Source organism: Stenotrophomonas sp. DDT-1 (genome assembly GCF_001580555.1).
GTDB classification, from domain to species: domain Bacteria; phylum Pseudomonadota; class Gammaproteobacteria; order Xanthomonadales; family Xanthomonadaceae; genus Stenotrophomonas; species Stenotrophomonas sepilia.
The window spans coordinates 112373-168999 of the sequence record NZ_LEKR01000004.1; the positions used below are offsets into that span (position 1 = coordinate 112373).

General features: G+C 66.8%; 49 protein-coding genes and 3 pseudogenes (2 of these 52 running past the window's edge). 20 read left to right on the top strand and 32 right to left on the bottom strand.

The annotated features are described in order from the left end of the window. The 4 genes in view from AB839_RS03445 to AB839_RS03460 are tightly spaced (at most 53 nt apart) and all read right to left on the bottom strand, a layout consistent with a single transcriptional unit that may run on beyond the window. A protein-coding gene (locus AB839_RS03445; protein WP_156476612.1) for a glycoside hydrolase family 3 protein crosses the window boundary here: on the bottom strand, positions 1-790 show its 5' portion. It extends 1904 nt beyond the left edge of the window; only the first 790 of its 2694 coding nucleotides appear in the window; its start codon is at positions 788-790; its stop codon lies off the left edge, out of view. After that, a complete protein-coding gene (locus AB839_RS03450) occupies positions 787-2481 on the bottom strand; it encodes a glycoside hydrolase family 43 protein (RefSeq protein WP_061478281.1) in 1695 nt (564 codons plus the stop codon). Before AB839_RS03450 ends, AB839_RS03445 begins: the two co-directional genes overlap by 4 nt. A gap of 53 nt (positions 2482-2534) precedes the next feature. Further along, positions 2535-4487, bottom strand: a complete 1953-nt coding sequence (locus AB839_RS03455; RefSeq protein ID WP_082783282.1) for a sialate O-acetylesterase — start codon at positions 4485-4487, stop codon at positions 2535-2537. Between the two features lie 32 nt (positions 4488-4519). Continuing rightward, positions 4520-6694 (bottom strand): alpha-glucuronidase family glycosyl hydrolase, encoded by a 2175-nt coding sequence (locus tag AB839_RS03460; RefSeq protein ID WP_082783283.1) that lies wholly within the window; start codon positions 6692-6694, stop codon positions 4520-4522. A gap of 92 nt (positions 6695-6786) precedes the next feature. Here AB839_RS03460 and AB839_RS03465 point away from each other — a divergent pair, with 92 nt between their 5' ends. Beyond that, positions 6787-7845 (top strand): LacI family DNA-binding transcriptional regulator, encoded by a 1059-nt coding sequence (locus tag AB839_RS03465; RefSeq protein WP_061478283.1) that lies wholly within the window; start codon positions 6787-6789, stop codon positions 7843-7845. Between the two features lie 8 nt (positions 7846-7853). On the opposite strand, the gene AB839_RS03470 is transcribed toward AB839_RS03465, so the two are convergent. From AB839_RS03470 to AB839_RS03505, 8 genes are all read right to left on the bottom strand, one after another. Then, complete coding sequence (locus AB839_RS03470; protein ID WP_156476613.1) at positions 7854-10412, bottom strand: exo 1,3/1,4-beta-D-glucan glucohydrolase; 2559 nt, start codon at positions 10410-10412, stop codon at positions 7854-7856. After that, the gene (locus AB839_RS03475) at positions 10409-11818 is read right to left on the bottom strand and encodes a sugar porter family MFS transporter (RefSeq protein WP_061478284.1); all 1410 of its coding nucleotides are present in this window, start codon (positions 11816-11818) and stop codon (positions 10409-10411) included. The genes AB839_RS03470 and AB839_RS03475 overlap by 4 nt, the downstream gene beginning before the upstream one ends. A gap of 31 nt (positions 11819-11849) precedes the next feature. Then, positions 11850-13184: a xylose isomerase gene (gene xylA / locus AB839_RS03480; RefSeq protein WP_061478285.1), complete on the bottom strand. Its 1335-nt coding sequence runs from the start codon at positions 13182-13184 to the stop codon at positions 11850-11852. 43 nt (positions 13185-13227) lie between these two features. Then, positions 13228-14721 carry a xylulokinase gene (gene xylB / locus AB839_RS03485; protein WP_061478286.1) on the bottom strand — a complete coding sequence of 498 codons (1494 nt, stop codon included), beginning with the start codon at positions 14719-14721 and terminating at the stop codon, positions 13228-13230. 164 nt (positions 14722-14885) lie between these two features. After that, positions 14886-16418: a tryptophan halogenase family protein gene (locus tag AB839_RS03490; protein WP_061478287.1), complete on the bottom strand. Its 1533-nt coding sequence runs from the start codon at positions 16416-16418 to the stop codon at positions 14886-14888. 11 nt (positions 16419-16429) lie between these two features. Further along, positions 16430-17452, bottom strand: coding sequence for a cupin-like domain-containing protein (locus AB839_RS03495; protein WP_061478288.1), 1023 nt, complete (start codon positions 17450-17452; stop codon positions 16430-16432). A 3-nt stretch (positions 17453-17455) separates the two neighbouring features. Continuing rightward, on the bottom strand, positions 17456-18214 hold the full coding sequence (locus AB839_RS03500; RefSeq protein ID WP_061478334.1) for a SapC family protein: 759 nt from the start codon (positions 18212-18214) through the stop codon (positions 17456-17458). Positions 18215-18344: 130 nt separating this feature from the next. Beyond that, positions 18345-21473, bottom strand: coding sequence for a TonB-dependent receptor (locus AB839_RS03505; RefSeq protein WP_061478289.1), 3129 nt, complete (start codon positions 21471-21473; stop codon positions 18345-18347). Positions 21474-21896: 423 nt separating this feature from the next. On the opposite strand from AB839_RS03505, the gene AB839_RS03510 reads away from it, so the two are divergent. Next, positions 21897-22457 (top strand): fasciclin domain-containing protein, encoded by a 561-nt coding sequence (locus tag AB839_RS03510; RefSeq protein WP_061478290.1) that lies wholly within the window; start codon positions 21897-21899, stop codon positions 22455-22457. Positions 22458-22554: 97 nt separating this feature from the next. On the opposite strand, the gene AB839_RS03515 is transcribed toward AB839_RS03510, so the two are convergent. Continuing rightward, positions 22555-22767, bottom strand: a complete 213-nt coding sequence (locus AB839_RS03515) for a hypothetical protein (protein WP_061478291.1) — start codon at positions 22765-22767, stop codon at positions 22555-22557. Positions 22768-22873: 106 nt separating this feature from the next. Beyond that, positions 22874-23104 (bottom strand): annotated as a pseudogene (locus tag AB839_RS22075) (penicillin-binding protein); the annotation flags it as partial. 459 nt (positions 23105-23563) lie between these two features. On the opposite strand from AB839_RS22075, the gene AB839_RS03525 reads away from it, so the two are divergent. Further along, positions 23564-24811, top strand: a complete 1248-nt coding sequence (locus AB839_RS03525) for an arsenic transporter (RefSeq protein ID WP_061478293.1) — start codon at positions 23564-23566, stop codon at positions 24809-24811. Between the two features lie 24 nt (positions 24812-24835). Here the strand turns inward: AB839_RS03525 and AB839_RS03530 are convergent, their stop codons facing one another. The 5 genes from AB839_RS03530 to AB839_RS03550 all read right to left on the bottom strand — a co-directional run bounded on the left by AB839_RS03530 (position 24836) and on the right by AB839_RS03550 (position 30267). After that, positions 24836-26269 carry a porin gene (locus tag AB839_RS03530; RefSeq protein WP_061478294.1) on the bottom strand — a complete coding sequence of 478 codons (1434 nt, stop codon included), beginning with the start codon at positions 26267-26269 and terminating at the stop codon, positions 24836-24838. Between the two features lie 134 nt (positions 26270-26403). Next, positions 26404-27180 carry an ABC transporter permease gene (locus tag AB839_RS03535; protein WP_005409726.1) on the bottom strand — a complete coding sequence of 259 codons (777 nt, stop codon included), beginning with the start codon at positions 27178-27180 and terminating at the stop codon, positions 26404-26406. Further along, a complete protein-coding gene (locus AB839_RS03540) occupies positions 27164-27997 on the bottom strand; it encodes an ABC transporter ATP-binding protein (protein WP_014647218.1) in 834 nt (277 codons plus the stop codon). Before AB839_RS03540 ends, AB839_RS03535 begins: the two co-directional genes overlap by 17 nt. 14 nt (positions 27998-28011) lie before the next feature. Further along, the gene (locus AB839_RS03545) at positions 28012-29070 is read right to left on the bottom strand and encodes an ABC transporter substrate-binding protein (RefSeq protein ID WP_061478335.1); all 1059 of its coding nucleotides are present in this window, start codon (positions 29068-29070) and stop codon (positions 28012-28014) included. A 75-nt stretch (positions 29071-29145) separates the two neighbouring features. Continuing rightward, complete coding sequence (locus AB839_RS03550; RefSeq protein WP_061478295.1) at positions 29146-30267, bottom strand: 4-oxalomesaconate tautomerase; 1122 nt, start codon at positions 30265-30267, stop codon at positions 29146-29148. Between the two features lie 109 nt (positions 30268-30376). Here AB839_RS03550 and AB839_RS03555 point away from each other — a divergent pair, with 109 nt between their 5' ends. Then, positions 30377-31279 (top strand): LysR family transcriptional regulator, encoded by a 903-nt coding sequence (locus AB839_RS03555; RefSeq protein WP_010485668.1) that lies wholly within the window; start codon positions 30377-30379, stop codon positions 31277-31279. Positions 31280-31347: 68 nt separating this feature from the next. Here the strand turns inward: AB839_RS03555 and AB839_RS03560 are convergent, their stop codons facing one another. Together AB839_RS03560 and AB839_RS03565 are read right to left on the bottom strand one after the other, a co-directional pair. After that, entirely contained in the window at positions 31348-31728 is a 381-nt protein-coding gene (locus AB839_RS03560) for a hypothetical protein (protein ID WP_061478296.1), read from the bottom strand. 108 nt (positions 31729-31836) lie between these two features. After that, on the bottom strand, positions 31837-32364 hold the full coding sequence (locus AB839_RS03565) for a DUF6622 family protein (protein WP_061478297.1): 528 nt from the start codon (positions 32362-32364) through the stop codon (positions 31837-31839). A gap of 205 nt (positions 32365-32569) precedes the next feature. On the opposite strand from AB839_RS03565, the gene AB839_RS03570 reads away from it, so the two are divergent. Further along, entirely contained in the window at positions 32570-32848 is a 279-nt protein-coding gene (locus tag AB839_RS03570) for a hypothetical protein (RefSeq protein WP_061478298.1), read from the top strand. Positions 32849-32854: 6 nt separating this feature from the next. Here the strand turns inward: AB839_RS03570 and AB839_RS03575 are convergent, their stop codons facing one another. Together AB839_RS03575 and AB839_RS03580 are read right to left on the bottom strand one after the other, a co-directional pair. After that, positions 32855-33724 carry a methylenetetrahydrofolate reductase gene (locus AB839_RS03575; protein ID WP_061478299.1) on the bottom strand — a complete coding sequence of 290 codons (870 nt, stop codon included), beginning with the start codon at positions 33722-33724 and terminating at the stop codon, positions 32855-32857. After that, on the bottom strand, positions 33724-34638 hold the full coding sequence (locus AB839_RS03580) for a LysR family transcriptional regulator (protein ID WP_061478300.1): 915 nt from the start codon (positions 34636-34638) through the stop codon (positions 33724-33726). The genes AB839_RS03575 and AB839_RS03580 overlap by 1 nt, the downstream gene beginning before the upstream one ends. A 75-nt stretch (positions 34639-34713) precedes the next feature. Here AB839_RS03580 and msuE point away from each other — a divergent pair, with 75 nt between their 5' ends. From msuE to AB839_RS03595, 3 genes are read left to right on the top strand one after another with little or no spacing between them, the layout of a single operon-like run. Then, the gene (msuE, locus tag AB839_RS03585; protein ID WP_061478301.1) at positions 34714-35301 is read left to right on the top strand and encodes an FMN reductase; all 588 of its coding nucleotides are present in this window, start codon (positions 34714-34716) and stop codon (positions 35299-35301) included. 56 nt (positions 35302-35357) lie between these two features. Then, entirely contained in the window at positions 35358-36335 is a 978-nt protein-coding gene (locus tag AB839_RS03590) for a DUF1852 domain-containing protein (protein WP_061478302.1), read from the top strand. A gap of 39 nt (positions 36336-36374) precedes the next feature. After that, the gene (locus AB839_RS03595; RefSeq protein WP_061478303.1) at positions 36375-37409 is read left to right on the top strand and encodes a methionine synthase; all 1035 of its coding nucleotides are present in this window, start codon (positions 36375-36377) and stop codon (positions 37407-37409) included. Here the strand turns inward: AB839_RS03595 and AB839_RS21850 are convergent. The 3 genes and pseudogenes from AB839_RS21850 to AB839_RS03605 form a co-directional block, all read right to left on the bottom strand. Further along, complete coding sequence (locus tag AB839_RS21850) at positions 37366-37923, bottom strand: hypothetical protein (RefSeq protein ID WP_082783285.1); 558 nt, start codon at positions 37921-37923, stop codon at positions 37366-37368. The genes AB839_RS03595 and AB839_RS21850 overlap by 44 nt on opposite strands. Positions 37924-38001: 78 nt before the next feature. Beyond that, a pseudogene (locus AB839_RS20990) lies at positions 38002-38476 on the bottom strand (trypsin-like serine protease). After that, entirely contained in the window at positions 38473-39636 is a 1164-nt protein-coding gene (locus tag AB839_RS03605) for a serine hydrolase domain-containing protein (protein WP_229298448.1), read from the bottom strand. The pseudogene AB839_RS20990 and the gene AB839_RS03605 overlap by 4 nt, the downstream one beginning before the upstream one ends. Before the next feature lie 128 nt (positions 39637-39764). On the opposite strand from AB839_RS03605, the pseudogene AB839_RS03610 reads away from it, so the two are divergent. After that, positions 39765-40480, top strand: a pseudogene (locus AB839_RS03610) (TonB-dependent receptor plug domain-containing protein); the annotation flags it as partial. Between the two features lie 531 nt (positions 40481-41011). On the opposite strand, the gene AB839_RS03615 reads toward AB839_RS03610, so the two are convergent. Further along, positions 41012-42586 carry a CocE/NonD family hydrolase gene (locus tag AB839_RS03615; RefSeq protein ID WP_061478306.1) on the bottom strand — a complete coding sequence of 525 codons (1575 nt, stop codon included), beginning with the start codon at positions 42584-42586 and terminating at the stop codon, positions 41012-41014. 159 nt (positions 42587-42745) lie between these two features. Here AB839_RS03615 and AB839_RS03620 point away from each other — a divergent pair, with 159 nt between their 5' ends. The 3 genes from AB839_RS03620 (at position 42746) to AB839_RS03630 (ending at position 45611) form a co-directional block, all read left to right on the top strand. Beyond that, positions 42746-43759, top strand: a complete 1014-nt coding sequence (locus AB839_RS03620; protein WP_061478307.1) for a DUF4034 domain-containing protein — start codon at positions 42746-42748, stop codon at positions 43757-43759. 311 nt (positions 43760-44070) lie between these two features. Next, on the top strand, positions 44071-44811 hold the full coding sequence (locus AB839_RS03625) for a DNA/RNA non-specific endonuclease (RefSeq protein ID WP_061478308.1): 741 nt from the start codon (positions 44071-44073) through the stop codon (positions 44809-44811). Between the two features lie 104 nt (positions 44812-44915). After that, positions 44916-45611 (top strand): HAD family phosphatase, encoded by a 696-nt coding sequence (locus tag AB839_RS03630; RefSeq protein WP_061478309.1) that lies wholly within the window; start codon positions 44916-44918, stop codon positions 45609-45611. A 7-nt stretch (positions 45612-45618) separates the two neighbouring features. On the opposite strand, the gene AB839_RS03635 is transcribed toward AB839_RS03630, so the two are convergent. The 4 genes from AB839_RS03635 to AB839_RS03650 are packed head-to-tail and all read right to left on the bottom strand — an operon-like array spanning position 45619 to position 47666. Continuing rightward, positions 45619-45849 (bottom strand): hypothetical protein, encoded by a 231-nt coding sequence (locus AB839_RS03635; protein ID WP_061478310.1) that lies wholly within the window; start codon positions 45847-45849, stop codon positions 45619-45621. Then, positions 45846-46271, bottom strand: a complete 426-nt coding sequence (locus AB839_RS03640) for a VOC family protein (protein ID WP_061478311.1) — start codon at positions 46269-46271, stop codon at positions 45846-45848. Before AB839_RS03640 ends, AB839_RS03635 begins: the two co-directional genes overlap by 4 nt. Positions 46272-46281: 10 nt before the next feature. Further along, positions 46282-46743 carry an AraC family transcriptional regulator gene (locus AB839_RS03645; RefSeq protein ID WP_061478312.1) on the bottom strand — a complete coding sequence of 154 codons (462 nt, stop codon included), beginning with the start codon at positions 46741-46743 and terminating at the stop codon, positions 46282-46284. Then, entirely contained in the window at positions 46740-47666 is a 927-nt protein-coding gene (locus AB839_RS03650) for a LysR substrate-binding domain-containing protein (protein ID WP_061478313.1), read from the bottom strand. The genes AB839_RS03645 and AB839_RS03650 overlap by 4 nt, the downstream gene beginning before the upstream one ends. A 91-nt stretch (positions 47667-47757) precedes the next feature. Between AB839_RS03650 and AB839_RS03655 the strand changes: the two genes are divergently transcribed. Next, positions 47758-48798 (top strand): hypothetical protein, encoded by a 1041-nt coding sequence (locus AB839_RS03655; protein WP_061478314.1) that lies wholly within the window; start codon positions 47758-47760, stop codon positions 48796-48798. Beyond that, positions 48795-49676: a PD40 domain-containing protein gene (locus AB839_RS03660; RefSeq protein WP_061478315.1), complete on the top strand. Its 882-nt coding sequence runs from the start codon at positions 48795-48797 to the stop codon at positions 49674-49676. The genes AB839_RS03655 and AB839_RS03660 overlap by 4 nt, the downstream gene beginning before the upstream one ends. A gap of 7 nt (positions 49677-49683) precedes the next feature. On the opposite strand, the gene AB839_RS03665 is transcribed toward AB839_RS03660, so the two are convergent. Continuing rightward, positions 49684-51039 (bottom strand): sigma-54 dependent transcriptional regulator, encoded by a 1356-nt coding sequence (locus AB839_RS03665; protein WP_061478316.1) that lies wholly within the window; start codon positions 51037-51039, stop codon positions 49684-49686. A gap of 397 nt (positions 51040-51436) precedes the next feature. Between AB839_RS03665 and AB839_RS03670 the strand changes: the two genes are divergently transcribed. The 6 genes from AB839_RS03670 to AB839_RS03695 form a co-directional block, all read left to right on the top strand. Next, a complete protein-coding gene (locus tag AB839_RS03670) occupies positions 51437-51967 on the top strand; it encodes a hypothetical protein (RefSeq protein ID WP_061478317.1) in 531 nt (176 codons plus the stop codon). Then, on the top strand, positions 51964-52581 hold the full coding sequence (locus AB839_RS03675; protein WP_061478318.1) for a hypothetical protein: 618 nt from the start codon (positions 51964-51966) through the stop codon (positions 52579-52581). Before AB839_RS03670 ends, AB839_RS03675 begins: the two co-directional genes overlap by 4 nt. 43 nt (positions 52582-52624) lie before the next feature. Beyond that, complete coding sequence (locus AB839_RS03680) at positions 52625-53941, top strand: hypothetical protein (protein WP_061478319.1); 1317 nt, start codon at positions 52625-52627, stop codon at positions 53939-53941. A gap of 99 nt (positions 53942-54040) precedes the next feature. Next, entirely contained in the window at positions 54041-54745 is a 705-nt protein-coding gene (locus AB839_RS03685) for a C39 family peptidase (protein ID WP_061478320.1), read from the top strand. Positions 54746-54758: 13 nt separating this feature from the next. Next, entirely contained in the window at positions 54759-55508 is a 750-nt protein-coding gene (locus tag AB839_RS03690; protein ID WP_061478321.1) for a hypothetical protein, read from the top strand. A gap of 49 nt (positions 55509-55557) precedes the next feature. After that, positions 55558-56627, top strand: the 5' portion of a protein-coding gene (locus AB839_RS03695) for a transporter (protein WP_061478322.1). The gene runs 235 nt beyond the window's last position; only the first 1070 of its 1305 coding nucleotides appear in the window; its start codon is at positions 55558-55560; the stop codon falls past the right edge of the window.

Here is a 56627-nt window from a genome sequence, read left to right on the forward strand (position 1 = left end):
CACGCAGCAGGAAACGGCTGGCACTGGCGGACTCGCCGTACACGCGGTTGTAGGCGCCCATGACCGCATCCACTTCGCCTTCCTTCACCAGCGCTTCGAACGCCGGCAGGTAGGTGTCATACAGGTCGCGCCGGCTCGGGCGTGCATCGAAGTGATGGCGGTCGGCCTCCGGGCCGCTGTGCACGGCCAGGTGCTTGGCGGTGGCGTCCAGCTTGCGGTAGACGGGGTCGTCGCCCTGCAGGCCACGTACGAAGGCCACGCCCATGCGCGCGGTGAGGTACGGATCCTCGCCATAGGTCTCCTGTCCGCGCCCCCAGCGCGGGTCGCGGAAGATGTTGACGTTCGGCGACCAGAAGGTCAGGCCCTGGTAACGGCCATGCGCGCCTTCTCGGAGGAACTGGTGGTGCTTCGCGCGGGCCTCGTCGCTGATGGTCGTGGCCACCTGCCCCATCAACGGTACATCGAAGGTCGCGGCCAGGCCGATTGCCTGCGGAAACACCGTGGCCTGCCCCGCCCGTGCGACGCCATGCAACCCCTCATTCCACCAGTCGTAGGCGGGCACACCCAGCCGTTCAATTGCCGGTGCAGCATTCTGCATCTGCGCGGCCTTCTCTTCCAGGGTCATCTGCGCGACGAGTGCGGCGGCCCGTTGCTCGAAGCTTGCCGAGGCATCCAGCCAGGGCCGTGGCGCGGCCGCGGACGCCGCGGCCGCCACGCAGGTGAGGACGAACAGGGTGGCCCGGCCACGCCACGTACGGCGGCGGGTCCTGGACGAAATCGACAGTCTCATTTGCTTCTCCCGGTGCGCTCGTCGCGCGCGAAGGGACCCAGCAGTGCGCCCACGAAGCCGCCTGCCCGGTCCGTACTCAGAACGGTGCCGTCCACGTCGCCCGCGAGCAGTTGCCAGCCCTGCCCGTCGCCGGTGTCGAACGAGAACGCGTAGGCGCCCTCGTTGCCGGCAATCTTCAGGCGCAGTGCTGCAGACGCCGGCACGTCACGGCTGGCCAGCGTGCGCGTGCTGCCACCCCCGTCACGCGCTTCGAGGAAGAGCGAGAGGCGCCCCCCGCCAAGGTCACGAACGCCGAGGAAGTACCAGTACGCCTCGCTCTGGAACGCCGCCAGACCGGCGGCGACACCAGGGGCTGGCGGGGTCATCGCGGTGCTCGCCTCGAAGCGCAGATGCTGCTGGCGCCGGCCGAGAAATGCCGGATTGCGCAACGTGTCCAGATCCTCGGCAAGCGGGTGCACGGCCAGCATCCCGGGGCGCTTGTGCAGGTCAGCCCAGGCATGCCTGGGCACGCGCACGCGCAGCCACTGGCGATCGAGCGCTGGGCCATCAAAATTGTCGCGCGCCACGAAATTGCCGGTCGACGGGGCCTGCGATGCCTCGCCCTGCATCCATGACGGCGCCTTGGCCACGTAGGGAATGGCCTGGTCGGTCGGCAGGATCTGCGGCCAGCCATCCTGCCATCGCACCGGCAACAGGTAGGTCTCGCGCCCGGTGTTGTAGCGGCGCTTCTGATAGTTGCGGCTGGCCAGGAACACCGCCCACCACGAGCCATCCGGGCCTTCGACCAGGTCGGCGTGGCCGGCATTGGTGATCGGCAGCGGACGGTCGTCCGGCAGCTCGCGCTGGGTCAGGATCGGATTGCCCGCATAGGGAACGTAGGGTCCCCACACCGCGCGGCTGCGCAGCACCACCTGTGAATGCTGCGGCCCGGTACCTCCTTCAGCGTCGGACAGGTAATACCAGCCCTCCCGCTTGTAGATGTGCGGTCCCTCGATCCAGATCGGATTCTTCGCCGGCTCCACGCCTCCATCAACCAGCACCCGGCGTGGCCCGACCGGCTTGAATGCCGGCAGATCGATCTGCTGCATCCAGATGGCGCGGTGCCCGTCGTAGCGCGGCGGACCGGGCGGTGCATCGTTGTTGATCAGGTACACCTTGCCGTCGTCGTCGAAAAACAGTGATGGATCGATTCCATCGATGCCGGGCAGCCAGTGCGGATCGGACCACGGCCCGGCCGGGTCGCGCGCCGTGGCAATGAAGTTGCCGCCACTGTCGGTGGCCGTGGTCACCACGTAGAAGACCCCGTCGTGGTACTCGATGGTGGGGGCGAAGATGCCGCGCGACACGCTCAGCCCGTCGAAATCCAGCTGCGTTGGGCGGTCAATCACGTTGCCGATCTGCTTCCAGTGCACCAGGTCGGCACTTTCGAACACCGGAATGCCCGGGAAGTAGGTGAAGCTGGAATTGACCAGGTAGAACCGGCCGTTCGCGCGCACGATGCTGGGATCGGCATGGAAGCCGGCCAGGACCGGATTGCGGTAGTGCCCGGCCGGCAGCGGCACTTCAAACGCCTGGTCATTGCCGCGGTACTCGAACCAGTCGAAGTACACCGGCGGAGCGTCCGGCGGCGCGCTGGCCCGGGCGGCTGCGGCCGACAGCAGGAACACTGCCGCCAGCAGCTTGCGCGCCATGGATCTCAGGCCGGCCCTGTCGCGGGCCACAGGGGACTGCGTGGACAACGTCATCATCGTCGGGCCTCGGCTTCGGCAATGGGAAGTTCGAACGGGCCGGCCGGCGCCCCGCTGCGATCGCGCAGCGTGCACACCGGGCCATCGGCCCAGCAGTAGCGGACATGCGTTGCGCGCGTCGACAGCGGGCCTCGCAGCAGGATCCGGCGTGCATCCAGTTCGGCGTCGGCGTACTCGCAGTGGCGCGCATGGCCCCTGGCTTCGCACTGTTCAAAGCCGATCGGACGCAGTGCGCCGGTCGCGGTGAGCGCGCCTTCGACATCCTCGAACGCAATGGCGACGGCCGTGGGCGTCCGCACGGCGGTGACCGCCCGCGGACCTGACGGTGCCAGATCCTGCTCGCCGTACACCACGTAGCGGGCCACGCGCGCCAGGCGGCGCCCGAGCTCCTGCTTGTTCGGCGGGTGGATGTCGTAGGCATCGCCGATGTCGATGGCGATGGCGAGCCCGCTCTGCGCATCCTCGGCGGCGACGCGCCGCTGCGCCTCGCGCACCTGCGCCCAACCGCTGTCGGCGGGCGAAACCGGTGGCTGGCCATAGCTGGCCAGCTGCGCGAACAGCAGTGGCGTGCGCGCACCGAACTGACGCCGCCAATCGTCGCGCAGCGCACGCAACCGCGCCGCGTACGCCGCGCCATCACCGGTGTTCGATTCACCCTGGTACCACAGCATGCCGCGCAGCCCGAAAGCGCCGAGCGGTGCGATCATTCCGTTGTACAGCGTCGACAGCCCGGTGGCGGCCTGCCAGGGGGCGAATGGCGGCGCCTGTTGGCCCGGCGCCACCCGGTACTTCCACGGACCCTGCAGTGCCACCCGCTCACCGTTGTCGAACTGCAGGCCGTATGCCGTGGCGGGGCCAACCAGGCCGCCTTCACCGTAGGTGTCCAGCACGTTGACCGCAATGCTGTTTGACCCTGCTTTCAGCAGGCCGCCGGGCAACGGGTAGCGCCTCTGGCCGGAGCCGTACTGGCTGCCCACGGACACGCCGTTCACCCAGGTCACGTCCACCTCGTCGGCCGATGCCAGCTCCAGAGTCGCGCCGCGTGCAGCCTGTTCAGCGCTCAGCACCACCTGCGTGCGATACCAGACCATGCCGTTGTAGTCGGCAAGCGCGGGCACGTTCCACCGCTCCCACGCCCCCAGCGCGGCCGGTGCGCGTGACCAGCCGCCGTCATCGGTGTCCGCGCGCCAAGGTTCGTCGCCGGGCAGCGCGCCGTCACGCATGGCCCACCAGTGCTGCCAGTAGCGGCCCCAGGCTGCGCGTGCCTCCAGCGGATCACGCGCAGACCGCGCGAGGATATCGAGGGGCTCGTCCAGGCCACCCTGCTCTCGCAGTGCACCCACGCTGGTCCAGGCCTCGATCCGCGAGCCGCCCCACGCCGCCTCGATCAGCCCCATCGGCACGTCGACGGTGCGCTGCAGTTCGCGCGCGAAGTAGAAGCAGGTGGCGGAGAAATCGCGCACCGTATCAGGCGTTGCCGATGTCCAGGCAGTGCTGCCGTTGAAGCTCTCCTGTGCCTGCACGGCGGCGTGCTGCGGCACGGTGAACAGCCGGATCCGTGGCATCGTGGCTGCGGCGATCTCGCTGGCTGCGTTGAGCGAGCGCCACACCGGCAGTTCCATGTTCGACTGGCCCGAGCACAGCCACACGTCGCCGACCAGCACGTCGCGCGCCATCTCCCGACGTGTCCCGGCGTTTACCTCCAGCGTATGCGGACCGCCCGCGGCCACCGGGGGCAGCGTCGCCTGCCAGCCGCCTGCGGCATCCGCCCGGGTGCTGACCGCCTGCCCGGCAAACGTCACGGAAACCGCCTGCCCGGGGCCTGCGTGCCCCCAGACCGCAATGGGCCGGTCGCGCTGCAGGACGGCGTGATCCCTGAACAGGGGATGCAGCAGGCCCGCCACTTCCCGCGCCGAGGCCGGCATCGCCACCACTACCGCGGCCATCATCAACAGCGCACACCCGACTGCTCCGAACCTGCTCATCGGCCATCTCCCGGTGCGAACGGAAACTGCAACGTCTGGTAGTACGACAACGGATGCGGCGGCGGCTGTTCGCCGGCGGGCAGCGGCCGGCCACTGAGCGACTGGAAGTACGCCACGCTGGCGTCACGCCACCATTGCGCTTCGTCGTGCTGGATCTGCAGGAACGCCGCGACGTGCCGATGCCGCTGCGGATCGATCCGGTCGCGCAGGCCGGCCCAGGTCGCCTGCATCGAGTGCACCTGGCGCACGCCGCGCGAATAGCGCCCGACCAGTTCCTCCCAGAGCGTCCTGCCCGAGCGCATGCGGCGTTCCCACGGCACATGATGGAACCACAACAGCAGTGACTCGGGCACGCGCTCGGGGTCGCCATAGACCTCGGCCACCTGCGGCGCGTACTGGCCCACGGCGTTGCTTCCGCTGGCGCTGCGGTCGAAACCGATGCCGTCGCGGCCGGCGCGGTGGTAGTACACCGACGTCCAGTCCGCACGTGGACCGCCGTCCACCCAGGGGCCGGGGCCGTAGTGATGGCCGCGTGCCATGAGGTGATGCAGGCCCAGCGGCGTCATGTAATCCACTGCCGCCTCGCGCGAGTCCATCATCATCCGCACGATCGGGCCGGTCACCTGCGGGTCGGGCGAGAACGTCAGCGCTGCCCAGTCTTCGGCAATCGCGCGCGCGGATTGCTGCGGGTTCCATGCCAGTCGGCCGAAGGCGTACCAGTTGGCCTGGTCGAAGTGCGAGCCACTCCAGGTACGGTCCATGCCGATGTTGGCGACGCCGGCGATACCGGTGAGTGCGTGGCCCTCCAGCGAACCATCGACCACGCGGGCAACCGTGGAGCCTTCGCCACGGGCATGGGTGTCGGCCTGCAGCACTTCTTCGTAGAGCGTTCCCAGGTACACCAGGTGCGTCGCAAAACCCAGGTACTCCTTGGTGATCTGCAGCTCCATCATCAGCGGCGTGCGTGGCATCGCGCCGAACAGCGGATGGAACGGCTCGCGCGGCTGGAAGTCGATGGGGCCGTTCTTCACCTGGACGATCACGTTGGGCCGGAAGGCACCGTCCAGCCCGACAAACTCGCTGTACGCCTGCTTGGCGCGATCTTCGGGAACCTCGTGCGAATACACGAAGGCCCGCCACATCACCACGCCGTTGTAGGGCGCCAGCGCGTCGGCCAGCAGGTTGGCGCCGTCGGCATGGGAACGACCGTAATCCTGCGGGCCGGGTTGCCCCTCCGAGTTCGCCTTGACCAGGAAGCCGCCGAAATCCGGAATGTGCGCATGGATCTCATCGACCTTGTCGCGCCACCAGCGCCGCACGCCGGGATCCAACGGGTCAGCCGTCGCCAGGCCGCCGAGCTCGATGGGCGCACTGAAGCGTGCGCTCAGGTAGACCCGGATGCCATAGGGGCGGAACAGGTCGGCCAGCGCGGCGGCCTTGGCCAGATAGGCCGGCGACAGGCTCAGCGCACTGGCGTTGACGTTGTTGAGGACGGTGCCGTTGATGCCGAGCGAAGCGTTGGCACGGGCGTAGTCGGTGTAGCGCGGGTCACGCCATTGCGGCAACGTCTGCCAGTCCCACAGCGAGCTGCCTGCATAGCCACGCTCGACGTAGCGGTCCAGGTTGTCCCAATGGTCGAGCACACGCAGTGCGACCCGCGGCGACTCCCGCACGTTCAGCTCCTGCAGCGGCATGCCACGCTGCAACAGGCGCAGCAGGTGGAACGTGCCATACAGCACGCCGACATCCCGGCGTGCCGCCACCAGCAGCACATCGCGCCCCTCGGTCCGGACCTGCCGGATCAGGAAGCCCTCGTCGCCCAACGTGGCGATCTCGTTGTCGAACGCGGCAACCAGCACCGAAGACTGCGGCGTACCCAGCACCAGGGCATGGTCAGTAGTGATTGCCGTTCGCATTGGCGGTGCCGTTCCCAGCAATCCAGAAAGGCTCCGCGCAAGCTCGTCGCGGGTGGCGCGCTGCATCGGCGTGCCATCCGGGGCCACCACTTCGGCCAGTTGCCGCCGGTAATCGGCAGCAACCGTTGCGGCAACCGGCTGGTAGCGCATCCACAGCGCATAGCCATCCTCCGACCGTGCCCCGCCAGCACAGGCCAGCAGTGCGACCACGGCCAACAGGCGCGTGCCGACAGCACGCAACAACGGCGTTAACATGCGCCTTTGTAGACTACGTCCGGGCCCGGGGCAGCGCATCATCGTCCTTCGCACCCGCGCGGCAGCGCCACCAAGAACAAAGGGATCGTGCATTGGACAAGCCGAAGAAATCGGTTCGCCGCAGAACCGCTGGCGTGACGATCGACGAGGTTGCGGCCCTTGCCGGCGTTTCGCCGATGACCGTGTCGCGGGTGATCAACCAGGGCAAGGTGCGCGACGTCACCCGCGAGCGCGTGCTGCGCGCCGTGCGTGAGCTGGGCTATACGCCCAATCTTGCCGCCAGTTCGCTGGCCGCCGCACAGCACACGCGCATTGCGCTGATCTACACCAACCCCAGCGGCGCCTACCTGCGCGAACTGCTGGTGGGCCTGCTGCGCGTCGCCTCCAGTTCCGCCATCCAGCTGGTCATCGACTACTGGGACAACCTGGATGCCGAATCCGAACGCAGGGCGGCGCGCGCGCTCGCCGGACGCGTCGACGGGGTGATCCTGCCGCCGCCGCTCTGCGAATCGCAGGCCGCCGTAAGCGAACTGGTCAAGGCTGGCATTCCGGTGGTGGCCATCGCATCGGGGCGCCTGAGCGAGGCCCTGTCCTGCGTCCGCATCGACGATTTCAGTGCCGGCAAGGAAATGACCGATCACCTGCTCCGGCAGGGACACACCCGCATCGGTTTCATCCGTGGGCGCGATGACCTGAGCGCAAGTGCGCTCCGCTACGACGGCTTCGTCACCGCCCTGCGCGAGGCCGGGCTGGCGGTGGAACCCGGCCTGGTCCAGCACGGTGACTACACCTACCGATCCGGCCTGGCTGCGGCCGAAAAGCTGTTGTCCCAACGCCGGCCACCGACCGCGATTTTCGCCAGCAACGACGACATGGGCGCTGCCGCCATATCCGTCGCGCACCGACGCGGGCTGGAAGTGCCGCGCGACCTGTCGGTCGTGGGATTCGATGACACCTCGGCCGCCACTACCGTGTGGCCGGAACTGACCACGATCCACCAGCCCATCGCCTCGATGGCCAACGCGGCCGTCGACATCCTGCTGCGCACCATCCGCCGTCCGGCGGGGGACGCAACGGTGCTGCGCGATCATGTGATGCCGCATCGGCTGATCGCACGCGGTTCGGTCGCCGCGCCGCCCCGTGCGCGGTAGCGCAGGCCTCATGCTCCGCATCCGAGGGTGACCTCGGCTTCGTTCAGCGCACCCAGCGCGACGCGTGACACGGAGATCGTCATCGCATCGCCCGTCGCCACCGACCACGGTCGGTCGATCGCGTCCAGCTTGGCGCCCGCCTTGGCCAGGCACTTCAGCGGCACGCCGACACGCTTCCACTGGCCCTGTGGAAGCGCCGCCAGCGCCGGCCCGATGGCGATGCGCGCCGAGCAGCCCACGCCGCAACCGACCGACAGCCACGCATCACCCTTCGGGGCTGCGTCCACCCGCAGCGTGGTCAGCAGCATCAGGTCGCCGTTGGATTCGCGCTGCAGGTCCAGCGTCGTGTGCGACTGCAGTGCCGCGACGGCTTCGCCATTGCCCGACCAGGCCAGGCGTCGCCCATCCTCCTGCGCCAGATGATCCACGCCGGTGATCTTCAGCCGATCATCGGGCAATGCATCCGGCACGCGGGTCACGGTCAGGCCCTGGCCAGCAGCATCCTCGAGCCGCAGCGCCATGCCAGGACCCGCGTCACCGCGCGCAAAGAACACGCCGGTCGCGCCCTCGTTGCCGGTCACGCCCGATGCCTCCGGCAGCGCGTCCAGGTCGCCGTTGTCGGCGTAGGTCAGGCCGAAGCCGAACGCAAACAATGGATCGTAGTCCTTCTGGCCGACGTTGTTGGCGTATTGGGTGGCAGTGCGCGGCCAGCTGAAACTGAGCTTGCCCTTGAAATCGTACTGCACGCGGCCATCGCTTCCGCGCAGCAGCACATCGGCAATCCCGGCGCCTTCCGAACCCGGCAGCCACGCAGCCACGAAGGCATCGGCGGCATTGATTTCCCGGTTCACCCAGAGCGGCCGCCCGCTCAGGAAGACCGCGACAACCGGTATGCCATCGGCCTTGAGCCGCTTGAGCAGCGCCAGGTCCGTTTCGTTGCCGGGCTTGTAGGCCAGCGTCGGCCGGTCTCCCTGGAACTCGGCATAGGGGTCCTCGCCAAACACCACCACCGCCACATCGGGCTTCACTGCGTAGCGACCGTCGACGGAAAGCACGGCTTCACCCCCCGCCGCGCTGGCCTGGCGCGCGATGCCCTCGTAGATCGTGTCCGCATTGGGGAAGTCCTTGCGGGTGGTGCCGGTGCCCTGCCAGTTGAGCGTCCAGCCGCCGGCCTGCTTGCCGACATCGTCGGCACCGTCGCCGGCCACGAGGATCCGCTGCTTCGGCGACAGCGGCAGGAGGCCGTTCTGGTTCTTCAGCAGGACCAGCGATTCGCGCACGGCCTGCCGGGCCACCGCGCGATGTGCCGGCGCGCCGATCAGTGCGAACTGCCCGCCAACGGCCCGCGTGGAAGGCCTGCCGGCCTCGAACAGCCCAAGGCGGAACTTGACCCGCAGGATCCGGCGCACCGCATCGTCCAGGCGTTGCGGCGTGATCCGCCCATCCTTCACCGCAGCCAGCGTCGTCCCGTAGAAACCCTTCCAGCTGTCCGAGGCCATCGCCATGTCCAGGCCCGCGTTGATCGTGGCCGGGCAGTCTGTGGTGGTGCAGCCCTTGACCTGTCCATGACCATTCCAGTCACCCACCACGAAGCCACCGAAGTTCATGCGGCCCTTGAGTACATCGGTAAGGTAGTGCCGGTGCCCATGCATCTTTTCACCGTTGACGCTGTTGAACGACGCCATCGCGGTCTGCGCGCCGGCGGCGATTGCTGGCGGATATCCGGCGGCGTGGATGCGCACCAGATCTGACTCGCTGATGCGGGTGTCGCCCTGGTCCTTGCCGTCAGTGGTGCCGCCATCGCCCAGGAAGTGCTTCACCGAGGCGATCACATGGCGGCCATCGAGGAACTCCGGCGTTCTCACCTTGCCCTGCAGCCCCTCCACCATGGCGGCGGCATAGCTGGCCACCACCTCGGGCGATTCGGAGTAGCCTTCGTAGGTGCGTCCCCAGCGATCATCCTGGGGTACGGCAACTGTCGGCGCGAACGTCCATTCCATGCCGGTAACGCGGGTCTCCAGCGCGGTGATGCCACCGATCTGCCGAAGCAGCTCCGGATTGCGCGTGGCGCCGAGCCCGATATTGTGCGGGAACAACGTGGCGCCAATGATGTTGCTCTGCCCGTGCACGGCATCGATGCCGAACAGCAGCGGAATGGCCTTGCCGCCTTTCGAGGTATCCATCGAGGCGTCGTAGAAGGCGTCGGCCAGCGCCAGCCATTCGGCCGGCGACGCGTCATAGCGGCCACCGGGATCGGAGTTGCCCCCGGCCAGGATCGAGCCGAGCCGGTAGCGGCGCACATCATCTGGAGTGACGCTGGCGATGTCGCCCTGCACCAGCTGGCCGACCTTGTCCTCCACCGTCATGCCGGCCATCAGGTCGGTGATGCGCTTCTCCAGCGCCGGGTCCGCAGCCAGCGGCCAAGTGACCTCCGGCCAGGGATCCTTGTCGGTGGCTGCGGCGGCGGCAGCCCGGTCCTGGCCGCGGCAGCCGAGCAATCCCAGCATCAGTGCGGCGACCAGCGCGCCGCTGCGGATTACGAAGGTCTGCGATGTCATGGCGCTCATCCTTCCATCTGCTCCAGTTCCTTGCCCTTGGTCTCGTGCACATGTCGGACGACGAAGATCACCGAGATCACGGCAGCCACCAGGTAGATGCCGTAGGTGGCTGCCAGCCCTGCCGCGGCCAGCAGCATCGGGAACGTCACCGTGACCACGAAGTTGGAGGTCCACTGCGCCGCGCCGGCGACTGCCAGTGCCGAACCGCGGATCTGGTTCGGAAACATCTCGCCCAGCATCACCCACATCACCGGCCCCCAGGACAGATTGAAGAACACGACGTAGGCATTGGCCGCCACCAGCGCCAGCGTGCCCATGCGGCCGGGCAGCTGTAGATGCCCGTCGGCCAGCGAACCGCTGGCAAACGCCACCACCACCAGTGCAAGCGACAGCGACATCCCGGCCGAGCCGAACCACAGCAGGGGTTTGCGGCCGATCCGGTCGATCAGCAGCACGGTGACCACGCAGGCACCGATGCTCAGTGCGCCGGACAGCACGTTGATCAGCAGCGCGTCGTTCTCGGAAAAGCCGACTGCCTGCCACAGCACCGCGCCGTAATAGAACACCACGTTGATGCCGACCAGCTGCTGGAAGCAGGCCAGCCCGACGCCGACCCACACGATCGGGCGGATCCGCCCGGTCGCCCGGCTCTTCAGATCGGACAGGCGCGGGCGATGATGGTCGTTGGACAGCGAGGCATCGATCTCCTCGAGCGTGGCCCTGGCCTTGTCGCTGCCCAGCAGCCGGGTCAGTACCCGCAGGGCGTCTTCCTTGCGCCGTTTCACCACCAGGTAGCGCGGGCTCTCCGGAATGGTCAGCAACAGCAGCAGGAACACCAGTGATGGCGCGGCCTGCATCCAGAACATCCAGCGCCAGGCGGGCTGCCCGCCCCACAGCGGTTCGGTCGACGCGCCCGCTGCAGCCGCCAGCAGGTAGTTGGACAGGAACGCGGCGGTGAGCCCGGTGATGATGGCGATCTGCTGCACGGTAGCCAGGCGGCCGCGATAGCGGGCCGGAGCGACCTCGGCAATGTAGGCCGGCGAGATCACGCTGGCCGCGCCTACCGCGAATCCGCCCACCACCCGCGCCGCAATGAACCAACCCGAGGAGACCGCCGCCCCGGCACCGAGTGCCGACAGCAGGAACATCACTGCCGACAGGATCAACACGTTGCGACGGCCCAGGCGGTCGGCCAGCCGGCCTGCACTGAACGCGCCCACCGCACAGCCCAGCAGCATCGACGCGATCTCGAAGCCCTGCATCCACTCGCCGGACCGGAACGCCTGGTGCAGGCCATCCTGGGTGCCGTTGATCACACCGCTGTCGAAGCCGAACAGAAAACCGCCAATCGTCGCTACCACGCTGATCAGTACGATCAGTCGTGTGTTCTCACCGCTGCCTGCTGCCTGGTTCATCCCCGTCCCCTTGAATGCACCGTTGCCGCGCTCAGCGCAGCAGGTACTGGTTGAGCAGGTTTTCGTAACGCTCCTGCTTGCCGCTGGCCTGGCGCGGTTCGCCGAGGCGGGCGGCCAGTGCCGCCAGGTCCGGCAGGCTGAGCGTGCCACGCTCGAAATCCTGGCCGGCGCCGGAATCGAAGCTGGCGTAGCGCTGCGCACGCCATTGCTCCCACGGCGACTCGGTCAGCAGTGCATGGGCAACCTCCAGCCCGCGTGCGAACGCATCCATGCCGCCGATATGGGCAATGAACAGATCCTCCAGGTCGGTCGACTCACGGCGCACCTTCGCATCGAAGTTCAACCCGCCCTCCAGGCCGCCCTGGCGCAGCACGACCAGCATTGCGCCCACGGTGTCGTACAGATCGCTGGGGAACTGGTCGGTGTCCCAGCCGTTCTGTGCGTTGCCGCGGTTGGCATCGATGCTGCCCAGCAGGCCATGATCGGACGCGACCTGCAGGTCGTGCTCGAAGGTATGGCCGGACAACGTGGCGTGGTTGGCCTCGATGTTGAGCTTGAAGTCCTTGTCCAGCCCGTGTTCCTTCAGGAAGCCCACCACCGTGGCACTGTCGAAGTCGTACTGGTGCTTCATCGGCTCCATCGGCTTGGGCTCGATCAGGAAGTTGCCCTTCAGCCCGATGCTGCGGCCATAGTCGCGTGCCATGGTCAGGAAGCGCGCGAAATGCTCGATCTCCCGCTTCATCTGGGTATTGGCCAGCGACGCATAGCCTTCGCGCCCGCCCCAGAACACGTAGTGCTCGCCACCGAGTTCGACCGTGGCCTCCAGGGCGGCCTTGACCTGCACGGCTGCACGCGCGACCACCGCGAAGTCGGGATTGGTCGATGCGCCGTTCATGTAGCGCGGGTGCGAGAACAGGTTGGCCGTGCCCCACAGCAGCTTGACGCCGGTGGCCTCCTGGCGTGCCTTGGCCAGGCCCACCATATGCGAGAGGTTCTTCTGGTACTGGCCGATGTCGTCGGCATCCGGCGCCAGGTCGATATCGTGGAAGCACCAGTACGGCACGCCCAGCTTGGTGAAGAACTCGAACGCCGCGTCGACCTTTGCTTCTGCCGTGGCCAGTGGCGACGATGCCTCCCACGGGAACTGCCGGGTGCCGGGGCCGAACGGATCGTGCCCGGCATTGCAGAAGGTGTGCCAGTAGCACACGGCGAAGCGCAGATGCTCCTGCATGGTCTTGCCACCGATGACCCGGCTGGCATCGTAGACCTTGAAGGCAAGCGGATTGTCCGAGCCCTTGCCCTCGAACGGGATGCGGCCGACGCCGGGGAAGTATTCCTTGGCGCCGATGAAGGGCTGCGTGCTCATGGTGCGTGCTCCTGTCGTTGTACGGGGTGTCGTGGAGGAGCCATCAGCCGCGCTGCAGCGGCGTGATGGCATCAAGATGACTGAGGAAGCGTGCGTAGGCCCGTGCATAGGCATCGCTGCGATCCGGATCCGGGCGCGCGGACAGCGCGGGATCGACGCTGACGTGCCGTGCGGTGATGTCGCTGATCGAAGTGGCGTTGCCCTGCGATCGGGCGAGCGCCCACAGCGCCTGCAGCGCCGCTCCAAACGCCGCACCCTCGGCCTGCACCGGGACCTCCACCGGCAGGCCGAATACATCGGCCACCAGCTGACGCCAGGCAGCGCTGTTGCTGCCGCCGCCGGTGAGCACGATGCGATCGAACTGCATGCCCGCGCGGATGAAGGCGTCGTAGCCGTACTTCAGGCTGTAGGTCGCGCCCTCCATGGCGGCGCGGTACACATGCGCCGGGGTGAAATTGGCGATATCCAGGCCCGCCAGCACGCCCTTGCCCAGCGGCAGGTCAGGGGTACGTTCGCCATTGAGGAACGGCAGCATCACCAGGCCCCCTGCCCCCGGCGGCGTTGCGCGAAGATGCGCGTCGCCGTCGCGGGTGCTGAAACCGAAGGCGCTGGCCACGCGTTCGGTGGCCACGGTGCAGTTCATGGTGCAGATCAGCGGCAGCCAGCCCCCCGTGGACGAGCAGAACGCCGCCCACGCGCCATCCGGATCGATCACCGGCGAGCCGGAATACGCAAACAGCGTTCCGGAGGTTCCCAGGCTCATCGCCAGCCGCCCTTCCGTGACGCAGCCGGTGCCGATCGCCGCCATCATGTTGTCGCCGCCACCAACGGCCACCTTCACCGCCGCTGCAAGCCCGAGCGCGGCCGCGGCCTCCGGCGCGATATCGAACAGGGCATCGGGCGCAGCGATCGGCGGCAGGCAGGCAGCAAGATCACGATCAGGATCGGTGGCGCGCAGCAGTTCCTGCGACCAGGTGCGCGTGCGCACGTCCAGCCAGCCGGTTCCGGACGCGTCGCCAAGCTCGCAGAACCGCTGCCCGGTCAACACGAAATTCAGGTAGTCATGTGGCAGCAGGATGGTCGCCAGCCGCGCATAGGCGTCGGCACGGTGGATCCGGGTCCAGGGCAGCTTGGAGGCCGTGTAGCCGGCCAGGATCGGGTTGCCCGCCAGCGCGATGGTTCGTTGGAACCCGCCCACGGCGTCCATGAGCTGGATGCATTCGGCCGAGGTGCTGGTGTCGCACCACAGCTTGGCCGGTGCCAGTACCTCGCCAGCATCGTCAACTGGCACGAACCCATGCTGCTGGCCCGATACCGCCAGTGCGACGATGCGCGCGCGCAGCGAGGGATCGATCCGGGCAAAGCAGTCGCGCAGGGCCGATACCCAGTCGGCAGGCGCCTGTTCACGGCTGCCATCGGCACCGCTGTCCAGCGCGAGCGGCGCGCTGGCCGAGGCCACCACCGCCTGCTTCCGCGGGTTATAGACCAGCACCTTCAGGCTCTGCGTCCCTGCATCGATCCCTGCAACCAGACCCATCGAAACCGCCTCCGATCAAAAAAGGTAGCGCTAACATTCCGTGGACTCAAAAAGGGGGCGTGGTGTCCGGCCCCCCTCGTTGCCACCGCGTGCGTCATCGCCCGCGGTGTTGCCGCACTGTAACCAGCTGCAGCGGAAAAAGCGTGCTGCAACGCAAAACCCTGCTACGCGCTTGCTGCCGTCGAACGCCACACGTCCACGCCGGACCTGCAGTACTGCGCGATGAACTCCGCCTGCGCCGGCATCTGCGCGGCGGCCTGCTGCACAGGCCGTTGGATGCCCTTCAACAAGGTGCGCAGATCGGCATCACTCACGGCCCGCGCCAGCGGGTGCGCAGGACCGGGCGCGATGCCCTGCCCGAGCAGCACGCTGGTCCAGGATTCGACGCGGAACAGCTCGCCGGGGTCCTGCCACGCATGCGCACGCTCGCGCCACGCCTGCAGCCGCTGCTGCAGCGACTCCGGCACGCGCATCTCGCGACAGGCCTTCCACATCGGTTCGCTGCGCTGCGTGGCGTGGTAGTGCAGGATGATGAAGTCGCGCACATGCTCCATTTCCTGGCGGCTGACATCGTTGTACAGCTGCACCAGCGACGCACTGATGCCGTCGAACGGGAACAGCTGGATCAGGCGCACTACCGCGCTGATCGTCAGATGGATGCTGGTCGACTCCAGCGGTTCGATGAAGCCGCTGGCCAGCCCGAGCGACACCACGTTCCTGTTCCAGGCCTTCAGCCGGCGTCCACTGCGGAACGGCACCTTCCATGGATCGCGCAAGGGTGGAGCCCCGGCATCGCGCAGCAGTTTCGCGGCGGCCTCGTCATCGGACAGATGGCGGCTGTCATACACCAGCCCGCAGCCAACGCGGTGCTGCAGCGCGATGTGCCAGCGCCACCCCGCCTCGTGGGCGATCGCCCGGGTATAGGGCACCGGCGGCGCCACCGCTTCGGTCTGCACCGCCACGGCCCGGTCGCACGGCAGCCATTCGTGCCAGTCCTCGTAGCCGGTGCCCAGTGCCTGCTCGATCAGCAGGCCGCGGAAGCCGGTGCAGTCGATGAACAGATCGCCCTCGATCACCTGGCCGTCGTCCAGCACCAGCGCCTGCACCGAACCGTCGTGCGCGTGCTGCCTGACCTGGGCGATCCGGCCTTCGATCCGGCGCAGGCCGTGGGCCTCGGCCCTGCCGCGCAGGAACCGCGCATACAGACCGGCGTCGAAGTGATACGCATAGCTGGCCTGCGGCTGGGTGTGCAGCGAGAAGCGGTCGCCACGCGAGGCGATGCTCTCCAGGCAGAAGTCGCCCAGGTCCGAGGGCATGCCGCGGCGCAGGCTGTCCAGCCAGAAGTGATGGAAGGGGGCCGCCCAGGTGCCATGGCCGATGGTGCCGAACGGATGGAAGAAGCGATCGCCCGGCAGGCGCCAGTTCTCGAACGAGATCGACAGCTTGAAGGTGCCTGCCACCGCGCGCAGGAACTCCTGCTCGTCGATCTGCAGGAAGCGGTGGAAGGTGCGGATCGGCGGCACAGTGGACTCACCGACACCGACCGTGCCGATCTGCTCGGACTCGACCAGCGTGATCTGCAGCTGGTCACGGAACTGGTGCGCAAGCGCGCAGCCGGCCAGCCAACCCGCCGTACCGCCACCGGCAATGACCACCTTGCGGATGCGCCCTGAAGGCGTGCTCTGGGTATCCAACATGGTGCCCTCTCTCAACGGTTGAGCCTGCCCAGCAGCATCGCGCGCATGCGGCGGGCGCGCTGCTCGTCGAACGGTGCCAGATCCCCGCGCGCGGCGTCAGGCAGGTGCTGCCCCGCGCGCTCGCCAGGGCCGAATGCGTAGTAGCGGAAGAGCCCTTCCCAGGCCTGCTTTTCGCGCGCTGGCAGATCACGCACGGACCACATCGCGTGGTGCAGCGCCGCCAGCGCGGATCCCAGCCAGGCCGGCGAGCTTCGCCACCAGTAGTTCACCAGCACGTTGAACGGTTCCAGGCTGCGTACATGGTGCCACCACATGCTGGGAATGAAGATCGCATCGCCGGGCCCAAGCACCGCGCGGCGCGCGTGCGCCAGCGCCTCGCGGAAACGTGGATGCCGATCGAAGTCGGGCTGTTCGAAGTCCACCACGCTGACCACCTGTCCCCCCGGCGTGGGATCGAGCGGGCCCGGATACAGATTGTCGATCTGGTCGGGCGGGAACAGGGTGAACTCGCGCTGCCCCACCGCGCAGCAGGCGAGGTTGTCGGGTGTGTCGAAATGGCACGAGGCCGTCACCCGGTTGCCGATCCAGATGCTGGCGGTGGCGTCGATGCCCTGCTTCGCCAGACCGGCGTCGTTGGCCTGCGCGAATGCCGGCAGCAGTGCCCGCGCGATCGGCAGCGAGGCCACGTAGTAGGTTGGCGGTTGCGGTGCATGCAGCGTCGCGGCGATCTCTTCCAGCACCCGGGCCAGCCCGCCGCGCCGCACTTCGAAATTCAACCGGGTGAAGTCCGCGCTGTAGAACGGGCGCCCCCCGATCTCGGCGCCGCCGAACGAGTACTGGATAGGCGCACCCGCATCGACGCTGCACAGGTACGCCATTGCGTCCTGCACCCCGCTCAGCCCGGCCTGGACCAGTGGCCAATCGGTGGCGATGCCGCGCAGTACGACCGGCTCACCGGCCTCCACCAGGGCAGCCAATGGCAGGGCGGCAGGATCGATGCCTTCCAGGATCCGCATCGGCAGGCGGGCGTACACCGGTCAGTTCCTGGCCGCCTGCGCGGTGCAGTCCTGGACGCGGAGACGGCGCTGCTTCTCGGCGATCAGGCGGCGCATGTTATGCAGCGAGGCAAGCATCAGGTACGCACCTTCCAGGTAACCGGCGCGGTTCAACGCAGCCAGTCGCGAACTGTCCAGCGCCGCCAGGCGCTCGCGGTCGATGCCATGCAATCCGCTCACGCTCACCCGGTGGTGCGGCGCGATCTGCACGTCGAGCGTGACCGGCTGGATGAGGCCGCAGTCGTCGAGCATCGTGAACATCCCGGCCGCGAAGGCACTGCCCTCGTGGATGCCGCGCAGCACGCTGGCGATGTGGTCCAGGTAAGGGGTGTTGCCGCCCTGCGGCAGGAACACCGGCTCCCCGCCCCCGTCGGTGACGCGCGGATGGTCCAGGTCCACGTGCATCACCGCATCCTGGGTGAGCAGGCCATCCACGTAGTGCTCCTGGAAGCCGATCAGGAACGGCCCTTTGGCGGCCGCGCCTGGCAGGTAGGTAGCATTCCAGCGCCCGTCCTGCAGGAACAGGTTCTCGTGTTGTTCGAAACCCAGCAGGGCCACGGACTGCCACGCTTCCGTCCCGCTTTCCCTGCGCAGGAAGATCGGATACTCACGCTGCAGTTCGGCGAACTCGCTGGGATAGGCCGGCACCATGCCCACGGCATCGCCGAACTGCGGCCCGAATCCGGTGGCGACCTTCAGGTCCCGATGCGCGATGTTGTTGAGCATTTCGTAGCGGGCCATCAGGGTATCCAGTCCAGTGCGGGGTGGCTGGCCGGCAGCGTAGCGCAGGCGCGACAGGCGCGGCGACACCGTCCCGGCACGGCACCGCTGGCGGGCAGCGGTGCCGTGCCGGACGCGTCGGCAACCAGGCTCAGAACTTGTAGCGGACGCCCAGCATGTAGCGCGGGCTCTGGTCTGCCAGCTTGACGATCATCTGCGAGGTGCGCGAGCGCCACCGCACATCCTCGCCGGTCAGGTTGATCGCCTCCAGGCTGAAGGACCAGTGGTCATCCAGCGCGTAGTTGACGCTGAGATCCCATTGCTCGTACGGCTCCACATAGTACGGATTGCGGCTGGAGCCCTGGTTGGCCAGGATCAGGTACTGGTCGCGCCAGTTCCATGCCAGGCGCACCGACCACCCGTACTTCTCGTACATCAGCATGGCGTTGGCGGTGTCGCTCAGGCCGGTGAGCGAGAACTGGTCGATGCCCGGATCGCCGCCATTGTTGTAGCCGACATCGCCTTTGACCACGGTGTAGTTGGCCAGCACGCCGAAGCCGGTGTCACCGAAGAAGTACTGGCCGCCCAGCTCCCAGCCATGCAGCTTGGATTTGTTCTGGTTGATCGGGCGATTGACGTTGAACTGGTACAGCGGATCGTTGGGCTGCCCATACAGATCGTAGGCCGCTTCGGTGGCCAGCACCTGCGCATCAGTGCCGTTGTAGGCGCCGAGGCCGGCAGGATTGTTGCGCAGCAATGCCAGCGCGGTGAACAGCGAGGTGTCGTTGGCCGAGCAGGCGGCCGCATTGGCCGGCCCGACCTGGGCGACGCAGGCGCCGCTGGTCAGGAAGTCCAATGCCGCCCGTGCATCCGGCCCGGAGGTGGGGTCGGTGAGGCCGTACAGGCTTTCCTGGACGACGGTGTTGCCGATGAAGTTGCTGACCGACTTGTTCCAGTAGGTCAATGACACATAGCTGGCATCGGCGAAGTACCACTCCAGCCCCAGGTCGAGGTTGTCCGATTCCAGCGGCTTCAGGCTCGGGTTCTGCGAGTTGCCGCTGGCGCGCGACGAGGGATCGATCAGCACCGAGCCGAACGGCTGCTGGGCCCCGGGTCCCGCATAGAGATTGCCGTACGGCGCGCGGGCGATGCTCTTGCCGAACGAAACGCGTCCCTTCAGCTCCTCGGTGAGGTCGATGCTGAAATCAAGGTTGGGCAGGATGTAGCTGTAGCGCGCCTTCTCTGTGAAGGGCTGCTGCTCATCGGACAGCACGATGCGGAAATCGTTGTTGGCCTGCCACTCGATGGACTCGGGGACGGCAATGACCGAGGTCGACACCACGTCAGTGGTTTCATAGCGCACGCCCAGGCGGGTGTTGGTGCGCATGCCACCCAGCTCCCCGTCCAGCTCCACCTGGAAGTACGCCGCCTTGGTCTTCTCTTCCACGAAGTTGTCGGCCGCGCGTTGCGGGTTCACACCCAGGCCGACGCCGTACTCGCGCGATGCCCATTGCGCGAGCTGCCCGGCATTGCCGCGCCAGGCGGGCCAGCTGTTGGCACTGTAGTCGTCGAACAGGCCGACGATGCTGACCGGCTGCAGCAGGTCCATCAGGCCTGCGGCAGTATCCCGGTCCACGTTGGCCACGCCCCAGTCGCCCAGGGTCGAGTAGGCCTCGGCGGCCTGGATGCGGTGGGTGGTGGACTTGTTGGTGTCCACGCCGAACTGGAAGCGCCCGTGGTCGAAGTTCCATTCGCCATCGACGCGGGCCTGCTTGATCTCGCTGATCTGGTTCTGCGCGTTGACGCGCAGCACCTGCGTGCCAACCTCGCCTTCCTGGAATCCCGGATTGACCACGCCATTGGTCCCGGCGACCGCATCGGCGGTGCTGGGATACCAGACCTGGGTGCCAACCGGCAGGCCATTGTTGAAGTTCAGCTCCTGCACCCAGGAGCCACCGCAATGCGGGCCACGGGTACAGTTGTTGGTGCCGGCGATGCTCATGAAGATCGAACCACCGCCGGTGAGCGGGTCATTCGGGCGGCTCTCGTTCTTCGAGTTGTGCGCATCGAAGCTGAGCTTGAAGCGGTCGCTGACATTCCAGACGGCGTTGAAGCCCAGCGAACCCAGCTTGTACTCCTGCATGCTGCGCTGCTGTTCCAGGCCGAAATCCTTGGTGCCGGCGATTTCGCGGATGTAGACCGGCGTCGCGACGGCGCCACTGGTGTCGAACTCGACGTTGGTGTAGTTGCTGTTCTGCAGCCACATGCCCTGCTCGCCGCGATTCTCGGTGATTTCGTTGGTCGAGTAGGTGTAATCCACGGTCAGGGTCAGGCTGTCCGTCGGCGCGAACTGCAGCACGGCCTGGCCGTTGACGCGTTCGCGCTCGAATTCGGAGAACGCGTAGCGCAGGTCATTGGGCCTCGCGTAAAGCTGGCCGACGGCCGGGGCATTGACCACGGTCGGGTTGCCCGGCATCGACCCTGTCCACGGCTGCACGTTCCAGTAGTTCTCCGTGGCCTGTACCGAGCCCCCCTTGCGCTTCTGCTGGCTCGCGCTGAGGCTGACGCCAAAGGTCTTTTCCGGATTGCTGTAGCTGAAAATGCCCGACAGCTCCGGTGTCAGGTCATTGTCGAACGGCTGGCTCTGGTCGGAGACCAGTTTCGCCCCGGCGTTGGCCACGATGCCGGCGTGATCGAGCGGACGCGAGGTCAGGATGTTGATCGTCGCACCGATGCCACCGCTGGGCACCTGCGCCTGGCTGGTCTTGTAGACCTCGATACCATTGATGGCCTCGGCGGCCAGCTGCGCGAAATTGAAGGCGCGGGTGCCGCCGTCGACACCGCCGATGGCGACCTGTCCAGAGGCACCGAATGCATCGGCACCCGGCATCTGCCGACCGTTGAGCGTGACCATGTTGAACTGGGGGCCGAAGCCACGCGCGGTCACCTGCGCACCCTCGCCGTCACGGCGCTCGATGGAGATGCCGGTGATGCGCTGCAACGACTCGGCAAGATTGGTATCGGGGAACTTGCCGATGTCCTCGGCACTGATCGCGTCGACCACGCCCGCCGAGTCGCGCTTGATGTCCATGGCCTGGCTCAGGCTGTTGCGTATGCCCGTGACCTGCACTGCATCCAGCTGGGTGGGTTGCGACTGGCTCTGCGGCTGCGGCCCGGTCGCCGGTGCGGCGTCCTGCGCAAAGGCGGGATTGATGACCAGGGCACCACCCACGAAGGTGAACATGGCCCGGGACCGGAACTTCGCCAACGCGCGGCTCATGAACCGGACCTCGGGCCCGGGGTGCCACGGAAACTGCAGGTGCTCATGAAAGTCCCCTCTGACATACGATCGAATGGATGTACCGCCCCCTCCCAGGGGCACGCACGGGCGTGGCCCGCATTCCAAACCGAACAGCACGGGTGCTCGGGCACGCCGCGACTTACACTTGCTTTTCAAGCCTGCCAGGACAAACACGCGGCAAAGAAGGCAGCCTCCCGGACCCTGGATCCCCGTCCGACTGGTAGCGCTACCATCGCGTTGCAGCGGAGAGTAATCACCGAGGTTCGCCGTTGTCACCATGCAGCGCAGCAAAACCGTCTGCGCGCCAAACAGCTGATGACTCGGCCGTTGCTGCATCCGGTCACGCTCACCCGACGTAGGAAAGATGCCCGCACTTGCGGGTCATCCAGAAAGGAACGCACCGTGAACGCTCTTCAGCGCATCGCCGCCGCAGTCGGCTTCGCCGTACTCGTTTCGTCCGGCTCCTCGGTTTTCGCCGCCAACACCGTCATCGTGGGCGGGGCAGAAATGTACCCCACCAGGACCATCGTCGAGAACGCCGTCAATTCCAAGGATCACACCACGCTGGTTGCAGCGGTCAAAGCAGCCGGCCTGGTCGACACCCTCAACGGGGCCGGGCCCTTCACTGTTTTCGCGCCCACCAATGCGGCCTTCGAAAAGCTGCCTGCAGGCACTGTCGATACACTGGTCAAGCCTGAAAACAAGGCACAGCTGACCCGGATCCTGACCTACCACGTCGTCCCGGGCAGCTACAGTTCGGCCCAGCTTCTGGCCGATGCCCGCAAGCACGGCGGCAAGGCCACCCTGAAGACCGTGCAGGGTGAGCCTCTCACCGTGGCGCTCCACGATGGCAAGCTCTGGGTCATCGACGCAAAGGGTGGAAAGGCAGGCATCAGCATTGCAGATGTCGGCCAGTCCAACGGCGTCATCCACGTGGTCGACACCGTGCTGATGCCCAAGTAAGCGGCCTCACGCAACGGGCATCCGGCGCGATGCCCGTTGCCCGGGGCCGGTCATCCCGACGTCACCATGCGGATCCCTGCCCGGCATGGCGTCGTGGCTACCACTCCGGCCCGAGCAGCTTGGTCACTTCGGCCTCCAGTTTCTGCGCGGCCTCCTCCTGGGAGGCGACCTTGATGCACAGCCCCGACTGCGCCGGCCCCGGCACCAGCTGGTAGCGGTTGATGGTGCCGCCACCGTCGCCGTCCAGCGCTACCCGCGCCACTACCGTTCGGCCATTGGCGTGGAAGGTCCAGTCCTGATAATCAAACATGCTTCAGTTGGTGTGCGGCCAGGATGTCATCCCACTTTAGGCGGCACGCCAGTGAAGAACGCTCCAGGAAGATGTTCAGCGCGCGTGGACATGATGGCGACAGGGCCTATCGCAGTGTCCGCGCCAACTGCAGGACATCGGCGAAGAAGGAGGGATAGTCGTCCTGTGGAGCGCTGTGGGTCTCGCGCCGGTGGACCAGACGCACGGCGACCACCCGCTGTTCCGGGACGATCATCAGGTATTGGCCCAGGTAGCCGCTGGCGGCAAAGCCGACGACCGGTCCCCGTGTGATGTCGTAGAGATCGGCGAGCTTCAGTCCGCGCGCGGAGATCTGGCTGCGGCGGCGGGCTTCAACTCAAGCAGCGTCTCCCGGTGGTGCATCACCAGGACCGCATCGGAATGCGCGGCGCGCGCGTTGCGCTCGATCGCGGCAAGGGCTTCGGCACGCGTCGCCGCTTGGCTGGCCCGGTGATGCCGAACACCAGGGCCAGGGCGCAGGACAACCAGCAGGATCCTGGCATCGCAATCTCGTCCAATGAGTGTGCGTGCAGCGTGACTACATGTGTAGTCCCACTGCAGTGGCTGAAGTGATGGCGCGCTTGCGTGCTGGACGTGGGCTGGGCGCCGCCCCGGCCCACCTGCAACGCGGTCGTCCGCGCGGTCGCCATGCCGCGCCGCACGGTATGATGCGGCGACCCGGAACCTGCGATGATTGCAGCGGCCGCCCATCCGCTGATCGCGCGCGCCAGGCCCCCCTGCGCCGGGGTCGCTGCAGGTGCCGCTGAAGCCCCACTCCATGCTTGCCTCCCAAGCCCCCCTCCTGATCTGGGCAGCGGTCGCCGTTGCCACCCTCGGCCTGCTGTTCCGTCCTTTCCGCATCCCCGAATATGTGTGGGCGCTGGGCGCTGCCGCCGTGTTGCCGTTGCTGGGCGCCGTGTCGCTGCACACCGCATGGAGCGCAGTGGCCGAAGGCCGCGACGTCTACCTGTTCCTGGTCGGCATGATGGTGCTGGCCGAACTGGCGCGGCGCGAAGGCCTGTTCGATTGGCTGGCGTTGTACGCGGTGCGGCATGCGGGCGGATCCGGGCGACGCCTGTTCGACCTGGTGTTCCTGGTCGGCACGCTGGTGACGGTGTTCCTGTCCAACGATGCAACGGCCGTAGTGCTGACGCCGGCGGTCTACGCCGCCTGCAAGGCGGCGCGCGCCAATCCCCTGCCCTACCTGTTCGTCTGTGCCTTCATCGCCAATGCGGCCAGCTTCGTGCTGCCCATTTCCAATCCGGCCAACCTGGTGGTGTACGGCCAGCACATGCCGCCGCTGCTGCAGTGGCTGGCGCAGTTCGCGCTGCCGTCGGCGGCGGCGATCGGTGCCACCTATCTGGTCCTGCGCTGGGTGCACCGGCGCGAGATCGCCCAGCCGCTGGTGGCCGCGCCGGTGCATCGCCCGTTGACCGACGGCGGCCGGCTGAGCGCACTGGGCGTGCTGTTCACCGGCACCGTGTTGCTGGTCACGTCCGCCTTGAACGGGCCATTGGGCCTGACCACGTTCTGCGCGGGCACGCTGAGTGTGGCAGTGGTGGCGATCCGCCAGCGGCGCAGCCCGCTGCCACTGCTGCGACACGTGTCCTGGGGCGTGCTGCCGCTGGTGGCGGGACTGTTCGTGCTGGTGGAAGCGGTGGCGCAGACCGGTGTCATCCAGAGCGCGGCCAGCGCGCTGCAGGCCGTGGCGCAGGCGTCTCCCCGCCAGGCCAGCTGGCTGGCCGGTGGCGCGGCTGCGCTGCTGAGCAACGGGGCCAACAATCTGCCGGTCGGCCTGGCCGCCGGTTCGCTGGGGCAGATGGCCGACCTGCCGGCGCAGACCCGTGCTGCATTGCTGGTCGGCGTGGATCTGGGCCCGAACCTGTCCGTTACAGGCTCGTTGGCGACGATGCTGTGGCTGGTAGCCCTGCGTCGCGAGGGCGAGCATGTCAGCGCGCTCGACTTCCTGCGCGTCGGCGCGCTGGTGATGCCGCCGGCGTTGATCGGAGCACTGCTGCTGCTCTGATCGGCGCGCGAACGGCATGCGCTTCTAGAAGGCCACCTGCAGGCGGGTGTTGAAGGTGGTGCCTTCATCCCTGCCCTGGCCGGTGCCGCTGCGGTTGCGGGTCTGCCAACGGATCGCCTCGAACATCACGCGGCTGAAGTCGTTGAGATACCAGTTCGCACCCAGCGTCCACGCGTGGCCGGTACCGCCACTGGGCAGCTCGGCATAGTCCACGTCCTCGTAGCGCCCCTTCAGTTCCCATGCCCCGGCGCCGCCGCGGGTGACCGGGTCAGCCACCTTCACCCGGCCCCAGGTGCCGGCCTTGCCCGAATAGGCCGGCCTTGCACCGGCCAGGAACCAGCCCGCCGAAATCGCCCAGGCCTCGTGGTCCAGATCGTAGCGCCCGCTGGCGTCGGCCCCGCGCAGGTTGCGCGTACCCCATTCGCCGGTCGCCCAGGCCGGCCCGAAGAAGCCTGCCAGTTCCGCGCCATAGGACGTGCTGCGCTCGGCGCCCAGCAGTGTGCCCGGCGCGATCTTGACCAGGTCGTTGAAGTGCCCGGCGATGGCCGAACTGCGGACGACGCCGCTGGCGCCTGCGGCAATCTCCTCGTGGAAGGCCCAGGCCCCCAGGTGCACCGTGACTGCGTCGTTGGCCACCGGGTTCCAATGCACGCGCGTGGCCCAGGTCTGGCTGTCGTTGTCGGTTCCGGCGTTGTTGAGATCGTTGCCGGCCACCGACAGGCTGGCATGCCAGTCCTTGCCGTACACGCGCTCGGTCAGGCCGACACCGAACAGGCCACGCTGCGGCAGCATCAGCGTGCCGACCACGTTGCGGTCCTGGAACGGCGTGTTGGACGTGCTGCTGGAGCCGTCGATACCCCGGTCGTTGAGGCGGTTGCCCACGGTCAGGTCGGCCGGCAGCCCGAACAGGCGGTGGTCCACGGTGGCGTAGACCGACTTCCACGCCACCGCGTTGTCGGCGAAGTCACCTTCCACCGCCCAGCCGAGGATGCCGTAGCGGCCTTCGGCGCCCAGCCGCACCGAGCGGATCTCGGTACCGGAGATGTTGCGGTCACTCACTGACGATCCATCGGTGCTGGATGCGTCGACGAACAGGCGTCCGCGCGGACGGAACGCCACGCTGCCGTCGGCACTGCTGAACTCCGGTGCGCCCTTGGACCAGGTGACCTTGGGCGCCTTGGCCTGGCTGGATTCCAGTGCGGCGACGCGGGTGTCCAGCGCGGAGGGCTGCGTTGCGGCCGCCGCACCGGCGGTGCTGTGCCCGCCCTCCACGGCGCGGAGGCGTGCTTCCAGTTGCTGGATCTGCAGTGCCTGCTGCTGCACCAGGCGTGACAGCTCAGCCTGGCTCAGCGGCGCGGGCAGCGAAGACGTGGACTGGGCGCCAGCATGGCCACTGGCCAACAGCAGGCCGAGCGCGACCGACAGCGCTGCCGGTGGCAGCACGGTGGAATGGTTCATGGACTCTCTCTCCGGCCAGCCGGCCCCCTGGCCCGGCGCTGGCCTGTTGCGGTGGTGCGGGGGAAGATCGGGGGAGGAAGCGCGCGCCGCCGGATCGTCCCGGCGGCGCGGCAGGCGGGCTCAGCCCGGCCCGGTCAGCTGGTGGCCTGGGCCTGGGCGTTGGGACGCCAGGTGATCAGCTTGTTCTCGACCACGTCCAGCAGCGCGTCGATGACCAGCACGAAGGCGGCCAGGATGATGATGCCGGCAAACACACCAACGGCGTTGAAGTTGCCTTCTGCCTGCGCGATCAGGTAACCCAGGCCCGCCGAGGCGCCGAGGTACTCGCCGATGATCGCGCCTACCACGGCGAAGCCCACCGAGGTGCGCAGCGAGGACAGGATCCAGCTGGCTGCTGCCGGGAAGTAGACATGGCGTAGCAGGTCGCTGCGGCTTGCGCCCAGGATGCGGGCATTGGCCAGTACCACCGGATTCACCTCGCGTACGCCCTGCATGGCATTGAAGAACGTGGTGAAGAACACCAGGGTGACCGCCAGCGCCACCTTCGACCACAGGCCCAGCCCCAGCCACAACACGAAAATCGGGGCCAGCACCACGCGCGGAATTGCGTTGAAGCCTTTGATGAAGGGATCGAGGATGCGCGCCGAGCGGCGGCTCAGGCCCAACCAGACACCGCCGGCCACGCCGAGGCCGGTGCCGATGATGTAGCCCAGCGCGGTTTCGGTCAGGGTGATGTAGACGTGCTGGTAGAACGACGTATCGGACAGCCAGGTCCAGGCCTGCTGCACGATCGCCGTTGGCGACGGGAAGAAGAACGGATCGATCACGCCCAGCGCGATGCCGCCCTCCCAGCCGCCGAACACGGCGACTACCAGGGCCAGTTGGATGAACTTGTCAGTCTTGGCGTGCATAGCTCTTCTCCACTTCGCCGCGCAGGCAGGCCCAGATGTCGCGGTACAGGTCGGTGAAACGGTCATCCAGCTTGATTTCGGCCACGTTCCGCGGCCGTTCCAGATCCACGTCGAAGCTGCGCACGACACGGCTGGCTGGGCCGGAGGACAGCACCACCACGCGGTCCCCCAGGGCGATGGCTTCTTCCAGGTCGTGGGTGATCAGGATCACCGAGCGCCGGTCTTCCTGCCACAGCCGCAGCAGTTCGTTCTGCATCAGGTGCCGGGTGTGGATGTCCAGCGCCGAGAAAGGTTCGTCCATCAGGATCACCTTCGGCTCGACGATCAGCGCCTGCGCCATCTGCACGCGCTTGCGCTGGCCACCGGACAACTGGTGCGGATAGCGGTGCTCGAAACCGGCCAGGCCGACCTTGGCCAGCCACGCGTTGGCCTTGGCCTTGCGTTCGGCTTCGGGCACACCACGGAAGCGCAGGCCGAGCTCAACGTTCTGGTAAGCCGTCTTCCACGGCAGCAGCGCATCCTGCTGGAACAGGTAGCCGACCGACTCCTGGACACCGCTGACGGCGCGGCCATCGATGCTGACCTGCCCGGACGACGGCTTCAGCAGGCCCGCCACGGAATTGAGGATGGTGCTCTTGCCGCAGCCGGTCGGCCCGACGATGGCAAGGAACTCGCCGTCCCCCACCTGGATGTCGACATCACGGACGGCGGTGAATTCGCCGAAGGACATGGTCACCTTGTTGATGGCGACCATGGTCTGTGCAGGCTCCAGCTGCGGCGCGCCATTGAACTGGCGCACGGTGGCATTGAGGGCCATGGGGTTACCTCCGCTTACGGTTGGGCAGCCGGCGCCGCAGCGCTGGCACGCTCGACGAAGGCATTGGTGTAGGTGCGGGACAGATCGATGTCGGCCTTGGCCACATCCGTATTGAACTCGCGCAGCACCTTCAACGGCGTTTCCAGATCAGCCGGCGTGAAATGACCGTCGCGGGTGAATATCGCGCGGGCGTTCTCCACCGCGCGCGCATAGGTGGCGCGGTCGCCAGAAACGTAGCTGTCCGGCAGCGCCGCAACGATGTCTTCAGCACTGTTGTCGGCGATGAACTTCAACGCCATCTGTTCGGCGCGGGCGATCTTCTCGGCCGCTTCGGGACGCTTGTCCAGGAAGCTCTGGTTGGCGTACATCACCGAGGTCGGGTACAGGCCGCCATAGACCTGGCGGGCACCGTCATCGCTGCGCGCGTCGAGGAGGATCCTGCCGACCTTGCGCTCGGTGATCAGGGTGGCGGCAGGGTCGTAGTTGACCAGCAGGTCGATCTTGCCCTGCTCCAGCGCGGCCACCGCTGCGGCGCCCGAGCCGACGCCGATCAGCGAGACACTGTCGACGGGGATATCGTGCTGAGCGAGGAAGTGACGGACGAAGAAGTCCGACGATGAGCCCGGCGCGGTGATGCCGACCTTCTGGCCCTTGATGGTTTCCGGCCGTGCCGGATCGAAGCTGGCATCCTCGCGGCCGGCCATCACCAGGCCGGAGTTGCGCGAGAGCAGCACGAAGGCCACCACGTCCTTGCCCTTGGCCTGCATCTGGATGGTGTGGTCGTAGAAGCCGACGGCCACATCGGTGGAATTGGCCACCAGCGCCTGCAATACCTTGGAGCCGCCCTGGGCGAAGTTCTCGGTCTTCACCTGCAGGCCGACGTCCTTGAAGTAGCCCTTGGCGTCGGCGATGAAGAACGGCAGGTTGTTGAGGTTGTAGGAGCCGACGCTGATGCGTACCGGTGCATTGTCACCACCGCCGGCGGATGCGCCTTCGGTGCGCCCGCTGTTGCTGCATCCGGCCGCGGCCAGACCAGCCGCGCACAGCGCGGCCATCAAGAACTGCTTGTACATCATCCCTCCCAGGAGTGAAGCATCTACGTTGTAATGGCGGGCATGCGCACCTGCGCCGGCCCGTCCGGGTTCAGATCATGCCGCTGACGTCCATTGGCGGGCTTGGGTGGAACCGGCCACGGCAAGTGCTGGCGTGGTGGCAAACACGCGTCCTTCGAACAGCCGGCGTGCGGTGCGCACGACGCTGGCAACGACCGGCGCGTCCTGCGAGCTGCGACTGAGGCCCACCTCCAGGGCCCCGCTCGGATGTTCGAGGGTAATGCTGCCGGGAACGGACAGGCATCCGACCAAAGTGTGGGCCAGCGTGCCCGGCGTAACGGCCGCGGTGGCCAGGCCGACCGCGCCGGTAATGGCCAGCGCGGTGTGGCATTGATGCGGCATGAAATAGCGCACCTGCAGATCGCCCCCATGTTGCGGCGCCGACAGCAGCACCGGCTTGGGGATGACCTTGTTGCCGGCGTCGGCGATGCCCATGCGGGCGCCTGCCTCGATGCGCAGCGCTTCCAGCCGGTGCATGAACGCTGCGTCCGCGTTCAGTTCGGCGGGCGGGGTATCGCCGCGCACGCCCAGATCTTCTGCGCGCACCAGCATCATCGGCATCGCGCAGTCCACCAGGCTGACCGGCACGCCATCGATGGCCTCCTGCGCGTGGCCGCTGGGCAGCAGCTTGCCGGTGCGGGCGCCTGCCGCATCAAGGAAGGAGAGCCTGACCGGCGAGGCCGAGCCCGGCGCGCCGGCAATTCGCGTGTCACCTCGGTACACCACGTTGCCGCCGGGCGTTTCCACCGTGGCGATGATCAGCTTGCCGGTGTTGACGTTGTGGATGCGCACCTCGGTCTGCGGATCCTGCGCCTGCACCAGCCCACGCTCGATGGCATACGGGCCTACGGCCGCCAGCATGTTGCCGCAGTTCGGCGAGGTATCCACCACCTGCTGCTCTACCCGTACCTGGGCGAACAGGTAGTCGACATCGGCGTCCGGACGGCTGGAGCGGTCGATGATCGCCACCTTGCTGGTCAGCGCGTTGCCACCGCCGATGCCGTCGATCTGCAACGGATGGCCCGAGCCCATCACTTCCAGCAGCAGGCGATCGCGTTCGGCGGTGTCCATCGGAAGGTCGCTGGCCAGGAAGAACGGGCCTTTGGAGGTGCCGCCGCGCATGAGGACGCAGGGAATGCTGAGCAGATCGTTGGACATACGTGTGCTAGATTGATGCGTATAGGGGATGAATGACCCCTCTGTGATTCGATACTGGCATGGCCCCAATTGATCTGTGAATTGCTGATTTTTGGATGATTGATACCCTATGAGCATCAATTGCGAAATCCTGGATCTACGCGCCTTCCTGCTGGTCTCGGAGACCCGCAGCTTCCATCGCGCCGCGGAAATCCTGCACGTCTCCCAGCCAGCACTCAGCCGCCGCATCCAGAAACTGGAGCAGGCGGTGGGGTCGCCGCTGCTGGAGCGCACCACGCGCAGCGTCAGCACTACCGCTGTCGGCGAGAACCTGCTGCCGCTGGTGCGCCGCATGCTGGAGGAATTCGATGGATCACTGTTCTCGCTGCGCGGCCGCGAAGACACCCGCGGCGCGACAGTGACCATCGCCTGCCTGCCGACGGCGGCGTTCTACTTCCTGCCCAGCGTGATGGCGCGTTTCCACGAAGCGCACCCGAACGTGCGCTTCCGCATCCTGGATATCCCGGCGACGGAGGGTCTGCAGGCAGTGGAACGTGGCGAAGTCGAGTTCGGCATCAACTTCATGGGCGCCAACGATCCGAATCTCGACTTCGACGTACTGGCTGAGGACCCCTTCGTCCTCGCCTGCCGACGCGATCATCCGCTGGCCCGCAAGCGCAAGGTGGAATGGGCTGATCTGGCCGAGCACCAGCTGATCACCGTGCATCGCACCAGCGGCAACCGCACGCTGCTGGACGGCGCGCTGGCGCGCGAGAACCTCAAGTTGAGCTGGCACTATGAAGTGACCCACCTGTCGACGTCACTGGGCATGGTCGAGGCGGGCATCGGCGTGTCGGTGCTGCCAAAGATGGCCACGCCGGACGGGGATCACCCCACCCTGGTGACACGCGCGATCGGCAACCCGGTGGTGTCACGCACGATCGGCATCGTCCGCCGCCGCGGCGCCCTGCTCTCGCCCACGGCGGAGCGATTCCTGCAGATGCTGATGAGCCAGTGGCGCGGGGAGGCGTGAGCAGTGAGCAGCCCCGCAGTTCACGCACCCATCCGTTCCGGCACACCGGGCGCTGACAGGGCCGCCCTTCATGACGAGGCCGCGAAGATCGACGCAATACCTGCAAGCGATCCCACGGCCACCCATGAGAGCGTGGCGAATGCAGTCAGCAGTACCTTCCGGTGCACGACCTGCGCTTCGTTCTGGGCCTCCGACCGTCGCGCATAGGGCCTGGAGAAACCCAGGAGTTCGCCGGTGACTGTCAGCGCCCCCATGAAGATCAGTGCGGTCACGCAGAAACCAAAAATGGAACCAATGAGGGCCACATGCTGGGCATCGCCAATAGCCGGCTGAGTGCCGGCCAAACCCTCTACAAGCTGGCCCGTCCACCGTGCGGGCAGCCAGGCCAGGGCGGCGACAATGCTGAAGTGACTGGCCACGTTGATCCAGAACCAGGATGTGGTCTTCATGACGTCAGCGTTTCCGGTGGTGGCCAGTGGTGGGCATCGTGACGCCTGCGTCAGCCCCGCACAACCCTGCATGGGGAAGCCGGCCAGCGGCCGGCACTACCAGTTCAATCAGCCTGCGGTTTCCAGCCCCTTGCCTGCCGCATCCATCCGCAGCGAGGCCAGGTATCGGCCGTACTTGCCGACGAAGATGCCGGTGAATCCGCCTGCCAGCAGCAGGTAGGCGGCATTGAAACCAGCATTGGCGGACAGCGACGGCGACACCGCAAATGCGACTTCGAACCCGTACTTCACCAGGAAAGTGATCAACAGCAGCGGCAGCAGGCTGAAATCCGCGTTGCGCCAGAGCTTGCCGGTACTGCGGTCCAGCGTCAGCTTCAACCGATTCAGCAGCAGCCAGGCAAGCGCGGCGCCCGTGGCGATGCCGGCCAGCCATTCGCTCCAGGCGCTCAGCGACGCGCCGAAGCGATGACTGACCGACCACGCACCCCAGACGGCGAACAAGGCGGGTACGATCGCCAGCTTCTGCAGCGAGGTCTCGGCCGGCTTCATGGCGGCGATGCCACGGGTGACCAGGAAGGCCAGGAGCAGCCAGACCCAGATCGGCGTCTGCGAGGCGAGGTGCTGAAGCATGCTCATGAGCGGTCCCCTTGGTGAGTGGTGGCGAGGTTCCCTCGCCTTGGCGCTCACTATTCGCTTCCGCCCGGGTTGCAGCCAGTGACAGCTGTCAGCCATCGCGGGTTACGCCGAGGCGCGCCCGCCCTGCCCTCACCCGGCCGGGCACATGCCGTTAACGGCCCGGCCCTATGCTGGGGCCTCATTGGAGACCTGCGAGGTAAAAACCATGACCAAGCTGCACGCACTGATGCTGGCCGGCGGCCTGCTCGCGCTGAGCCCGCTGGCCTCGGCCGAGACCGTGAATCTGACCAACAGCGCCGAGGGCGCCAACCGCGATGCCGGTATCACTGCGGTCAAGAAGAAACTGCAGGACGCGTGTACCGAGCGCAAGGGCTCGCCCGATGCTGCCTCGTTCGAGGTGGTCTTCGAGAAGACCAGCCCGAACCCGAACGTACCCAAGCCGTACTACGTGGACGGCAGGATGAAGTGCGACCTGCCGGGCTGAGGCGATTCAACCACCGGTGCCGGAAATGCGCCGCCGGTACTGCGCCATCCACTCCAGCGACGGCGCAACACCGCCGAACGGGAAGAAGTGCGGGCTGACCGGGCCATGGGCGCTGGTCAGCCCCTTCACCAGGCGGTCAACGAACACCTCCGGCCCCGCCGTTCCCAGCAGCCGGCCGATCGAGATGCCATACCGGGCCAACATCGATGCACTGGCGCCCACGCCGCACATCGCGGCGTAGCGCATCAGCCGGGGGATGCTTGCCGGCCCCGGAACCCCGACCAGCACCGGAGCCGTGATGCCACGCGCGCGCAGTGCATCCAGCCAGGCCAGCACGGTATCGGCATCGAAGGCGAACTGGGTGACGACCAAGGGGGCCATGCCACGTGCTTCGATGGCCTGGCATTTTCCCTCCAGCGCCTGCCAGCGTTCGTCACTGCTCATTACAGGATGCCCTTCCGGGTGCCCGCCGATAGCAACGACCTTGATGCCGGATTGCTCCAGAACACCGGTCTGGATGATCGAAGCACTGTCGGCAAACGGTCCGACAGGCGTGGCCAGGTCGCCCGCGATCAGCAGGCAACGCGCGACCCTGGCTTCGCTGGCGGCACGCTGCAGAAAGCGTTCAAGCGCTGCGCGTGACCCGACGCGCCGCGCAGACAGATGCGGCATCGGCTCGAATCCGAGCGCGCGCACCGTGCGCGCGGCGGCCAGTCGGGCGTCGTCATCCTCGCTGGCCAGCCAGGGAATTGAGATGACGGTACCGCACGGGATCCGATCCGCCTCGGCGCACAGCGCGGGCATGGCCTTCGCACTGACTTCCAGTGAAAAGGCGTTGATGAAGGCGTCCGCCCGCAGTGACAGGCCTGCCGGCATCAACGCGCTCCGCCCACATTGCCGGCAAGCGGCGAGCTGTTACGGGCCAGTTCGATGAAGGCCTGCAGGTAGTCGATGCCGGTATCGGCCTCGCGCGCACCCAGATAGATCTGCTTGGGAATGCCCTTGGCGCCCAGGCGCACCGGCACCACGTCCATGCGCGCGGCGTACTCCTCAACCAGCCAGCGCGGCATGGCGGCCACGCCGCGGCCGCTGGCCACCATCTGCATCATGATGTCGGTGGTTTCGATGGCCTTGTGGCGCCGCGGCGTGACGCCGGCCGGCAGCAGGAACTGGTTGTAGATGTCCAGGCGCTCGAACGGCACCGGGTAGCTGATCAGCACTTCCTGGCCGAGCTGGCGCGGCTTTACGTGGTCGACCTTGGCCAGGGCGTGATTGCTGGCCACCACCAGCACCTGCTCGTAGTCGAACACCGGGATGAACTTCAGGCCTGGCTTCAGCAGCGGGTCGGGGGTGACCAGCAGGTCGATCTCGTAGCCGAACAGCGCGCCGATGCCGCCGAACTGGAACTTCTGCTTGACGTCCACGTCCACATCCGGCCACGCGGCCAGATACGGCGAGACGATCTTCAGCAGCCACTGGTAGCAGGGATGGCATTCCATGCCGATGCGCAGCGCGCCACGCTCGCCCTGTGCGAACTGGCCCAGCCGCTCCTCGGCCAGGTCCAGCTGTGGCAGCACCCGGTTGGCGACTGCCAGCAGATATTGCCCGGCCTGGGTCAGCCGCAGGCTTCGGCCTTCGCGCAGCCAGACATCGGTACCCAGCTGCTGCTCCAGCTTCTTCATGCTGTGGCTGAGCGCCGACTGGGTCAGGTTGAGCACGCCGGCAGCAGCGGTGAGCGAGCCCTGCAGCTCGACCTGCTGCACGATGCTGAGGTGGATCCGCTCCAGCATGATGATGAATCTCGCTCATGGATTGGTGAAGTAATACCATTTTACGTCATGGAAGGCACTGACTAGGATCGGGTCATGCTTTCACCTGCCCGCCCCCTTCGAATCGTCGCCGTCTCCGGCGGATTGCAACGCCCTTCCAGGGCCGCCACGCTGGCCCAGCATCTGCTGGGCCTGATCGGCGAGAACATGCGCAGCGAACAACAGCTGATCGAACTCGGCGAGCTGGCGCCGCAGCTGGCCGGTGCGCTTTGGCGTTCGCAGCTCCCGGAGGTTGTCGAGCGCCAGCTGGTGGCCGTCGAACGGGCCGATGTCCTCGTGGTGAGCACGCCGGTCTATCGCGGCTCCAACACAGGGCTGTTCAAGCACTTCTTCGACTTCATCGACCAGGACGCGCTGGTCGATACCCCCATCCTGCTGGCCGCGACCGGCGGCAGTGACCGCCATGCACTGGTGATCGATCACCAGCTGCGCCCGCTCTTCAGCTTCTTCCAGGCGCGCACCCTGCCACTGGGTATCTACGCCACCGATCGCGATTTCGCCGACGGCCGCGTGCACAGCGACGCCCTGATCGAGCGGGCGCGACTGGCGGTACGGCGGGCCATGCCGCTGCTGGCGCTGCCCCGCCATCGTGCCACCGCCCTTGAGACCGCCGCAGCTCTTTGAATGCCGGATGCCCTCGCCCGCATCCGGGTGCCACCCCGCAACACGGAACGCCGCCCATGACGACCGACGCTTTCACCTTCAGCATCACGCGCATCCCCTTCAACGAGGATTACCAGCCGGCCGAAGGCACGCGCATCACCACCAACTTCGCCAACCTGGCGCGCGGCGCGTCCCGGAAGGAAAACCTGCGCAACACCATCCGCATGATCAACAACCGCTTCAATGATCTGGCGCATTGGGACAACCCAAGCGCCGATCGCTACGCGGTCGAGCTGGACATCATCTCGGTGGAGATGCATATCGACGGCGCCGACGGCAGCGATCCTTTCCCGTTGATCGAAGTGTTGCGCCCGACCATCGTTGACACGCACACCGGCGCGCGCACCGAAGGCATCGTCGGCAACAACTTCTCGTCCTATGTCCGTGACTACGACTTCAGCGTCGTGCTGCCGGCCAGCAACGAAGGCAAGGACACCTTCCGCCTTCCGGAGGGCTTTGGCGACCTGCACGGCAAGCTGTTCCAGCACTTCCTGCGCTCGGACGCCTACCGCGCCAACTTCAGCAAGGGGCCGGTGATCTGCATCAGTGTTTCCAGCAGCAGGACTTACCACCGCACCGAGAACCACCATCCGATCCTGGGCGTGGAATACCGCCAGGGCGAGTCCTCCCCCACTGACCAGTATTTCGACAAGATGGGCCTGCAGGTGCGCTACTTCATGCCACCGGGCAGCGTCGCGCCGCTTGCCTTCTACTTCCAGGGCGACCTGCTGGGAGACTACTCGAACCTGGAACTGATCGGCACCATCAGCACGATGGAGGCCTTCCAGAAGATCTACCGCCCTGAGATCTACAACGCCAATTCCGTGGCCGGCAAGGTCTACCAGCCCAGCCTGAAGCACCAGGATTACTCCTCCACCCGAATCGTCTACGACCGCGAAGAGCGCAGCCAGTTGGCCATCAAGCAGGGCCGGTTCACCGAAGAGCACTTCATCAAGCCCTATCGCGCCGTGCTTGAGCAGTGGGCCGCCCGCTGATCCATCGATTCTCCATCCGCCCCCAGGACACACCACACGATGCCGACGAAGACGCTGCTCCCCACCTCGACCGCAGGCAGCCTGCCCAAACCCTCCTGGCTGGCAGAGCCCGAGAAGCTCTGGTCACCGTGGAAGCTGCAGGACGAAGGCCTGATCGAGGGCAAGCAGGATGCCCTGCGCCTGTCCCTGCAGGAACAACAGCATGCCGGCATCGATATCGTCAGCGACGGCGAGCAGACCCGGCAGCACTTCGTCACCACCTTCATCGAACACCTCAGCGGCGTTGATTTCGAGAAGCGCGAAACCGTGCGCATCCGCAACCGCTACGATGCCAGCGTGCCGACCGTGGTCGGCGCAGTGAGCCGTCCGAAGCCGGTGTTCGTGGAGGATGCGAAGTTCCTGCGCCGGCAGACCACGCAGCCGATCAAGTGGGCGCTGCCCGGCCCGATGACCATGATCGATACCCTGTACGACGCGCACTACAGGAGCCGCGAGAAACTGGCCTGGGAATTCGCGAAGCTCCTCAACGAGGAGGCGAAGGAGCTGGAGGCGGCTGGCGTGGACATCATCCAGTTCGATGAGCCGGCCTTCAACGTGTTCTTCGACGAAGTGAACGACTGGGGCGTGGCCGCGCTGGAGCGTGCGATCGAAGGACTGAAGTGCGAGACCGCCGTGCACATCTGCTACGGCTACGGCATCAAGGCCAACACCGACTGGAAGCAGACGCTGGGATCGGAATGGCGCCAGTATGAAGAATCGTTCCCCAAGCTGCAGACCTCCAACCTCGACATCATCTCGCTGGAATGCCAGAACTCGCACGTGCCGATGGACCTGATCGAGCTGGTGCGTGGCAAGAAGGTGATGGTCGGTGCCATCGACGTGGCCTCCAGCACGGTGGAGACCGCCGATGAAGTAGCCAACACCCTGCGCAAGGCCCTGCAGTTCGTGGATGCTGACAAGCTTTACCCGAGCACCAACTGTGGCATGGCGCCGCTGGCGCGCGATGTGGCCAGGGGCAAGCTGCGCGCACTCAGCGCGGGGGCGAGGATCGTACGTGAGGAGCTTTCAGCGTAGCCCTGGCTGGGGATGTGTTCCCGTTTCGGCGCGGGGAGGATGGAACCTGGCCGGGTACAGACCAGGCTCCACCTCGCCCCTGCACCTCGGGCCTGGCGGCCGTCATGCGCGGCCGTGGTGCCAGCGCTTCCTTGATCCGCCCCATCTCCCCTGCCCCGGCTTCGGCCAGGCGCCGGGCCTGCTGCCGCTGTTCCCGCGTGAGCGCCGGAGGCGGTGGAGTACCGGCATCCACCAATCGCGCCACCGCATCGCGCAGAGGCAACTGCGGGCAGAGCCGTACAGCACACCATCGCTCGGCGTAGCGCTTGGCCTGACGGGTGCTGGTGGCGGACACGACCTTGACCTGTGACATCTTGCGTGCGTCCAGGTACAGGCGGAACCCTAGCGCGGCATGCGGCACGATACTGGCCACCGAACGGCCGTTCCACCACAGATCCCAGCGCTCGCCGCTCTGCACCCAGCCGGATGGCCGGGAGGCGGTCATGCACGCAGGAAATTTGGACGAAGAGGCCATGGCGGGAAGGATACGAACACCCGTCGCATGACTTGAGACCGGGCGAACATCTGCGCGGAAGGCTGCCCGGATGCATGATCAACGTGACGCGTCACGTTCGATGACGCCTTCGATCCAGTCGAGGTAGCGGGACACGCGGACGTTGTAAACCACCTGGCCATAGAAGCCCGCCTCTAGCGCATGCTCGGGAACGGCGGTGATCCACGATCCAAGACCCACCACCTCTGGCGTTCCGTGATCCTCGATCAGCAGCGGACCACCGCTGTCGCCGTTTCCCAACACGCCCTCCAGTGGCAGCCCCCCGCGCGGGCGGATCGAACCGGTACCAGAGATAGCGTTCGTTGCCGCCGGTGATGGTTCGGTGCTGCATGCGCAGCGGTCAGCACCCATTGCGGAGCATGAGGACGCCATGACCCTCACCCGGCATGTCGGCCAGTGCGGGGAACACCGATGCGTCGATGTGGTATCGGGCATCGTCAACATCGTCGCGGATGACCACGGCACCGGCGGCGAACGGGATCAAGGCAAGCACCAGGATGAGGCGGCAGATCATCGGAGCCCTCCATTGCCATCCCGTGCAGCAATTCTTTCGACGAGCGTATCGATCGCCGTTTCCATGGCGTGCGCCGTCTGGTCACCGCTCTGGTTGGTGATGACGAAGATGCCAAGATCGTGCTTGGGGATGATGTAGACGTAGCACTGCGAACGCGGCACTCCCCCATGGTGGGCGTAATACACGCCCTTCAGGCGATCGCCGGAAACGATGTTCCAGAAGTAGCCGATGCTGAAGGTGTCGTCGAACCTGGCCAGTGCACGATGCGATTCGGTTACCACCGGACCGTTGGCCAGCTGGAATTCAAGGTATTTCACCATGTCCGGAACGGTGGCCTTCACGTTCCCGGAGGCGCCCCACGGCAACGTCGGCATGGGGGTGGTCGGCACCGGGTTGTCGCTGTGGTAACCGATCGCCAGGCGTGATGCCTCGGTGTCGTCCAGGCCGATCCTGATGCCCGTCATTCCGGCCGAATCACTGAAGAAGCCACGCAGCAGCACCTCGTAATCGCGCTGATGGACCTGTTCCAGAATGTGCGCGACCAGCTGCGTTCCGGCGCTGGAGTAGGCGTACTCGCCTCCCGGCGCCCGGAGGATCTGCACCGCATGCAGGTCCCGCAGGAAGTCCGACTTGCCGTAGCTGGCATAGATGGCATTCAGCTCACCGGGCGTGCGTTGATCGGTGAAGTCCTCCAGCACCGTATTCGCGCGCTCCGGCAGCATGTTCGGCAGGCCACTGGTATGCGACAGCAGATGGCGGATGCGGATGGGCTCATCCTTGAACTGCAGGTTGGGATAGTCACCCTGCAGATACTTGCGAACATCGTCATCCAACCCCAGCCTGCCCTCCAGGACCGCATGGGCGATCAGAGTGCCAGCCAAGGTCTTGCTCAACGAGCCGATCTCGTAGAGCGTCGCATCGGTCGGTGCGCCAGGCTTGCCGGCAACCATCTCGCCGTGATGACGGATGAACGTCCTGCCACGGTGCACGACGGCGATCGAAGTGGAGTGCAGCAGTGGCTGCTCGATCAGTGTCTGCGCCACCTGCTCGATATCCGTCCCAAGATCCTTCGCCGGTACGTCCTTGTGCGTGCAGCCTGCGGCCAGCAACGCAGTGGACAGGACAAAGGCGCTCAGCCACACCTTGCTTCGGACAGTCATCGAACGGGCTTCCATGCGTGGGCGATCCAGGCGGCGTGGGAACGGGCGCTCAAGATAGCCCATTGTCAGCCGCGTCTGGAGGTGCCATCTGGCACCTCCAGCGGGACTCGACCATGGCCGCCCCCGAACTGGCCTTGACCCAGCCCTTGCGTTTACCTCCGAGGCGCTGGACAAGATGAATGTCCAGGACATCAGCAACCTGGATGCGCAGGTGCCCAACCTGACCATTTACGCCGCCCGCGGCGCCAGCAGCACGATTACCGCCTACATCCGCGGCATCGGCCAGTCCGATCCCACCTGGGGCGCGGATCCGGGTGTGGGCATCTACCTGGACGACGTCTATATCGCGCGTCCGCAGGGTGCGCTGCTGGATGTGTTCGATGTCTCGCGCATCGAGGTGCTGCGCGGCCCGCAGGGCAAGCTGTGTGGCAAGAACACCATCGGCGGCGCGATCAAGTACATCTCGCGCGGCCTGCCCACCCAGACCGAGGGCTTCGCCCAGATCACCATGGGCAACTACAGCCAGCTGGATGCGAAGGCGGCCATCGGCGGCCCGATCGGCGGTGCCAACAGTGGCCTGCGCGCCCGTGTGGCAGTGGCCAGCATGAACCACGACGGGTTTGGCGAGAACACCTTCAACGGCCAGCCGGTCAGCGACAAGCAGATCAACGCGGCACGCCTGAACCTGGGCGCGTATGCGGGCGATGACTTCGACGTGCAGTTCGCACTGGACTGGATCGACGATCAGTCCGGCATGCGCGGCTCGAAGATGCTGGCGCCCAATCCGTTCCTGCGCGCCTACCCGCCGATGGACAGCCGCTATGACATCCGCTCGGGCATGCGCACGCGATACCGTGGAGGCCGTGACAGTGTGGTCGGACATCATCCGCAACCATCTTGTGATTGTCGAGGATCTCGGCGCGCACATGACCATCGAGGATTCCCTGCACTCGACCGTACGCGCCACAGGCGTCAGCTACGAGCGGACGCTGGTGATCTTCGATGCGCCGCGTTCGCCGTCGGCGCGCGTCGCCAAGGCAATCCTGACGTTCACCACGGCTGGCCCGGTCGATTGCCCGTTCCGTGACGTTCCCGAGGATTCCGGGCAGGCCATCGCGCCGTTGCTGGACATGGACAACCAGCGCAAGGTGGCGGCCTCGATCATCCAAGGCTTCGTGCAACGGGCCAACCCGTCCAGGCAGCACGAAATGATCCGAGTGTTGCTGCCGCAGGGGGAGTGAGCCGCGCCACCCTGCCCTGCACCTGGATCGCATCCGTCGCGCAAGCTCCGCCGCAGCGCGGGTGCGGAGCAACTGATCCACCCGGAAACGCCTTCGCCCGGCATGGCGTCGAGCGAAGGCCGTGTGGCTTTGAATCAATGCAGCGGCACCTTCAGCACCGATGGCGCGTTGGCCGGCGAGCTGAAGGTCACCGCACCGCCCAGCTGGCTGATGCCCGCATAGCGCAGGTCCACGGTATCGACCACCAGGGTCAGCCGGCTGCCGGTCGGTAGGTTCCAGCTGCTGGCTTCCAGGCGAAGATCGATGGTTCTCGGCTGGCCGGGCGTGGCACCGCGCAGGGTGTACGGCTTGTGGCTGATCAGCTGGCCGTTGCCCAGCATATCCTCGGCATACAGGTAGGCATACAGCGTGGTGTTGGCGCGCGTGGGCGTCACCGTCAACCGCACTTCCGGTGCGCCATCCAGGCGGCGTGCACTCCAGTAGATCGGGCCTTGCCAGACGCCTGCGGCGTTGCGGCCAACGAACGGCACATGGGCGCCGGGCGGCAGGTTGAGCATCTGCAGCGCGCCGGACGCCATCACCACGCCGGAGTTGGCGGCGGTCAGCAGGCCGCTGCCGATCCGGTAGGTCCAACCGGTGCCGCCACCGCTCTCGGCCAGCCCTCCGGTGGGCAGCAGAAACCCGGTCGGCGCGGTCAGCCCGTAGCTTACGGCGCCGGTAGAGGTGGCCTGCCAGTCCGGATAACGGCTCCAGCTGCCCTTCTGCGACTTCAACTGCACCGCCGGCTGGCGGTCGATGCCATTGGCCACGCCCTTGAGGTAGTGGTCGAACCAGTCGCCCACCGCGGCATAGACTTCATTGGGAATGCCGAGCGCACCGAAGGCTTCGTTGAGGGCGTGGTCGCCATGGCGCAGCTGCAACTGCTTGGGTCCCTTCAGGCGGGTAAAGAAGTCGACCAGCTGGCCCGGCGGGAACAGGCTGTCGTTGAAGGCGTTGGCGAGGAATACCGCGGGTTGGTTGGCATTGATCTCATCAAGGCTGCTGGCCGGGCTGCGCTGTGCCGCTACCGGCAGCAGCGAGTCCACCGCCCCCTGGTAGTTGCCGACCAGCACATTGCGGTTGATGGTGGCCAGCTCCGCCCCGGGGCGGCCAGTGGCCAGGCCCGCTGCCACCAGCAGGGTGATGCCCTGTGCGCTGGGCGTGTCATGGCTGTAGAGCGACGCCTGCAGGTCGGCCCAGCCGCTCAGCGCGGCAACGGCCTTGATGCGCGGATCGCGTGCCGCCGCCAGCAGGCTGGTGCCGGCCCCGTAGGAGATGCCAGAGACACCGATCCTGGCCGGATCGGCCCGGGTGTTGGCCAGCGCCCAGTCGATCAGGGCACTGACATCTTCGACCGTGGCGGGTCCGGCGATGTCGATGCTGCCGCCGGACTCCCAGAAGCCGCGCGAGCTGTAGCTGATGATCACATAGCCGCGCTGCGCCAGCGACTGTGCCACGCCCACGTACTCCGCGCTGGGCACTGCCCAGCTGCTGGGCATCACCAGCAGCGGATAGCGGCCACTGCCGGCATCCTGGGGTTCGATGACGAAGGCCCCGAGGGGCGTGCCATCCCAGCTGGGGATGGTGCGATGGGTGGTCTTGACCGTGGCCGCCAGGGCCGCGGGCGCCAGCCCGGTCAGCAGGATCAACAGCAGCAGAACCTTGCGCATCGTTGTCTCTCCCCGTCGGTGGTGGTGCAACGGATCGGACCGTACCAGTGCGAATGGTGGCTGGCACCTTGCGACGCAACATGCCGCAAAGCGCGCCTTGCTATGCTTCGAGGCACTGCGGGCCCTCCGCAGTCTCCCATCAAAGCAAGGACGCCCCCGATGCACAGGATGCTCGTCGCAGGCACGCTCTCCAGCGTCGCCTGTCTGTTCGCCCCTTCAGTGTTGGCGGAAGATGCCCCCGAAGCGGCCAACGACTGCGCGGAGATTGCGCGGCTGATGGCCAACGACGACTTTGCGGCACTTGATGCGATGGCCGCGCGTTTCCGCAAGGGCGAGCTCAACGCCGCCGGCCAATCCCGGCTCGGCCGTTTCTACATCTGCATGTCGCGTGCAATCGGCACGTCGCGGCAGGAGGTTCAAGCCTGGAACGACTGGTCTGCATGGGCGGCGCGCTGGGTTCAGCACGCGCCGAAGTCTGCGGCGGCCCACCTGATCACCGCACGGATTCCACTCAACCTGGCCTGGAGCTACCGCGGCAACGGTTACGCCAACACCGTCAACGCCGAAGACTGGGCACAGTTCCATGAGTACAACGCGGTTTCGCGGGCCTACCTGCAATCGCATGAGGATGTTGCCGGCGGCGACCCGTTCTGGCACGAAATGAACGTGCTGATCGCGCTGCGCGAAAGCGCGGATGACGACGAAATGCTGGCGCTCGTTGATCGCGCAGCGAAGGCCTTCCCCGACTACGAACCACTGCACCTGATTGCCATGGAGTACTTCACGCCGGCCTGGGGTGGCAGCGCGCAGAAGATGGAAGCCTTCGCGCGGCACTCGATGGCCAGTGCACCAAAGAAGAAGCGAGCCATGCGCTACGCACGGCTGTACTGGTCGGCCACCGAATATTCGCCCGATCACTTCCGCGCAGCGAAGCCCGATTGGCCGCTGATGCGCCAGGGGCTGGACGAAATCGCCCAGCAGTACCCGACCATCGACAACCTGGAATCGATCGTCCGCTATGCCTGCCTGGCACGCGACGGCGACGCACTGGTCCGCTGGAATCGTTTGTGGTTGAGCCGCGCCGGTTTCGACGAGGCGGCCATTGCGCACTCGACCGAGCAAAGCAAGGCCGCATGCCTGGCGCCGGACGAAGAACAGGAAACATTCCTGTAGCGCCCGCCGCCGCAGGCCCAGGGGCGCAGCTGGCAGGCCTGCCAGGCGCCTAGCACGCGCGCGTGTCATCCACGCGCCGCGTGATCTGACATATCACCAGTGCTTGCGCATGATCACAGCTTCGCCCTTTCGTCATTGACCACAAGGCGCCAGCTTGTGACGCTTATGACACCGCAGGGCTGATGGCCCAACAACGCGGCCAGGTTCCACCGCAATCCGCAGCACCCGTCTCCGCAGCATCTCCGCATGTCCTCGCCCCGGCCAGGTCGTGACGGGCGGCTGCGCCCTGAATCTTCTGCTGGAGAATCGAAATGCGCTTTGCAAGCTTTGTCTTTGCTTTCGTACTCAGTGCTTTTGCCGGTGCTGCACAGGCCCAGGTGGTCACCCTCAACAAGGGCGGCTTCGTGCTGACCTACGACTGCAGCATCCACAGCGCCACCCGCTACGAGTACACGCTTACCGCCGATACCGGTTCGGCCGCACGGCCGTCCAGCTTCTACAAGGACCCGGACCTGCCGGCCGGTTGCCTGGGCCAGACCAGCACCGCGTCCTACGCCAGCATCAGATCCGGCTACGACCGTGGCCATCTGGTCACGTCCAACCACATGGACTACGACGCGACCTACATCCGCCGCGCCAACTACATGACCAACATCGTGCCGCAGGTGTCCAGCTTCAACCAGGGCATCTGGGTGAAGGCCGAGAACGTGGCCGAGTGCTACCGCGACATCGCACCAGTGGACGTCTACGGTGGCGTGGTCTACGGCGACGCCGCCAACGATTACTTCCTGGCCAGCCATGGCATCCCGACCCCGGAGTTCTTCTGGAAGACGATCATCACCCGTGACCCGAACACCGGAACCGCCAAGGCGATCAGCTGGATCATTCCCAACGAGGCCAACCTGGGCAGCCTCGACAACTACCTGGTGACGATTGCCGATCTGGAGGAGCTGCTGGGCGCCAGCTATGTGGCGATCAACGCACCGACCTCGCTGAAGAACATGCTGCCTGCCAGCACCTGGCCGCAGCCGGCGGGCTGTGATCTGGGCTGATCGGCCTGCCGGGAATGCGTGGCACCCGGTCCGGGTGCCAGGCAAGGATGGCTGTGGGAAAATGACGGGCAATTGCACCACCGCATTGCGCCCTGGAGTTGTAGATGCCCCGTTTCCCCTTCGATGCCGTGCTGTTCGACTGCGACGGCGTACTGGTCGATTCCGAGCCGCTGGTGGCCCGCGTGCTCTCGGAGATGCTGACCGCACGCGGCTGGCCGCTGACGCCTGCGCAGGCCGGCGAGGTCTTCCTGGGCCAATCCGTGGCCCATCTGGCCGGGCTGATCGCAGAGCGCACCGGCAAGCCGTTCACCGAGGAATGGCTGGAGGAGTTCCGCCAGCAGCGCAACCGGGCGCTGGAACGGGATCTGGAGCCGATCCGGGGGGCGCCCGAGGCCGTGCGTGCGATCGCCGCAGCGACCGGTGGCCGCATTGCCTGCGCGTCCGGTGCCGACCTGATCAAGGTGAAGCTGCAGCTGGGCAAGGTCGGCATCCTCGATGCCTTCTGCGACCACGTCTACAGCGGCCAGGACATGCCGAACACCAAGCCGCACCCGGACGTCTACCTGGCGGCCGCTGCCGCGCTGGGTGTGGATCCGAAGCGCTGCGCGGTCATTGAAGACACCGTGACCGGCGCGACCGCCGGCGTCGCGGCGGGTGCAACCGTGTTTGGCTTCAGCGAGGGCGGCCCGCACCACAGCACGCCGGAGGCCCTGCGCGCTGCGGGTGCGAAGGTGATCTTCCAGCGCATGGACCAGCTGCCGGCATTGCTGGCGGCCTACGCCGCCGACGCTGCCGCCTGAGGCGGCCTCAGCCTGCAGCGCCCAGCGTGGCGCTGCGGCGTTTCCCGGTGTAATGCAGCACGAACAGGTACAGGCCAGTGAACAGCTGCAGGAACAATGGCGGCAGCGGCGAATAGGTGATCCACGCTGCCGGCTCGCCCTGCCCCAGCCCGCGAGCGGCGAAATTGGCGATCACCGCCAGGGTAAAGACGATCGAGGTCCAGCGATGCACGGGCCGCGCCCAGCCACCCCGGCTCATTGACGGCGCCTCGCTTCGGAGCGGGCTTCGATCATCTTCCAGCCATTGCCGGACGGGTCACGGAATCCGGCATCGATGGCGCCATAGCGTTCGACCGGCTCCTGGGTGAACTCGACGCCCCGTGCCAGCCATTGCGTATAGCGCGCCCGACAGTCATCGACGGCCAGCACCAGCGGCGGCATTGCGCCTTTCGCCACCAGCTGCTGCAGTGCCTGCGCGGTGGCCGCGTCGTGTGTGGGCGGGCCCGGAACGAACAGCCCCAGCTGGAATCCGTCCTGGTCGGGGCTGCGTACCGTCAGCCAACGGTAGCTGCCATTGCGCACATCGGTGTGCACTTCGAAACCGAGCATGCCGACGTAGAACGCGAGCGCTTCATCCTGGTCGCGCACATAGAGGCCGACCGTGTTCACAGTGTTTGTCATGGAACCTCCCTCACGTGGGATCCACGTTAGCAACCGCCGCGCGTCGGCGCTTCTCCAAAACTGCCATGTTCAGGTCCGGTCGCTGCGCGGCACGTGCGTGGCACTCCGGCACGCAGGCCGGCGTCGCCTGGCCGGCCCGCTCACGCTCGCGCACGTTGCCCGGGCTGTCGCCGGTGATGTCACGGAAGATGCGGCCGAAGGTGCCCAGGCTGCTCCAGCCGGTCTGCGCGGCGATCTCGGTGACCGGCAGATCGGTGTCACGCAACATCGCCACGGCCCGTTCGATGCGGCGGCTCAACAGGTAGCGGTGCGGCGGCAGCCCGAATGCCTGCTTGAACGAACGCGCGAAATGCGCGGGCGATACGGCACTCACTTCGGCCAGGCGGGCCACCGGCCAGTCCTCGTGACTGGCATGGTCCATCCGGTCCTTGGCACGCAGCAGGCGTCGCAGCAGTTCAGGGCTCTGGTTCATGCCGCCACCGTGCGCCCCAGATGATGTCGCGCCGCATGCCTGGCCTGCGCGGCCTGCTCGCCCAGCCAGTCACCGAATGCAATGACCTTGGCGCTCCGGCTGCGCGCCGTCGGTGCCACGAACCAGAAACCACGCCCGTCGCTGGCCACACCGGGATGTGCCTGCACCAGGCGCCCGCTGTCCAGTTCGGCCTGGAACAGGATTGGCGAAGCAATGGCGATGCCCTGCCCGGCAATGGCCGCGCCGACGTCCAGATGCTCTACCGCAAAGGGGCTGACCAGGCTCTCCTCGGCCGGCGGCGGAACCGCGCCATGTGCGGAAAACCACAGTGCCCACCAGTCGGGCCTGCCGAGCAGCGGAACCTCCAAGGCCCGGCGCCCGAGCCCGTCTGCCGCCGGCAGCAGCGCTGGCGCGCACAACGGGGTGAAAATGCTGGGGAACAGGGGCGTGGCCTGCAGCCCGGGCCACTCGCCATGCCCATTGCGGATGGCAGCATCAAAATGCCCGGCGGCCAGGTCCTGCGGCTCTGCCGACAGGTCCAGTTCCAGCACGATGCTCCGATGGCGGCTGCGGAAACTGCCCAGCCGCGGTGTCAGCCAACTGGTGCCCAGCGTGGGTAGCACGGACAGGCGCAGTCGCGCCGCATCCATGTCTGCGGCGCGCATGAAGCTGGCGCGCAGTGCATCGAATGCCCGGGTGGCCTCCTGCGCGACGCTGGCACCCGCTTCCGTCAGCTCCACATGCTGTGCGTGGCGCAGGAACAGGCAGGTGCCGGTCTGGGCCTCCAGCCGGCGCACGTGGTAACTCACCGATGCCGCGCTGGTGTCGAGCTCCTCGGCGGCACGGGCAAAACTGCCCAGCCGCGCCGCCGCTTCGAAGGCGCGGATGGCGGCAAGCGATGGAAGCTGGCGTTGGGTCACCATAAGTGTGGCTTAGCCTGAGCCCGGATATCTGCGTGGTCAATCCCCCTCGCACCCGCAACGATGGAGGCACTTCCGGCAAGGGGTCACGCACATGGATCGACGGCAGTTCCTGGCCACCTTGGCCGCAGTGGCAGCCTCAAGCGCCCTACCCTCGGGGCGGCCCCTGTCCAGCCACAGCGAAGACTGGAAATGGTTGCAGGGCAACTGGCAGGTCCGGCACCAACGCCTGAAGGAGCGCCTGGTGGGCGACACCCGCTGGGAAGCCTTCACCGGCGCCAGCGCGGTCTGGCTCACCCTGGGCGGGCTCGGCACCATCGATGACAACGTCATGGCGCTGCCTTCGGGCCCGTACAGAGGCCTCGGCGTGCGTGCTTTTGATCCAGTGTCTTCCACGTGGTCGATCTGGTGGATCGATGGGCGCAACCCTGCCCACATCGAAGCGCCCGTGCGCGGTGTCTTCGAAGGCGATGGCGGCAGCTTCCGTGGTCGTGATCACTTCAAGGGACGCCCCATCGACGTCTGGTTCCGCTGGCATGACATCCATGGCGAGGAGCCGTGGTGGGAGCAGGCGTTCTCCGACGATGCCGGCGCGCACTGGGAAGTGAACTGGCGCAACTGGTTCCGCCGCACTGCGGCGGTCCCCTCTCCGCTTCCGAAGCTGCCGGATGCACCGCGCGATTTTGATTTCCTGGTGGGCCATTGGAACGTGCGCCATCGTCGCCTGCGCGCTCGGCTGGCAGGCAGTGATGCGTGGGACGCGTTCAACGGCACCCTGCACAACTGGGCGGTACTCGGAGGATTCGGCAACGTAGGCGACAACCTGATGGACGTGCCGGGAGCACCGCTGCGCGGCATGGGTATCCGCGCCTGGAACGCCGCTGAGCGGCACTGGCTGAGCTGGTGGCTGGACGGCCGGGAGCCTGCCCGGATCGGCGCGCCGCTGCGCGGTGGTTTCGAGGCCGGTGTCGGCCGCTTCTTCGGCGAAGACCAGCACGACGGACGGGCGATCCAGACGCGGGTGATCTGGTCACGCATTACCCCGCGCTCGGCGCGCTGGGAACAGGCGGCTTCGACCGATGGGGGACGCAGTTGGGAAACCAACTGGGTCAGCGACTTCGAGCGGCAGGCATGAAAGCGCGGCTGGCCGTGATGCTGCTGGTTGCTGCGTCGCCCCCCGCGACTCCCTCAAGCGTGCTGCAGATCGTCGGCTCCGCTGAACGCTTTGCGCCGGGCGTTGCATCCACGCAGTACGACGAGATTCGACTGACCCTGAGCCCGGACGGAAACACCGCGCTGTGGTTCAGCCGCAACCGTCCCGGCGGTCCGGGCGGGTATGACATCTGGGTCTCCCGCCACGATGGGCAGGGCTGGCGGCCGGCGACGCCGGTCTCGTTCAACACGCCGGGACGAGACTTCGATCCCGCCTTTTCTGCCGATGGCCGCACGGTGTATTTCTGTTCGGATCGAGCAGGCGGCCAGGGCGGCGACGATCTGTACCGGGTCAGCATTGGACGTGACGGTCGATTCGGCGAACCGGAGAATCTGGGCCCCGCGGTGAACAGCGCGGCCGACGAGTTCGCGCCGATGCTCTCGCCGGACGGTCGTACGTTGTTGTTCTCCAGCGATCGCGCGGGCGGTGCCGGCGGCCATGACCTCTATAGCGCCACGATGATCGGCGGCGTGGCGCAGCCGGCGCGGCCGCTGGCGGGTGGCATCAATACCGCCGCACAGGAGTTCGATGCCACGTTCCTGGGCGACGGCCAAACGGTGGTGTTTGCCCGCGCCCTGGACTTCGCCACTGCACCGGTCCGCCAGTTCATGGCCTACGAGCGTGGAGGCCGTTATGACGCGGGCCATGCATTGCCCTCCCCGGTGAACGAAGCCTCCGGCGACAGCTACGGTGCGATGCTGGATGGCTCGCAACCTGACACTTTGACCTATTCGGCGCGGCGCGCAGACGGTGCGGGGTTGGACCTGTACCGCATCCGCTACCGTTCGGGCGAACCATGATCCGCACTCAACGCTGCGCCGGCAGTTCCAGACGATGCTTGCGGCACAGCCGATACACGGTCACCCGCGAGATCTGCATCTGCCGTGCGCACTCGGAGACGTTGTAGCCGGTCTGGCGCAGGGTCTGCAGCAGCACATCGCGCTCGGCCTGGCCGCGGGCATCCTGCAGCATCGCGCCCGGCGGCGCATGCTCGGCCCCACCCAGTTCAAGGTCGCGCTCGCTGATCAGCTCGCCTTCGGCCATGATCGCCGCCCGCTGCACCCGGTTGAGCAGTTCACGCACGTTGCCGGGCCAACCGAAGCGCCGCATCGCATGCAGCGCAGCGGGCGCAAAGCCACGTGCACGCACGCTGTGGCGCAGGCGGAAGCAGCGCAGGAAGTGCTCGGCCAGCAGCTGCACATCGGCGCCACGCTCGCGCAAGGGCGGCATCAGCAGGCGCAGCACATTGAGCCGATAGTAGAGATCGCTGCGGAACCGCCCCTGCGCCACCGCGTGCTCCAGTTCGACGTGGGTGGCCGCGAGTACACGCACGTCGGCCCGCAGCGGCTGGCTGCTGCCGACGCGCTCGAAGGTGCCTTCCTGCAGCACGCGCAGCAGGCTGGTCTGCGCCTCCGCCGGCAGGTCGCCCACCTCGTCGAGGAACACGGTGCCGCCGTGTGCGGCTTCGAATACGCCTATCTGGCGCTTGTCGGCGCCGGTGAACGAGCCGCGCTCGTGGCCAAACAGCTCCGACTGCACCAGGTTGGCCGGAATGGCACCGCAGTTGACCGCGATGAACGGCTTGCCCGCACGGCCGGACAACGCATGCAGCGCGTGAGCCGCCAGCTCCTTGCCGGTACCGGTTTCGCCGGTGACCAGCACCGGCAGTTCGACCGGCGCGAACTTGTGCAACACGGTGCGCACCGCATGCAACGCAGGACTCTCGCCGATCAGTGCGCGTGGCCCCTGGCCGCCGCATACCTCGCTGGCAGAAGGATCATCCGCGTCGAACTGTTGGCGCATCGCAGCCACCAGGTCCTGCAGGCCGAAAGGCAGCGTGAACCGCGAGATGCAACGCTGCAGCAAGGGCAGCCACGCTGCAGGCGTGGGCCCTGCGCCGGGTGGCAGCACCGCAAGCCAGGGCAGATGCACGTGCTGTTCGATCCATGGCGCCAGCAACTGCAGCGCGGGCGTATCCAGATGGCGAAGATCCAGCACAGCGAGCAGCCGGTCACGCCCGCGCAGCCCGATCGCCATCGCCGGGTCGGGATGGATGCGGCGCACGTACCAGCCTGCGGCCGCCATTGCGCTGCGCTCGTTCGCCAGCGGCTCGCCGAACCAGAGCACGCAACGTGATGTAGAAGCCTCCGGGACCGCCGCCATACTTCCCCCAGCATCCGGACACCGTCGGCGGACTGTCAGGCAATCACCGGCGTGCCGCCCTCCGCCGGGACCCTTTACGGCCACCGCAGCGGCCTTTGATGGGCGGATCCTAGCGCTGCGCTAAACGGCGGCGCAATGAGCGCCGCGTCAAGAAAGCACCGGCTGAAGCGGCATCGTTGCAGTCCGCGACGGCACCTGTAACGCCAGTGTGACAGTCGGGCGCCCGCCTTGCCCTGCGGCGCTAGGTACAGCGCGATCCCAACATTTTTCCGATGGTGCTGTAACAGCGCGGCAGCAGCACCCGACTCCCGCCAGCGCCTGGCGCCAGGGCAGCCAAGCCTTGCAGGGTTGGCACGGTTGATGCGTGCTTCCGCCGCACCCACCACGGGAGATCGGCATGGACGGCATCACCCCCATTCGCGGCCTGCTGGCAACGCTGGCCGTGGCCCTGCTGTCGGTTGGCGCGAGCGCCTCTGCCTCCGGTGCACGCCAGGGCGTGAAGGCTCAACCGGGCGAAATCGTCCTGTTGCGTGATGTGTCCGCACGCCCGGCCTATCGCATGGCGCCGCCCGGCATGGCGCTGATCGCCGACCCGAAACCCCAGCGCGAGATCGCGGCGGCCCTCGGTGCGGGTGCCCCGGCAAACGGGATGGACGAGCTGAGCGATGAGGACTACGCAGGCATGGGGGCAGGTCAGGCAGCCACAGCCACCGCACCCGCAGGCACCACGGTCGAACGTGTGACGCAGCAGGCATTGGGCGGTACGCTCGGCCGCAACGGTGACGGCATGGTCGGCAGCAGTCTCGGTGGCGCCATGAGCGGGCCGCTCGGCGCGGTCGGCAACAGTACCCGCGGCATTGGCGAGACCGTGCGCGGCGCGCTCGGCCAGTTCCCGCTGCAGGGCATGGCCCCGGCAGGTGGCAAGTGAGGCGGGCGCACTGGCTGCTGCTGATCCTGCCTGCCATGCCGTTGATCGCGCAGGCCGATGACTACAGCGGCATGCTCGCCTACCTCGACGTTGCCCGCATCGACGGCCATGCACTGGCCGGCGCGAACGGCGCCATCGCGGTCAACCAGGCGGCCGGCGACCTCAATCTGCAGGCCAACCTGCGCGGCATCGCCACGGGCGAACATGCCGACGTCTCGATCGCCAACCGACAACTGCGCGGTGGCAACCGCGTGCTGCGTGCACCGATGCACGCCACTGCCGTCATCGATGGCAAGGCGCTGGCCGGTGCCAGCGGCATCGCATCCATCAACCAGGCCAGCGGCATCGCCAACACGACGCTCAACGTCGTCAGCGCGACGCTGGCCCGACAGGGCATACGCGAAACCGACGATACGGCCTTGGCCGCCGAGGGTTCCGCGTTGGCAGGGGGGCGGGACGACGCCGGTCGCGGCGTCGCGACGGGCACCCGCAGCGCCGGTGTCACCAGCACCGCGCTGCGGGGATTCGACGGGGTCCTGCAACTCAATCAGATCGCGGGCAGCGGCAATGACACGGCCAATGTACTGGGCCTGGTCGTGCAGGACCGCCCGTGACAACCACCCAACCGATGCACCACCTGATGAGAGAGAGGGCACCATGAAAGCGACCGTCAAACGGACCATGCTCGCCATGGCGATTGCCACTGCCTCGACCGCCGCTGCGGCCAATGGCTGGGACAACCAGAACGCCAACGCGAACATCAACCACACCCACACCGTCAGCGAAACCCGCAACGAGACGCACAACCACACCGACAACGACGTGCGCAACCGCACCGTCAACGTCAATGTGCAGAAGCACAGCACCATCCAGGCCGACGAACGCAAGGAGAAGAACAACCACGGCGTCGACGTGAACCTGGAGAAGGACCTGCGACTGAGCACTGACATCAATTTCTCCGGCGACCCGAACATCACCGGCGACATCGACCTCGACTCGGCGGCCATCGCCGTGATCGACAACCGCCAGTCGATCAGCAACAACGCCACCAGCAACAGCCTGGTCACCAACAGTGCCTCCATCGGTGACAGCGTGGGCGCAGGTGCCTCCGGCAACCTCGGCTTCAACGTGGTATCAGGCGACAACAACGCCCAGGACAACGCCGCGTCATTGTCCGCCGCCGACGCGTCCTTCAGCTTCGGCATGGCCGATGCCGAGGTGTTCGTCAACCAGGCCGGCTTCGGCAACGCGACCATGAACTCCGGCGTCACCAATGCCGCAGGTCTCGGTGGCAATGCCTTCGGCGGTGCGTCAGGCAACATCGGCGTCAACATTGCTTCGGGCAACAACAACGAGCAGAAGAACGCGCTGGCGGCGTCGGTCGCGACCACCGCGGTGGCGCAGTCGAGCATCAGCTCCAACCAGGTCTCCACCGGCAACACGGTCAGCAACGCCGGCTTCGTGCAGTCCTACACCGATACCGTGCAGGTCGGCATGCGTGGCGGCGTCAGCGGCCTGACCCTGGCCTATGGCGCCGGCACCTACCGCGGTACCGGCAACGCCTACCAGATGGCCAACTACTATCTGGATACCTGGAGTGGCGAGCTGCCGCACCCGGGTGGCAACAGCACCGGCCATATCGATCTGGACAACCAGATCCAGAACGCCACGATGAACCCCAACCGGCCGGGGGTGGGTGGCCTGGGCTTCGATACGCGTGAGAGTGGCACCAGCCAGTTCGTCGAGCTGGGCGTGGCCGACCTGTATGCCAGCCTCAGCGGCACGGTCAGCACCACGCGCTGGGTGAACGTCAACGCGACCAACACCTCGGCCTTGTCGGGCAGCGCCTTCTCCGGCGCCTCGGGCAACATCGGCGTGAACGTGGCCGCGGGCACCGGCAACCTGCAGGCCAACAGCCTGGCCCTGGCAGTCGCCCAGCCCAGCACCGGCGGCGGTGGTGGCAGCGGCGAGTAAGCGCAACACCCCGGCCGTCCGCCAATGGCCGGGTTCCCGGGAGCTCCTGTTCCTCCTCCCCCTTGGGACAGGGGCTCCCCCTTGCTGCCGGAGAATGCGATGTTCGGCCACCGTCTCTCGATACGCCTGCTGGCCTGCCTGCTGTTGCTGGGCGGCGCGTCCGCGCGGGCGGGCGACGTCGGCTTCGCCGGCGTACTGCCCAATGGTGCGCTGCTGCAGCAGAAGGTGGAGAGCATGCAGGAACGGCGCTACCGCAACGTGGTACGCCAGCACACCGATTACAGCTGCGGAGCGGCCGCACTGGCGACCATCCTGCGCCATGCCTACCACCTGGACACCGACGAGGCGACGGTGATCGAAGGGATGATGGGGGTGTCCGACCCGGCGCTGGTAGCCGAGCGTGGCTTTTCGCTGCTCGACATCAAGCGCTACGTGGAATCGCTGGGCATGCGCGGGCGCGGCTATCGCATCGATGAGGCACGCCTGCGCACGCTTCGGGTTCCGGGTCTTGTGCTGATGGACGTGCGCGGCTTCCGCCACTTCGTGGTGCTCAAGCAGGTGCGCGGCGGTGTGGTCGAGGTGGCTGATCCCATCCTTGGCAACCGCAGCCTGGCGCTGCCTGAATTCCTCGCTGCGTGGGCATCGCGTGCCGTATTCGTGGTGATCGGCAGTGATTTCGATCGCAACACAGTCCTGCTGCAACCCAGCGAACGGCCCAGTGCCCGCGCGCTCTACGCGCGACAGGGGCCGATCACCGATGCCGAACTGGTCGATTTCGGCTTCAGCCACGCCGACCTGTTCTGAAGGAGGTTCCGCCATGTTCCGCCACCGTCTGTTGATGCTCCTGCTGCTGGCGAGCTCCGCCCTGCCCCTGCAGGCGGCGGATGCTGCGCCGGGACGCGGCCTGAAGGAAATTCCGGATCCCGAACTGAACCTGATGCGCGGCCGCTACACCGTGGGCGGCAATACCGTCGCGTGGTTCGGGGTGACGATGGTCTCGCAGTGGCAGGCCGGCAACGGAAACGTATTGCAGGGTGCGTTGACCCTGGGCATGGACTTCCGCGGCGGCGGCAGCCCGAAACTGAGCTTCCAGCCCAGCGTGCACGTGACTGCCGCAGATGCGCCGCTGCCGGACACGCAGGGCCGCCATATCGACAGCACCGGCCTGGCCAACGCCAATGGCCTGGTGCAGAGCGTGCAGGTGGCCGGCGATGGCAACGTCGCCCGCAATGCGACCACGCTGGTGGTGCGCAACGGCACGGTGCCGGGCCTTTCCGATGACGGTGCGCATTCGCTCAGTGCGCAGGGTGCAGGCGTCTCGGCCTCCGCAGTGCTGGACGGCAACCAGGCACGCCTGCAACTGCAGGTGGAGGGCCAGGGCATGGTCCAGCAATGGATACGCAACGGCAGCGTCGGCCAGGGCATCGCCCTGGCCGGTGACGGGCAGATCGCCAGCAACCAGCTGCGGCTGGAACTGGTGCGGGATACCGCGGGCGGCAACCTGCCGTTGAGCCAGAACGTGGCCCAGGCGATTGCGATGAACCGCGGCATGGGGCCGGGCCGATAGCACCACGGCACGGCGTTGGGGGAAGCGTTCCACAACGCAGGACACGAACATGCACACCTTGATGAGGATCACCCCGTTGGCGCTGGCGGCGCTGGCGGGCACCGCCTTCGCCGCACCGCCAGCGGCGGACGATGGCGCCGACGTGCAGGCACTGGCCAGTCAGCTGGAGCAGCTCAAATCCAACTATGCACAGGAAGTGCGGCGGCTGCGCGAACTGGACATGCAGGTGCAGGCGATGCAGGCGCGATTGAGTGGACGCACCGGGCCCACCGGGCCGGCAACGGCGGCGGCAACGGGCGCCGCAGTCGAGCATGGCTCGGCGCTACAGACGTCGCAGGGTAGCGAGGGCTACGCCAGCACGGCGGCCGAGGCACAGCAGGCGAAGCAGGAATCGCGGCGCAGCGTGGATGATGTGAAACAACAGCAGTCGGCCCTGTTCTCGCGCCGCTTCACCGTCGAGAACAGCCTCACCTACGCGCGCTACGACCGCAAGCAGCTCACCCTCAATGGTTTCCTGGCGCTGGACGCGATCTTCCTCGGCAACATCGCCATCGAGAACGTTGAATCCGATTCGCTCACCTACAACCTGGCCGCACGCTGGGGCGTCAGCCCGAACCTGACGCTCAACCTGGACGTGCCTTACCTGGCGCGGCGCACCGTCTACCAGAAGGGCGGCGCCGGCGGTGCGGCGGCCGCGATCGCGCAGGAAGAAACCAATGGCAACGGGCTGGGCGATATCGGCCTGAGTGCGAACTACCGCTTGTTCGGCGAACGCGGCTGGCGCCCGGAAACGGTGCTCACCGCCGGGGTCACCGCCCCTACCGGGCGCGCACCCTACGGTCTGGACTGGAAGGTGATCGAGCGCGACGACGATGACTACATCCGCTTCGCCGTTCCCAGGGAACAGCCCACCGGCAATGGCGTGTGGCAGGCCAACGTGGGCCTGTCGATGGTCAAGACCGCCGATCCGGCAATCCTGTTCGCCAACGTCGGCTATGTGCATTCGTTCCCGCGTGGTTTCAGTGATATCGACAGCAACCCCGACACGGTCAACCCGGGTGACGTGAAGCTCGGCGGCGCGGTCTACTTCGGCGCTGGCGTCGCCTTTGCGTTCAACGA

Bases quoted from the DNA above. Each gene is read 5' to 3' on its own strand.
- AB839_RS03450 (WP_061478281.1), bottom strand. From the start codon at position 2,481: ATGGCGCGCAAGCTGCTGGCGGCAGTGTTCCTGCTGTCGGCCGCAGCC.
- AB839_RS03455 (WP_082783282.1), bottom strand. From the start codon at position 4,487: ATGATGGCCGCGGTAGTGGTGGCGATGCCGGCCTCGGCGCGGGAAGTG.
- AB839_RS03460 (WP_082783283.1), bottom strand. From the start codon at position 6,694: ATGTTAACGCCGTTGTTGCGTGCTGTCGGCACGCGCCTGTTGGCCGTG.
- AB839_RS03470 (WP_156476613.1), bottom strand. From the start codon at position 10,412: ATGAGCGCCATGACATCGCAGACCTTCGTAATCCGCAGCGGCGCGCTG.
- AB839_RS03475 (WP_061478284.1), bottom strand. From the start codon at position 11,818: ATGAACCAGGCAGCAGGCAGCGGTGAGAACACACGACTGATCGTACTG.
- xylA (WP_061478285.1), bottom strand. From the start codon at position 13,184: ATGAGCACGCAGCCCTTCATCGGCGCCAAGGAATACTTCCCCGGCGTC.
- xylB (WP_061478286.1), bottom strand. From the start codon at position 14,721: ATGGGTCTGGTTGCAGGGATCGATGCAGGGACGCAGAGCCTGAAGGTG.
- AB839_RS03490 (WP_061478287.1), bottom strand. From the start codon at position 16,418: ATGTTGGATACCCAGAGCACGCCTTCAGGGCGCATCCGCAAGGTGGTC.
- AB839_RS03500 (WP_061478334.1), bottom strand. From the start codon at position 18,214: ATGGCCCGCTACGAAATGCTCAACAACATCGCGCATCGGGACCTGAAG.
- AB839_RS03505 (WP_061478289.1), bottom strand. From the start codon at position 21,473: ATGAGCCGCGCGTTGGCGAAGTTCCGGTCCCGGGCCATGTTCACCTTC.
- AB839_RS03515 (WP_061478291.1), bottom strand. From the start codon at position 22,767: ATGTTTGATTATCAGGACTGGACCTTCCACGCCAATGGCCGAACGGTA.
- AB839_RS03525 (WP_061478293.1), top strand. From the start codon at position 23,564: ATGCTTGCCTCCCAAGCCCCCCTCCTGATCTGGGCAGCGGTCGCCGTT.
- AB839_RS03530 (WP_061478294.1), bottom strand. From the start codon at position 26,269: ATGAACCATTCCACCGTGCTGCCACCGGCAGCGCTGTCGGTCGCGCTC.
- AB839_RS03535 (WP_005409726.1), bottom strand. From the start codon at position 27,180: ATGCACGCCAAGACTGACAAGTTCATCCAACTGGCCCTGGTAGTCGCC.
- AB839_RS03540 (WP_014647218.1), bottom strand. From the start codon at position 27,997: ATGGCCCTCAATGCCACCGTGCGCCAGTTCAATGGCGCGCCGCAGCTG.
- AB839_RS03545 (WP_061478335.1), bottom strand. From the start codon at position 29,070: ATGTACAAGCAGTTCTTGATGGCCGCGCTGTGCGCGGCTGGTCTGGCC.
- AB839_RS03550 (WP_061478295.1), bottom strand. From the start codon at position 30,267: ATGTCCAACGATCTGCTCAGCATTCCCTGCGTCCTCATGCGCGGCGGC.
- AB839_RS03555 (WP_010485668.1), top strand. From the start codon at position 30,377: ATGAGCATCAATTGCGAAATCCTGGATCTACGCGCCTTCCTGCTGGTC.
- AB839_RS03560 (WP_061478296.1), bottom strand. From the start codon at position 31,728: ATGAAGACCACATCCTGGTTCTGGATCAACGTGGCCAGTCACTTCAGC.
- AB839_RS03565 (WP_061478297.1), bottom strand. From the start codon at position 32,364: ATGAGCATGCTTCAGCACCTCGCCTCGCAGACGCCGATCTGGGTCTGG.
- AB839_RS03570 (WP_061478298.1), top strand. From the start codon at position 32,570: ATGACCAAGCTGCACGCACTGATGCTGGCCGGCGGCCTGCTCGCGCTG.
- AB839_RS03575 (WP_061478299.1), bottom strand. From the start codon at position 33,724: ATGCCGGCAGGCCTGTCACTGCGGGCGGACGCCTTCATCAACGCCTTT.
- AB839_RS03580 (WP_061478300.1), bottom strand. From the start codon at position 34,638: ATGCTGGAGCGGATCCACCTCAGCATCGTGCAGCAGGTCGAGCTGCAG.
- msuE (WP_061478301.1), top strand. From the start codon at position 34,714: ATGCTTTCACCTGCCCGCCCCCTTCGAATCGTCGCCGTCTCCGGCGGA.
- AB839_RS03590 (WP_061478302.1), top strand. From the start codon at position 35,358: ATGACGACCGACGCTTTCACCTTCAGCATCACGCGCATCCCCTTCAAC.
- AB839_RS03595 (WP_061478303.1), top strand. From the start codon at position 36,375: ATGCCGACGAAGACGCTGCTCCCCACCTCGACCGCAGGCAGCCTGCCC.
- AB839_RS21850 (WP_082783285.1), bottom strand. From the start codon at position 37,923: ATGGCCTCTTCGTCCAAATTTCCTGCGTGCATGACCGCCTCCCGGCCA.
- AB839_RS03605 (WP_229298448.1), bottom strand. From the start codon at position 39,636: ATGACTGTCCGAAGCAAGGTGTGGCTGAGCGCCTTTGTCCTGTCCACT.
- AB839_RS03615 (WP_061478306.1), bottom strand. From the start codon at position 42,586: ATGCGCAAGGTTCTGCTGCTGTTGATCCTGCTGACCGGGCTGGCGCCC.
- AB839_RS03620 (WP_061478307.1), top strand. From the start codon at position 42,746: ATGCACAGGATGCTCGTCGCAGGCACGCTCTCCAGCGTCGCCTGTCTG.
- AB839_RS03625 (WP_061478308.1), top strand. From the start codon at position 44,071: ATGCGCTTTGCAAGCTTTGTCTTTGCTTTCGTACTCAGTGCTTTTGCC.
- AB839_RS03630 (WP_061478309.1), top strand. From the start codon at position 44,916: ATGCCCCGTTTCCCCTTCGATGCCGTGCTGTTCGACTGCGACGGCGTA.
- AB839_RS03635 (WP_061478310.1), bottom strand. From the start codon at position 45,849: ATGAGCCGGGGTGGCTGGGCGCGGCCCGTGCATCGCTGGACCTCGATC.
- AB839_RS03640 (WP_061478311.1), bottom strand. From the start codon at position 46,271: ATGACAAACACTGTGAACACGGTCGGCCTCTATGTGCGCGACCAGGAT.
- AB839_RS03645 (WP_061478312.1), bottom strand. From the start codon at position 46,743: ATGAACCAGAGCCCTGAACTGCTGCGACGCCTGCTGCGTGCCAAGGAC.
- AB839_RS03650 (WP_061478313.1), bottom strand. From the start codon at position 47,666: ATGGTGACCCAACGCCAGCTTCCATCGCTTGCCGCCATCCGCGCCTTC.
- AB839_RS03655 (WP_061478314.1), top strand. From the start codon at position 47,758: ATGGATCGACGGCAGTTCCTGGCCACCTTGGCCGCAGTGGCAGCCTCA.
- AB839_RS03660 (WP_061478315.1), top strand. From the start codon at position 48,795: ATGAAAGCGCGGCTGGCCGTGATGCTGCTGGTTGCTGCGTCGCCCCCC.
- AB839_RS03665 (WP_061478316.1), bottom strand. From the start codon at position 51,039: ATGGCGGCGGTCCCGGAGGCTTCTACATCACGTTGCGTGCTCTGGTTC.
- AB839_RS03670 (WP_061478317.1), top strand. From the start codon at position 51,437: ATGGACGGCATCACCCCCATTCGCGGCCTGCTGGCAACGCTGGCCGTG.
- AB839_RS03680 (WP_061478319.1), top strand. From the start codon at position 52,625: ATGAAAGCGACCGTCAAACGGACCATGCTCGCCATGGCGATTGCCACT.
- AB839_RS03685 (WP_061478320.1), top strand. From the start codon at position 54,041: ATGTTCGGCCACCGTCTCTCGATACGCCTGCTGGCCTGCCTGCTGTTG.
- AB839_RS03690 (WP_061478321.1), top strand. From the start codon at position 54,759: ATGTTCCGCCACCGTCTGTTGATGCTCCTGCTGCTGGCGAGCTCCGCC.